This window comes from Streptomyces sp. NPDC033165 (genome assembly GCF_055577965.1).
In genome coordinates this window covers 57,672-114,525 of sequence record NZ_JBVIPK010000017.1, presented here as the reverse complement: position 1 = coordinate 114,525, position 56,854 = coordinate 57,672, and the positions used below count along the sequence as shown (strand labels likewise).

The following is a 56,854-nucleotide window of genomic DNA, read 5'->3' as shown; positions in this document are numbered from 1 at the left end:
GCCGCGATCGGTCTGCTGATCCCGCTGGTGGGTCTCGGCGTCGCGCCGACCGTGATCACCCTGACCCTGTACGGGCTGCTGCCGATCGTCCGCAACTCCGTCGTCGGACTGCGGGGCGTCGACCCCTCGCTGGTCGACGCGGCGACGGGCATCGGGATGTCCCGGCTGGCCCGGCTCTGCCGGGTGGAGCTGCCGCTCGCCTGGCCGCCGATCCTGACCGGCATCCGGGTATCCACCCAGATGCTGATGGGCATCGCCGCCATCGCCGCGTACGCCTCCGGGCCCGGCCTCGGCAACGAGATCTTCCGGGGCATCGCCTCGCTGGGCAGCGCCAACGCGATCAACCAGGTCCTCGCGGGCACGCTGGGCATCGTCGTGCTCGCCCTGCTCTTCGACGCCGCGTACGTCCTGCTGGGGCGGCTGACCATCCCGAGGGGAATCCGTGCCTGAGATCGAGACCGAGACCGATCCCGCTGCCACGACCGCGGACGGGGCCGCTGCCTCCGGGGCCACCATCCATCTGGAGAACCTGACCAAGAGGTACCCGGGCAACCCGAATCCGGCCGTCGACAACGTCTCCATGGACATCAGGGCGGGCGAGACCGTGGTCTTCGTCGGCCCGTCCGGCTGCGGGAAGTCCACGACGCTGAAGATGATCAACCGGCTGATCGAGCCGTCATCGGGCCGGATCAGGATCGGCGACGAGGACGTCACCGACATCGACCCGGTGAAGCTGCGCCGCAAGATCGGGTACGCCATCCAGTCCTCGGGCCTCTTCCCGCACATGACGGTCGCGGACAACATCGCCCTGGTTCCGAAGATGGTCGGCTGGTCGAAGTCCCGGGTGAAGAACCGGGTGGAGGAGATGCTCGACCTGGTGGGCCTCGACCCGCGCGAGTACCACGGCCGCTATCCGCGCCAGCTCTCCGGCGGGCAGCAGCAGCGCGTGGGCGTGGCGCGGGCGCTGGCCGCCGACCCGCCGGTCCTGCTGATGGACGAGCCGTTCGGGGCCGTCGACCCGATCACCCGCGACCACCTCCAGGACGAGCTGATCCGGCTCCAGCACGAGCTGCACAAGACGATCGTGTTCGTCACCCACGACTTCGACGAGGCGATCAAGCTCGGCGACCGGATCGCGGTACTGCGGGAGCGGTCGCACATCGCACAGTTCGACACCCCCGAGGCGATCCTGACGAACCCGACGGACGACTTCGTCTCCGGCTTCGTCGGCGCGGGCGCGGCTCTCAAGCGCCTCAACCTCACCCGCGTACGGGACGTGGGCATCGCGGACTTCCCTACGGTGACGGTCGAGGACCCGCTCCAGACGATCTTCAACAAGCTGCGCAACGGCCCGCACAACGAGCTGCTGATGCTGGACCGCAGGAACCGCCCGTACAAGTGGCTGCGGCGGGGCGATCTGATGCGGGCGCGCGGTTCGCTGGCGCGGGCCGGGCAGCTGGTGCACGACACGGTGACCCGGGACGCCACGCTGCACGACGCGCTTGAGGCGGTGCTGACCGACAGCGGGGGGCGGGTCGCGGTGACCGGGCGGCGCGGCGAGTTCATCGGGGTCGTCGACATGAAGACGCTGATGGACAACGTGCAGGAGCTGCTGGAGGCCGACCGGCTGACCGCCATGGAGCACCAGCACGAGCTGGAGGAGCTGCGCGTCCACCAGACGGAGCAGGAGCTGGAGGGGGGTGGCGGCGGAGTATGAACCCCAGTCAGCCCTCCGGCTCCGGCAAGGGCCCGGCCGCCCCCACCCGGCCGCCGGGCGAGCACGACGTCAAGGGCCATGCGTTCCACGACGAGGAGAGCGACCCCTCCCCCGCCCCGGCCGCGCCCGCGCGCCGGATCACCTGGCGGAAACTGGCGATGATGCCGGTGGTGCTGGCGGTCGTCCTGGTCGTCACCTACGTATGGATCACCAACATCCACCTGGACTCGATCGCGGAGAACTCGCTCTCCGGCGGCAATGTGCAGCTGCGCTGGTGGCAGCACGTACGGCTGACGGCGATCTCCACGTTCTGGGTGCTGATCATCGCCATCCCGCTGGGCATCGCGCTGACCAGGCGGCGGCTGCGGAAGGCCGCCCCGGCTTTCACGGCGCTGGCCAACATCGGGCAGGCGACCCCGGCGATCGGTCTGCTGGCGCTGCTGGTGATCTGGCTGGGCATCGGCCCGCGCACCGCGATCATCGGCATCGTGATCTACGCGGTGCTGCCGGTGCTCTCCAACACCGTGGCCGGTCTGCGGGCGATCGAGCCGAACATGATCGAGGCGGCACGCGGGATGGGGATGTCCGGCCGGGGTGTCCTGATGAAGGTGGAGCTGCCGCTCGCGGTGCCGCTGATCCTGGCGGGAGTACGTACGGCCCTGGTCCTGAACGTGGGCACGGCGACGCTGGCGACGTTCGGCGGGGGCGGCGGGCTGGGCGATCTGATCACCTCGGGCATCCAGACGCAGCGGATGCCGGTGCTGGTCATCGGATCGGTGCTGACGGTGGTGCTGGCGCTGCTGGTGGACTGGCTGGCCTCACTGGCCGAACTGGCGCTGACGCCGCGCGGGCTGGAGGAGCGGTGACGAGTACGCGCAGGAGGTCGTTCAGGAGGTCTTCCCGGGTACGGGGGATCGCGGCTCTGTCCCTGACGCTGGCCCTGTTCCTGAACGGCTGCGGGCTCAAGAGCGGTTCACCGATGGTGGACGACGTGTCGCCCGGGTCGGTCGGCCGGGGCGAGCCGCTCAAGGGCGCGACGCTGACGGTGACCTCGAAGAACTTCAGCGAGAACATCATCCTCGGCCAGATGACCGGCCTGGTGTTCAAGGCGGCCGGGGCGGAGGTCCTGGACCGGACGAACCTGCCGGGCTCGATCAGCGCCCGCGAGGCCATCATCAACGGCGACGCCGACGCGCAGTGGGACTACACCGGCACCGGCTGGATCACGTTCCTGGGCCACGCGGACCCGATCGTCGACCCGCGGAAGCAGTACGAGGCGGTACGGGACGAGGACCGGGGCAACGGGGTCGTGTGGCTGCCGCCCGCCCCGCTGGACAACACGTACGCGCTGGCCATCAGCAAGAAGAACAACGCCCGGTACCGGCTGAGGACCCTCTCGGACGTGGCCGCGCTGGCGAAGAAGGACCCGGGCGCCGTGACGATCTGCGTGGAGAACGAGTTCGCCTCCCGCGACGACGGGCTGCCCGGCATGGAGAAGGCGTACGGGATGAAGATCCCGGCGGCCAACATCCAGAAGATGGACGCCGGGATCATCTACACCCAGGTCTCCGAGTCCGACTCCTGTCTGCTGGGCGAGGTGTTCACCACCGACGGCCGGATCAAGGCGATGGACCTGGACGTCCTGGAGGACGACCGGCACTTCTTCCCCAACTACAACGCGTCCCCGGTCATCCACGAGGCCACCTTCGAGAAGTACCCGGTGATCGCGGAGCTGCTGGCCCCGCTGGCCCGGAAGCTGACGACCGAGGTCGCGCAGACGCTGAACGCGAAGGTGGACGTGGACGGGGAGGACCCGCACGAGGTCGCGAAGGAATGGCTGGTGGAGGAGGGGTTCATCGAGGAGGGGTGAGCCGCGTGGGGTGAGCGCACGGCGTGAGCCGCATGGCGTGAGTTACCTGAGGCGCGTTGTCTGAGGCGCCTTGACTGGGACGTTGCCCGGGCCCCTTGCAAAAACTTCGTTGCAAAGTTCTGTTGCAAAAAAGCCTTGCAAAGCAAGCTTTGCAACTCTACAGTCGCAGCATGGCAGACAACGAGAGCGGCGCCGCCCACAAGCTCCACACCGTCGACGCCCGCACCCTGCGCACGATCGCGCACCCGCTGCGGATCCGCCTGCTGAACGCGCTGCGCGAGTTCGGCCCGGCGACGGCCTCCAAGCTGGGTGAGCGACTGGGCGAGTCGAGCGGCGCGACCAGCTACCACCTGCGCCAGCTGGCGGAGAGCGGCCTGGTCGAGGACGCCCCGGAGCTCGGCAAGGGCCGCGAGCGCTGGTGGCGGGCGGTCCACGACGGCTCGACCTTCGACAGCTCGGACTTCCGGACGCACGCCGACCCGGAGGTGCGCGGAGCCATCGACGTCGTCCTGCACGAGACGGCCACCACCCACGCCCAGGAGCTCAACACCTGGCTGGGCACGATGGGCGACTGGCCGCAGGAGTGGCAGCGCAGCTGGGACATGAGCGACTTCAAGGTCCGCCTCACCCCGGAACTGGCAAGGGAAATGGCCGAGAAGATGCACGAGCTCGTGCAGAGCTACCGGGACCGCGTCCCGGAGGGCACCGAGGGATCGGCCGTCGTCCGCACTCACCTGCACGCCTTCCCGCGCCCCTCCGAATGAGCACCTCACCCCAAAACCCCACGGAACGAAGGGAATTACTCATGCATGCCGACATCCACCACGTCCTGCACGCCACCCGGGCGGCCGAACTCCACACTGAGGCAGCGAAGTTCCGCTCCCAGGCGGCGGAGTCGCGGCTCCCCCGCATGGGTCTGCGCAGCCGGATCGGCTGGACCCTGGTCGAGGTGGGCCTGCGGCTGACGACCCGGAGCGCCCCTCCGGCCGCGGCGTTCCGCACGGCGTGACACCGGACTCGGGGGAGGTACGACCATGGGGAACCGCGCCCCGCTCGCCGCCACGCTCGCGGCCAACTCCATTTCCACCGCCGGGACTTCACTCACCCTGATCGGGGTGCCGTGGTTCGTCCTGGAGACCACCGGCAGTGCGGGCCGGGCGGGTGTCGTCGCCTTCTGCGCGACCCTGCCGATCGTCCTCGCCGCGCTCATCGGCGGACCGGTCATCGACCGGATCGGCCGCCGCCGGACCGCCATCGCCTCCGACGCCGTCTGCGCGTCGGCCATCGCGTCGATCCCGCTGCTGCACTTCGCCGACGCCCTCGACTTCTGGCTGCTGTGCGCGCTGATGGCGCTCAACGGGTTCGCCCACACCCCGGGCAACACCGCGCGCTACGTCATGATCCCCGACCTGGCCGAGCACGCGGGAACCACGCTCCCCCGGGCCGCCAGCCTCTTCGACGCGGTGTCGCGCGGGGCGCGGATGGTCGGCGCGGCCCTGGCAGGCGTCCTCATCGCCTTCGTCGGCGCGGAGACGGTCCTCCTGCTGGACGCGGCGACGTTCGCCCTGTCCGCCCTGCTGATCTCCGTCGGCGTACGGGGTGTCCGCGCGGCCGAACCGCGCACGGCCGAGACGCCCGTCTCGCTGCGCGCGTACGGCACCGAGCTACGCGAGGGGTATGCCCACGTGCTGGGCGACCGGCTGCTGCTGGCGATCGTGGTCATGGTGATGTTCATGAACGGCACGGACCAGGGCTGGAACGCGGTCCTTCTCCCCGTGCACGCCGGGACCGAGCTGGGCGGGGCGCGGGACATCGGGCTGCTGACCGCACTGTTCGGGGCGGGCGGGCTGACGGGAGCCCTGCTGTACGGGGCGGTGGGGCACCGCTTCCCGCGGCGGGCGGTGTTCACGGTGTGCGTGATCCTGTGCGGTGTGCCGAGGTTCCTGGTCGCCGCGGTGACCGGGACGACACCGCCGCTGGCGGTGACCATGCTGCTCGGCGGTATCGCGGGCGGCGTGCTGAACCCGATCCTGACGACGGTGCTCTACGAACGCGTACCGGACAGGCTGCGGAGCCGGGTCTCGGGGGCTCTGACCGCGGGCTGCGAGTTCGCCATGCCGGTGGGCGGTCTCGTGGCCGGGCTGCTGGTGGAGGGCGCGGGCGCTACGGGGGCGCTGCTGGCGATGGGCGGGGTGTACCTGCTGGCCACGCTGAGCCCGCTGGTGTTCCCGTCCTGGCGGATGCTGGACGACCCGCCGCTGGTGAAGGCCGACGGGGTCGGCGGGGCCAACAAGGCCAGCGGCGCGGTCGACGGGGTCAGCAGCGGGATCGGCGGGGTCAGCAGCTCGGAACCTTCCCGCCCTTCTCCAGCGCCTTGAGCGAGTCCACCGCGCCGCCCAGCGTCGTGACGGGGATCAGCCGCAGCCCCTCGGGCCGCTCCGCCTCCGCCTCCCGGCACTCGGCCTTCGGCACGAGGAAGACGGTCGCCCCGTCGCGGTGGGCGCCCTGCGTCTTCATGGACACCCCGCCGACCGCGCCGACCTTGCCGTCCGCGCTGATCGTCCCCGTACCGGCGATGGTCCGGCCGCCGGTCAGATCGCCGCCGGAGCCGTCACCGACGAGCTTGTCGATGATGCCGAGGGAGAGGAAGAGACCGGCGCTCGGACCACCGATGTCCCCGAGGTCGACGTCGACCCGCATCGCCCCGGGCTCACGGTCCAGGTAGTTCAGGGCGGCGTCGACGGCGACGTTCTGCGACTCCTTCATGTCGTTCAGATGGTGCTGCTCGATCTCCTTCTCGGAGCCGTCGGTGGGGTAGACGGAGTCCCGGGGCATGACCGCCCGGTCCGTACGGAACCAGCCATCGATCACCGAGCCGATGCGGACGTCCGCCTTCGGCCCGGTGGCGAGGATCGTGGTCATCCGCAGCTGCCCCTCGGTGGCCCGGGTCTCCGCGCCGGTGATGGTGATCACCGGTCGGCCGTCGTCCTTGCCGAGCACGTCCGCGGTCATGCCGGGCCGCGCCAGGGTGAACGGGAGCGGCGCGAGGGCCGCCGTACCGAACAGGGCGAGGACGGGCAGCGCGCAGAGGGCGAGCGCGCGGGGGCGCGAGAGACGAGTGAGCACGCACCCAATCTAACCGGCGCGCCCCGACGGAAACGCGCCAGGCGTACGTCTCCCCGTCGCCCCGGCCCTACCGCAGCGCGTCGGCCACTTCCCGGGCGGCGTCGAGCACGCGGGGTCCGACGCGTTCCGGTACGGCGTCGGCGAGCATGACGACGCCGACGCTGCCCTCCACGCCCGAGACCCCGACCAGGGGCGCGGCGGCCCCGCTGGCGCCGGCTTCGAGTTCGCCGTGGGTGAGGGTGTAGCCGGGGTGGCCGGAATCCGTCGTCTGCCGGGCGGACAGGATGGCCCGGCCCGCCGCGCCCCGGTCCAGCGGGTGGCGGAACCCGGCCCGGTAGGCCACGTGGTAATCGGTCCAGGTGGGCTCGACGACGGCGACCGCGAGGGCGTCGCTGCCGTCGACGAGGGTGAGGTGGGCGGTGGCCCCTATGTCCTCGGCCAGGGAGCGCAGCGCGGGGAGCGCGGCCTCCCGGACGAGCGGGTGCACCTGTCGGCCGAGCCGCAGCACACCGAGGCCGACCCGGGCGCGGCCGCCCAGGTCGCGGCGTACCAGGGCGTGCTGCTCCAGGGTGGCGAGCAGACGGTAGACGACGGTCCGGTTGACACCGAGTTTGTTGGACAACTCGGTGACGGTCAGTCCGTGATCGGTGTCGGCGAGCAGTTTGAGGACGCGCAGTCCTCGGTCGAGCGTCTGGGAAGTCTCCGCTGTCACGACGCCCTCTCCTCTTCGGGGTGAGCGACGACGGCCGGCTCCGGGGGTTGCGACGCCGGTCCCAGCGGCGACGCACGGAGAGGCCGCCGGTCTGGCAAGGCACCGGCTGCGCTCCGCGGCGGCGTTGCCACGGGGCGTTCATATGGCGGGGACAGTAGCGAGCCGGTCCGCTCAGCGGAAGTCCTCGTCCAGAATCCGGTCTCCTGATACGGGGCCCCGGTACCGCTCGCGCATAAGCGCCGGTCAGCGGGACGGCGTCCGGAAAGCGAACATCTACGCGCGTTAACGTGTCGCGACACCGATGTAACACGGCCGCCCACGCGGGTGAACCGGCGTTAACGGTACGTCAACGGCCACGGCAGAAATTTCCCGCGAACGCGCTCGGCCCGTACGGAGAGTGCCTCTCTCCGTACGGGCCGAGCGGTTCGGGCCGGGGCCCGTCACGTCATCCGGGTCGCCCACTCCTGGACCTTGGCGATGCGCTGCTGGATCTGGCCCGCGGTCGCCTCGGCGCTCGGCGGGCCGCCGCAGACGCGGCGCAGTTCGGTGTGGATGACACCGTGGGGCTTGCCGCTCTGGTGGGTGTAGGCGGAGACCATCGTGTTGAGCTGCTTGCGCAGGCTCAGCAGCTGCTTGTGGGTGACGACGGGCCGCGCCTCGGCGGGCTTCTCCAGGAGGTCGGCCTCCTGGGCCGGCTTCTGGCGGCTGTGCGCGATCTGCCGGCTCTGCCGCTTCTGGAGGAGGAGCTGTACCTGGTCCGGTTCGAGAAGCCCGGGGATGCCCAGGTAGTCCTGCTCCTCCTCGCTGCCGGGGTGGGCCTGCATGCCGAATTCGGCGCCGTCGTACAGCACCCGGTCGAAGACCGCGTCGGACTCCAGGGCCTCGAAGGGCAGCTGGTCCTCGGTCTCCTCGTCCTCCAGCTTCTCGGCGTCGGCGAGGAGCTGGTCCTCCTCCGCGAAGGGGTTCTCCTCGTCGCTGCCCTTCTTCGGCTTGTCCAGGACGTGGTCGCGCTCGACCTCCATCTCGTTGGCGAAGTCGAGGAGCATCGGGATGGTCGGCAGGAAGACGGAGGCGGTCTCGCCGCGGCGGCGGGAGCGCACGAAACGGCCGACGGCCTGGGCGAAGAAGAGGGGGGTCGAGATCGTGGTCGCGTAGACGCCGACGGCCAGGCGCGGCACGTCGACGCCCTCGGACACCATGCGGACGGCGACCATCCAGCGCGACTCGTCGGCGCTGAACCGGTCGATCTTCTTCGAGGCGGCCTTCTCGTCGGAGAGGACGACGGTGGCGGACTCCCCGGTGACCTTCTTGAGGATCTTGGCGTACGCGCGCGCCGACTCCTGGTCCGTCGCGATGACGAGCCCGCCCGCGTCGGGGATGCCCTTGCGGACCTCGGTGAGCCGCTTGTCGGCGGCGGCGAGCACGTTGGGGATCCACTCCCCGGTGGGCGCGAGCGCGGTGCGCCAGGCCTGCCCGATGGCGTCCTTGGTCATCGGCTCGCCGAGCCGGGCGGCGATCTCGTCCCCGGCCTTGGTGCGCCAGCGCATGTTGCCGCTGTAGCTGAGGAAGATCACGGGGCGGACGACGCCATCGGCCAGGGCGTTCCCGTACCCGTAGGTGTAGTCGGCCGAGGACCGGCGGATGCCGTCGTTGCCCTCCTCGTACGCGACGAAGGGGATCGGGTTGGTGTCCGAGCGGAACGGCGTACCGGTCAGCGCGAGCCGCCGGGTCGCCGGGTCGAACGCCTCCTGGCAGGCCTCGCCCCAGGACTTCGAGTCACCGGCGTGGTGGATCTCGTCGAGGATCACGAGCGTCTTGCGCTGCTCGCAGCGGTTGCGGTGCAGCATCGGCCGGACGCCGACACCGGCGTACGTCACGGCGACGCCGTGGTACTCCTTGCTGAGCGGACCGGCGCTGTAGTCCGGGTCGAGCTTGATCCCTATCCGGGCGGCAGCCTCCGCCCACTGCTTCTTGAGGTGCTCGGTCGGAGCCACCACGGTGACCTGCTGGACGACATGGTGGTGCAGCAGCCACGAGGCGAGGGTCAGCGCGAACGTGGTCTTGCCGGCGCCGGGCGTCGCGACGGCGAGGAAGTCGCGCGGCTGCTCCTGGACGTACCTCTCCATGGCGCCCTGCTGCCAGGCTCGCAGCTTGCCCGCCGTGCCCCAGGGGGCGCGGCCGGGAAAGGCGGGTGAGAGGTGGTGGGAGGCGGTGGTAGTAGTCACGGTCTCCGGTTCGGGGCTCTCGGGTACGTGGGGCGCTGTCGGCCCGGGAGCGGTCACGATGGACCTCGCCCGCGATACGACAACCGGGCCACCCTACCGGGGGCCCGGTTGAAACCCGCTACGAACAAGCCGCACCCACGCCCGACGAGACCGTGCTCACATCGCGTCGTGCAGCGCTCTCAGCCGCCCTGCGATCCGGTCCACGTCCTCAAGGCTGCCCATGGCCACTTCGATGACGAGTTTGTACGCCTCGTCCTGGTCAACCTCGACCATCTCGGTTCCGTTGATGTCGAGGAACACGACCGTGGACATCCACGCCATACGTTTGCTGCCGTCGACGAGGGGGCGGTTCGCCGCCAGCGACTGCAACAGCCCGGCGGCCTTCTGGAACAGATCGGTGTACGCCTCGACACCGAACATCTGCGACTGCGGCCGATGAACCGCCGAACTGAGCAACCCCAGATCGCGCACCGCGAGCTGCTGCCCCCCACAGGCGAGCTCCGCCAGGTCCAGGACTTCCTGAACCGTCAGGTATTTCACTACTCCCCCAGCCTCCGCAGCAGATCAGCGTGGCGCACCGCGTACTTCGCACCGAGCCGACGAACCGACTCCCGGTCGGCCTCGACCTCCAGATAGCGGTCGATGGCCCGAAGCACGATGGCGTGCATGCTCCGCCCCTCCTGCTCGGCACGGAGCTTCAGCGCCTCTTGCTGGTCCTCGCGTATACGCAGGTTCATAGCCATACCAATAAGGTACCGCCCGTGGGGCCAAATCAGTACCGCTACCTCTCCCGCACCCGGGTCGCCACCCAGGCCCCCACCAGCGCCACCCCCGCCATCGGCAGGAACACGGCGGCGAACGCCGCCGGGTGCGAGCCCGAGGCCGCCGCCCCCACCGCGGCCCCGTGCGCGGCCGCCCCCACCGCCCCGCCGCCGAGCGCGGCGAAGGCGGCGCCGCCGGTCGCCAGGAGCAGCACGTTGGAGAGCCCGTCGGAGATCTGGAGGGCGGCCGAGTTGGAGCCCGCGTCCTCGGGGGCCGACAGCTTCAGCAGGAGCACGCTGGTGGAGGCGATGACCATGCCCATCCCGAAGCAGCCGAAGGCCCAGGCGACGGCGACGATCCAGACGGGGACGGCGTCGATCAGTACGGAGGGCGCCGCCGCGATCGAGGCGGCGACCAGCACCATGCCGCTGACCATCAGCCGCTCCCGGTGCGGCTCCATGCGCGGCCGGGACTGTACGTACGAACCGAGCGCCCAGGTCGCCCCGCCCACGGCCAGCGAGAGCCCGGCCAGCGTCAGGGACAGCCCCCGCTGGGTGACCAGCATCAGCGGTACGAAGGACTCGGCGGCGACGAACGACCCGGCGGCGACACCGCGCAGCAGCACCACCGAGGGCAGCCCGCGCCCGGCCCGTACGGTGCCGGTGGGCAGCAGCCCCCGTACGGCGGGCACCAGCAGCGCCATGCCGAGCGCGGCGGGCAGCAGGGCGAGCCAGTTCAGCTCCTGCCCGGCGTACTGGAGCAGCCCCGCCCCCGCCGAGATCCCGAGCGCGAGCCGGATGCGGCGGCGGTCGTACGGTGCGGCCGCGGCGGCCGGGTCCGCGGGCCCGGAGGCCATCCGCCGGATCGCCGGGAGCGCCAGGGCCAGCGGGATCACCACGAGCACGGGGATGCCGACGAAGACCCAGCGCCAGCCGAGGTGCTCGGTCACCGTTCCGGAGGCGAGCGGCCCGACGACGGAGGGGACCACCCAGCTGGCGGCGAAGGCGGCGAGGATGGCGGGCCGGATGCGCTCGGGGTAGGCCCGCCCGATGACCACGTACAGCGCGACGATCACCAGCCCGCCGCCGAGCCCCTGGACCGCCCGCCCCGCGATGAAGACCCACATGCTGCCCGCCGCCCCGGAGAGCAGCAGCCCGGCGCCGAACGCGGTGATCCCGGTGGCCAGCGGCTGGAGCGGCCCGCGCCGGTCGGCCCACTGCCCGGAGAGGACCATGGCGAAGAGGCTGGTGGTGAAGTACGCGGAGAAGGCGAACGCGTAGAGCGGGATGCCGTTCAGCTCCCGCGCGGCGACCGGCATGGCCGTGCCGACCGCCGTCGCCTCGAACGCGATGAGGAACACCACGGAGACGATGCCGATGCTGAGCGCCCGGTAGGTGCGCCCGAGGACCCCTTCGCCGTCCGCGCCGACGGGGAGGCGGGCCGGCGGCTCGGGGGGCAGGTCATCGCTGGGCACAGGGCGTGCGGCGTCGGTGCCGTCAGGTGATTCGAGGGCGGTCATCGCCCCAGAGTAAGAGGCATAACCCGGTTTGAACCCTGTCGATATATGGTCCGGCTCTCGGCCCTTGGTCGTAGGTCCCGGGCCCCGGGTGTGCCCGGCGTGCGGGCCGGGCGCGGCTCACGCCTTGAGCGCGTCCAGTACCTCATGCGCATCGCTGATCAGGTCACCCTGGTACGGAATCAGCTCGGGAACGTCGGCCTCACGCTCCGGATAGTCGCCGTCGCCTTCGTACGTCGCCGAGACGGACATTTCCAGCGTCATGACGGCTCCGCCGTCCCGCACGGCCACCCGCGAGGAATGGTCGTCCCGCGTCACCAGATAGGCGCTGTCCCCGAGACCGACGATTCCCGCCACCTCGGCGACTTCGATCCCGAAGGGGTCCGGCTCCATGCTCAGCACCTCGAATTCGGGCCCCGGATCGGTCTCCTTGTGCAGTTCGACCCTCATCGACACAGAGACCCGGATGGACCACCCGCGCTCCCGCTCCTCCTCGGAAACCTCGAAGGGAGCGAGCGAGACCGCGCAGTCGACCCGGTCGATGGCAGGATGCTCGACCCGCCCCGGCTGCTCGGTCGGCTCGTGCTCCGCCTTCCCCACGGATCCGGAGAGCGCCTTGAGCTTCATCGCGGCACAGGGCTTCTCCCCCAGCCGGTACCCCCGCAGATCCGGCTTCCCGTCGCCGAACCCGTAACCGAACACCGCCGCCGCCCACACCGCGGAGGCCACGACCGCTCCGCCCAGCCCCCACAGCAGCCCCGTCCCGCGTCGCCGCCCGGGTGCGGGCTTGCGGTCGAACCCGCTCACCACCTCCGCGGGCGCACCCGGTTCGAACTCCCCCACCAGCTCCGGCTCGGAGATCACGCCTGGCCACTCCCCCTGGATCAACGACGGTCGGAACGCACGCCTGGCCGCTCCCCCTGGATCGACGACGGCACGAGCCTTCGGCGGGGCTCAGGACGTCACGTGCATCGTACTGAGCCGGTGGTCGGCGGCCTGCCCTCAGCCCTTCGGCGTCGCCACCGCCGCCTGAGGTCTGATGGGCAGACGGTTCACCGGTCGGCCCGTTGCGGAGCGGACCGCTGAGGCCACGGCCGCCGGGGCCGTGACGACCGGGACGGCGGAGGCGGGCTTGGCGCCGAAGGGGGCTACCACGTCGCGTTCCTCGACCAGCTTGACGATGCGGATGTCGGGGGCGTCCAGGGAGGTCGGGAGCGCGTAGCCGGTCAGGTCGGGGTGCCGGACGATGCCTCGGGCGGTGCGGAGGTTCTCGGTGAGGGCCGCGCCGATGCCCTGGGTGATGCCCGCCTCGATGCGGATCGCCAACTGGGCCGGGTTCAGGACGCGGCCGACGTCCTGGGCGACCGCCACCTCGACCACGCGGACGGAGCCGATCTCGATGTCGACGTCGACCACCGCCCGTACCGCGCAGAACGCGAGGCCGACGAACGCGTCGCCCTGGCCGGACTCGTCGAGGGGCTCCGTGGGGTGGGGGCGGCACTGGGCGGTGGCCCAGAGTTCCTTGCCGTCCATCGCCTCCATGACGGTGGTGGACAGGACCCCGTCGTAGGAAGTGATCTTGCCGTCGGCGATCTGGAGCAGCTCCGTGGACATGCCGAACTTGTGGGCCAGCGGCTGGAGGAGCTGGGTGCGGACCATCTTCGCCGCCCGCTCCACCGCCCCGCCCGACACCCAGGTGTGGCGGCCGTGCGTCGCCGGGCCCGCGGGCGGTTGGTCGGTGTCGACCGCCGCCACGTGGACCTCTTCGACGCCCAGGGTCTCCTGGACGATCTGGCGGGCGAGGGTGGTGAATCCCTGGCCCGTCTCGACCGCCGCGCAGATCACCGTGGCCACGCCGTCGTGCACCCGGACCGTGGCCGTCGAGACCTCGTCCGTGCCCTCGGCGCCGAGCATGTGGACCATGCCCACGCCGTAGCCCACGCCCCGGCGCACCGCCCCGGGCTCCCCCGCGCCCTCGGGTCCGCCCGGCAGCAGCCAGTCCTCCTCCGGGGTGTCCTTGGGAAGGGACGGGAGGGGGTGGTCACGGACCGCTCGGAGCAGTTCGGCCACCGGGGCCGGGCAGGTCACCGTCTGGCCCGTGGGCAGGATGTCACCCGTCGACAAGGCGTTGCGCAGGCGGAGTTCGGCCGGGTCGATGCCCAGCTTCGCGGCCAGCTTGTCCATCTGGCCCTCGTACGCCGCGCAGACCTGCATCGCGCCCTCACCGCGTACGTGGCCGGAGGGCGGGTTGTTCGTGCGGACCGCCCAGCCCTCGATGAAGGCGTGCGGGACCACGTACGGGCCGCAGGCGAAGGCCACCGCGGCGGCGAGCGATTCGGAGGAGGAGTCGGCGTACGCGCCCGCGTCCAGCAGGATCTGGGCCTCCACCTTGACCAGCCGGCCTTCCACGTCCGCGTGGTGGCGGTAGCGCAGGAGGGTCGGGTGGCGGTGGGTGTGGCCGAGGAAGGACTCCTCGCGGGTGGCGGCCAGCTTCACCGGGCAGCCGGTGCGCAGGGCGAGCAGGCCCAGCGGGATCTGGAAGCCGGGGTCCTCCCGGTCGCCGGTGGCGCCCGGCACTCCGGTGACGACGACCTTCACCCGGTCCGGCTCCAGGCCGAAGCAGGCGGCGGCCAGGTCGCGGTCGGTGTGCGGGTCGGTGGAGGCCGTGTAGATCTCGACGCCCCCGTCCGGGCGGGGCACGGCGAGTCCGGCCTCCGCCCCGATCGGGGCCGGGTCCTGGCGGCCGATGCGGTAGAGGCCCTCGACGATGACCTCGCCGGTCGCCTCCGCGTCGCCGTAGCGCAGGGGGATGTGCCGGATCAGGTTGCCGTCGGGGTGCAGGGGCTCCGCCGCGAACGCCTTCTCCGGGTCCGTGACCGGCTCCAGCACCTCGTACTCGACCGCGATGGCGGCGGCCGCCAGGCGCGCGGTGTCCGGGTGGTCGGCGGCCACGGCGGCGATCGGCTCGCCGTGGTGGCGGACCAGTTCGGAGGCGAACACCGGGCGGTCCACGACATGGCGGCCGTAGCTGCTGTCCCCCGGCACGTCCTCGTGCGTGACGACCGCGCGCACCCCGGGCATCGCGACGGCGGCGGAGGTGTCGATGGACAGGATCCGCGCGTGCGGGTGCGGGGAGCGCAGCACGGAGGCCCACAGCAGGCCCTCGGCCCAGAGGTCCGCGGCGTACGGGAAGGTGCCCTCGGTCTTCGCCCGGGTGTCGGCGGCGGGCAGCGAGGCCCCCAGGCCGAGCTGGGGCTGCTCCTGGTCCTGGTCCGGGCCGCCGCCGCTCATCGCGTCGATCCTGGGCAGGCTGGTGCTGGTCGCGTTGGCCGCGTCGCCGCTCACGCCGCCTCCTTGTCGTTCGCCCCGCCGGTGCGGCGGCGGGGAGCGGGCCCTGGGGTCGCGGGGTGGTTCTGCTGTACGGCTGGGCCTCGGGCGTGCCTCACAGCGCTTCCCCCTCGTGAGGGTACGGCTGCTGCTGTACGCCGCCGGCGCCCGGCTCGGCCTGATGCGGGATGCGCGCCTCGTCCGGGGCCGGAGCCGCCGCCTCCGCGCTCGCCTCGCGGGCCGCGACGACGTCGGCGACCGCGTCGAGCACGCCCCGGTAGCCGGAGCAGCGGCACAGGTTGCCGCAGAGGGCCTGCCGGGTCTCCAGCTCGCTGGGGGCGTGGTTGCCCTCCAGGAGGTCGTGGACGGTCATGGCCATGCCGGGGATGCAGAAGCCGCACTGGACTGCTCCGCAGGTGGACAGGGCGCGCTGGACGTCGGACGGTTCACCGTCGACGGCGAGCCCTTCGACCGTGCGCACCTCACTGCCCGCCGTGGTGGCCGCGGGGACCAGACAGGAGGCGACCAGACGGCCGTCCACTTGGACGTTGCACGCGCCGCACTCGCCCTGCGAGCAGCCGTCCTTGGCCCCGGCGAGGCCGAGGCGCTCGCGCAGCACGTAGAGCAGCGACTCCCCGATCCAGGCGTCGCTGACCGGGCGGTCCATGCCGTTCACGTGCAGGACGTAGGAGGCGGAGGGGTGCTCGCTCGGGGCGGGGGGATGTGCCGCGGCGGAGGGGGCGGAGGCCTCGGGCGCCTGGGCAGCGTCCGCAGCCGCGTCGGGAGTGCCGTCCGCGGGTGCGTCCTGGGGGGCGTCTGTAAGCGCGTTCTGGGTGACGCCCGTGGGTGCGTCGGCGTCCGTGTCCGGGGCGCGGGTGGCTCCCGTGGGTGCGTCCACGTCCGTGGGTGCTTCCGGGGCGGCGGGCTCCCCTTCGACCTCCGGAGCCGCTTCCGCCGTTGCCCCTGCTTCGGGGGCTGCCGCGGCTTCGGCGGTGGCGGCGGAGGGGTGGGCCTGCGTCGGGTGTTCCGCCGTCGGCGCCCCGTCCGGCGTCACGCCCTCCGGCTCCGGTGCGGCCCAGGGGGCGGGGGCGCCGCCCGGCAGGGTAGCCGGGGGCATGGTGTCCGTGTACCACTGCGGGGTGTGCGCCGAGGCCAGGAACTCGCCCGATTCGTCCGGGAGATCCCCGTCCGCGACCGGGATCGTCCACTGACCCGTGTGGCCGGTGGCGGCGGTGTGGCCCGCGAGGTCGGCGTGCCCCGGGTGGGCGGCCTCCCCGGCCGGCTGTTCCGCCTCCACCTCCGCGATGGCCTCCGTGAAGTTCCACTGGGCCGTGGCGTGCGACGTGTCCTGGTACGGGCCCGTGTAGCCGTCCTGCCGGTTCGGCTCGGGCCACTGCACCGCGCCGGACTCCTGGGCGGCGGCGGCCTCCTGGGCCCGCTGCTCGGCCTGCGCCTGCTGGGTCTGCGTCTGGATCACCCAGCTGCCCGTCGCCGCCGGGTCGAGACCGGCGGCCGGGGTCAGCGGCAGGATCATCGGCGGGACGTACCCGTGGCCGGGGGCGGCCAGCGGGATGTTCGCCAGGTCCTCCGGCGGAAGCTGGACGAACGCGGTGGCGTCGGCGTCGTACTCGCCGCTCTGCGGCGTCGGCTCCCAGCCCCCGTAGCGCGGGTCGGGCCCGCCCGTGTCGTCCTGCCCGCCCTGCTGCCCGGGCTGGTTGGGGTGTTCCTCATTGCTCACGACAGTGCCCTCCCCAGCGCGCGTCGGGCGAGCGCGGCGACGGTGCGCCGCAGGTGCAGGACGGCCGGGGACAGCGGCGGGGCCTCTGACCCGTCGGCCGGTGGTGCGTGGTCCGGGATGCAGGCCGCCGCGACGTACTCGCCGAAGGCTGCCAGCGCGTCGGGGGCCAGGCCTCGTTCCCCGTCCCAGTCGATCAGCGAGGCGATCCAGCGCTCCGCCTCCAGCGGGCGCAGCGGCATCGGGGCGATCGCGCCGACCGCGCAGCGCACCCCGCGGCGGGCCGGGTCCAGCACGATGGCGACCGAGGCGGTGGCGCGGCCGGGTCCGGTGCGTCCGGTGGCCTTCAGGAACACCTGCGGGGCATGCAGCAGCGGTACGCGGACGAAGCCGATCAGCTCGGCCGGGCCCAGCATCTCGCGCCCGGCCAGCAGGTGCGAGACGGGGATCTCGCGACGGGCGCCACCGGGGCCCGCGATGACCAACTCGGCCTCCAGCGCGGCCAGCACCGGCAGGGCGTCGCCGGTGGGCGCGGAGGTGGCGATGTTCCCGCCGAGCGTTCCGGCGTTACGGATCTGGGGCGGGCCCGCGGCGCGGGCGGAGGCGGCGAGGGCGGGGATGAGCGCGGCGAAGTCGGGGCGCCCCATGCGGGCGTGGGTGAGACCGGCGCCGAGCAGTGCGTGGCCGTCCTGGTAGTGCCAGCCGCGCAGCTCGCTGATCCGGCCGAGGCCGACCAGTCCCGAGGGCCGCAGGAGCCCCTTGTTGACGGCCGCCATCAGGTCCGTGCCCCCTGCAACCGGTACGGCTGCGGGCATGGCGCCGAGTGCCGCCACGGCCTCGTCGAGCGAGGCCGGCAGCGTCACCGACTGCATCGCCTGCGGTGCGTGCGTGGTCAACCCAGCTGCCCCTTCCCGGTCTCCCGGCTGTCCCGCCTGTTCCGCCGTACGGTACGTGCTCACAGCCCGGACGTGGCAACTCTGGCACATCTTCCGATCGGACCGGCGCGAGGGTCCGCGAAGGGTGCTTCCGTCCCTGACCTGCGGGATGATCCGGTTTCGCACCTCTTCGACGCAGAGGGTGAATTGCCACTCTTCAGCGAGGCTTGTACGACTTATACGGTTCGCGCCCCCTGGTTGGTTCCCCGGCGGTCACCGGCAGTTCCCCCACGGCTCCCGGCAGTTCCCCGCAGCCGACCGCGACGCACCGCGGCCGCCGCGGTCGTGGGGACCGCGGCGGCCGCTTCGGAGCGCACCCCCGTTCAGACCGCCGGCGGCGGCCCCTCCAGCGGACGGCCGAGGACGCCGGGGCGCCGCTGCCACGGCAGGGGGCCGGCCGGCGGACGGTAGTCGACGCCCAGGGCGTCGAGCCGGGCGTAGTGGGCCGCCATCCGGGCCTCGAAGGCGGCGAAGTCCCGCTCGTCCGGGGCGGGCAGGGCGGACCAGGCGACCTCCGAGAAGGCCGCGAGGCGCGGGAAGACCTGGTAGTCGACGCGGGCCCGGGTCTGCATGACCTCGGTCCAGACATTGGCCTGGGTGCCCAGGATGTGACGGGTCGCCTCCTCGGAGAGGCCCGGCGGAACGGGCTCGAAGCGGTAGACGTCCTCCAGGGTGCGGATGAACCCGATGGGCATCGGTTCGTCGGGGCCGCCGTCCTGACGGTGGTCCAGATACACCTGCTGCTCGGGGCACATCACCACGTCGTGCCCGGCCTCCGCGGCCGCGATGCCGCCTCCGTAACCGCGCCAGGAGGAGACGGCCGCGTTCGGGGGCAGGCCGCCTTCGAGGATCTCGTCCCAGCCGATGAGGCGGCGGCCGCGTTCGGTGAGCCAGGTGTCGAAGTGCCGGATGAACCAGGACTGGAGTTCGTCCTCGTCCTTGAGGCCGAGGTCGACGATCTGGTTCTTGGCGGTGATGGACTGCTGCCACTGCTCCTTGGGGCACTCGTCGCCGCCGATGTGGACGAACGGCGAGGTCTCGGCGGGGAAGAGCTCCAGCACTTCTTCGAGGACGCCTTCGAAGAAGCGCAGGGTGTTGTCAGTGGGGGCGAGTACGTTCGGGTTGATGCCCCAGGTGTCCCAGACGGAGAGGGTGGTGGTGTCGATGACGTCGGTGTTGCCCAGCTCGGGGTATGCGCTGATGGCGGCCTGCGAGTGGCCCGGGACGTCGATCTCGGGGACGACCCGGATATGCCGCTCGGCGGCGTAGGCGACGATCTCGCGGATGTCGTCCTGGGTGTAGTAACCGCCGTGCGGGGTCTCGTCCCACAGCTCGGAGGCCCGGTGGCCGTATTTGGTGCGTGAGCGCCAGGCGCCGGTCCCGGTCAGGCGCGGGTAGCGCTTGATCTCGATGCGCCAGCCCTGGTCGTCGGTGAGGTGGAAGTGGAAGACGTTCAGCTTGTGGGCGGCCAGCAGGTCGAGGTAGCGCAGGACGTCGTCCTTGGGCATGAAGTGCCGTGCCACGTCGAGCATCAGGCCGCGCCAGGGGAAGCGGGGTTCGTCCTCGATGACCACCATCGGGACCTCCCAGATGCGCCCCCGGGCGATGGGCGCGCGCCGGAAGGCGTCCGGGCCGAGGAGCTGACGGAAGGTCTGCGCCCCCCAGAAGAGGCCGGCCGCGCTGCCTCCCTCGACGCGGATCGCGCGGCTGTCGACGGCGACGCGGTACGCCTCGGGGGCGAGCTCCTCGTCGAGCGAGAGGGTGATGCCGTTGTCGCCGGTGCCCTCCCTCAGGGGCAGTCCGGTGGCCGCGCCGACCGTGGCCCGCAGCCAGCGGGCGACGCCCTCGGCGCCCGGCCCGGCGCTGAGCACGGTCTCCTCGTCCAGCGGGTGCGGCCCCGGCCCGGGAGGCACCCGGCTCACCTTGCGCGGTGCGGGGATCAGGCCGAGTGCCGTCGTGTCCTCGGATGTCATGACGTCAGTCCTTAACCGCTCCGCCCAGTCCCGAGACGAGGCGTCGCTGTACGAGTACGAAGAAGACGAGCACGGGGATGGTCATCACCGTCGAGGCGGCCATGATTCCTCCCCAGTCGTTCTCGTCCGGCTTGAAGAAGACCAGCAACGCCATGGGCAGCGTCGACTGGGAGGTGTCGCTGATGATGAACGACTTCGCGAACAGGAAGTCGTTCCAGGTGGTGATGAAGGAGAAGACGCTCGTCGCCACGAGCCCCGGGAAGACCAGCGGGAAGAGGATCTGCCACAGGAAGCGGGTGCGGCTGGCCCCGTCGATGTAGGCGGCCTCCTCCAGGGCTTCGGGGACGGCCTTGACGAAGCCGCGCAGCATCCAGATGGCGAACGGCAGCGAGAAGGCGAGGTGCGGCAGGATCAGCGAGCCGAGCGTGTTCAGCTGGCCGAAGTCCCGCATGAGGAAGAACAGCGGGATGGTCAGCGCCTCCACCGGCACCATCTGCGCGACCAGGAACATGATCAGCAGGGTGGTGCGGAACTTGAAGCGGAAGCGGGTCACGGCGGTGGCGGCCAGGAAGGCGATCAGCGCGGAGGCGATGACGACCGTGCCCGCCACCAGCAGGCTGTTCAGGAAGTAGCGGCCGAAGTCCTGCTGTTCGAAGACCCGGCGGAACGAGTCGAGCGAGGGGGCGAGCGTCCAGGGGCGGGCCTCGGTGGACTGGACCTCCCCGGCCGGTTTGAAGGCGGAGAGCACCATCCAGTAGAGGGGGAAGGCGACCGCGACGGCGATGAGCAGGGCGGCGGCCTCGGCGGCCAGCCTGCCGGGCCGCCGGATGCGCAGAAGGGTGCGTGCGCTCACAGTTCCTCCCCCTGACGCCTCACCAGGCGCAGATAGACGAGCGTGACGGCCAGCAGGATCACCAGCATCACGACGCCGATCGCCGATCCGAGGCTGTACTGCGAGGACGCGAACGCCTTCTGGTACGCGTACACGTTGAGCACCAGGTTCTGTCCGGCGATGCCGCCGCCGTTGGTCATGACGTAGATCTGGGTGAAGACCTTGAAGTCCCAGATGATCGACTGGATGGTGACGACGATCAGGATGGGCTTGAGCATCGGCGCCATGATGGTGCGCCAGATCCGCCACTGGGAGGCGCCGTCCAGCGAGGCCGCCTCCAGCACCTCGGCGGGGATGGCCCGGATGCCCGCGTACACGGTGACCATGACGAACGGGAACGAGCACCACAGGACTTCCAGGAGGACGAGGGCGAAGGCGCTGTAGCGCCCGTACGTCCAGGAGAAGTCACCGAGCCCGAGCACCTTGTTGACCGGGCCGAAGTCGGGGTCGAAGAGGAAGACCCAGACGGTGGAGCCGGTGATCGCGGGGGTCGCCCAGGCGCCGAGCGCGGCCATCATCAGCGCCAGCCGGGGCAGGGCGCGGATGCGGGTGAGCAGGACGGCCAGCGCGCAGCCGACGAACAGGGTGGAGATCACGCAGGCCGCGGCGAAGAGGACGGTGGCCAGCAGGACCTGCCAGAACTGGCTGTCGTTGAAGAGGGTGGCGTAGTTGCCGAAGCCCTGGAAGGTGGTCGGTTCGCCGCCGCTGACCTGGGCCTGGGTGTACTCCAGGAACGAGATCAGGCCGAGCTGGTAGATCGGGTAGACCAGCAGTCCGGCGAGCAGGACGAGGGCGGGCAGCAGATAGAGCCAGGGGGTCCAGCCGGAGTGCCCCCTGGGCGACACGGACCGGCCGCGCCGGGGCGGGCGGGCGGGTGCGGTCCCGCCGCCCGCCGCGGACGTACCCGCGGCCGGGTCCTTGTGCGCAGTGGTGTGCGTGGTCATCGTCAGCCCGCGTCGGCGAACGCCGCGTCCATCTTCTTCGCCGCGTCGTCCGAGGCCCGCGCCACGTCCTTACGGCCGGAGACGATCTCCTGGAACATCGTCGGCAGGACCAGCGAGGCGTCGATCTGGCCCCAGCCCGGCGAGGCGGGGACGAACTTGGCTCCCGCGCCGAGGGTCCGCACGAACGGGGCGACGAAGGGCTGCTTCTTGGCGGCGTTGTCCAGGACGTCGGTGTAGGTGGGCAGGAAGCCCATCGCGTCGAACATCCTGGCCTGGGTCTGCTTGCCGGTGAGCGACTTCATCAGGTCGACGGCGAGGGTCCGGTGCGAACTGCTCTTGAGCACGCCGATGTTGTTCCCACCCGCGAAGGCGGGGGCGATGGAGTTCTCGGCGACGCCGGGCAGCGGGACGACCGCGTACTTGCCCTTGACCGCGCCCGCCTCGACGGCCGCGTGGCTGAAGTCGCCGCCGATCGCCATGGCGGCCTTGCCGGAGGCGAAGGCGGTCACGGTGGCGTTGCCGCCCATGGAGGCGCACTTGGCGGCCGGGCAGTTGTCGTCGCCGAAGAGGGAGGTGTAGGCCTCGATGCCCTTGCGGGACTTCTCGCTGTTGATGCCCGACTTGTACGTTCCCCCGCTCTCGCCCGCGAGTTCGCCGCCGTTGGCCCAGATGAAGGGCATCGCGCCGTAGGTGTACGCGCCGCCGACCGCGAGGCCGTAGAGGTCCGGCTCGGCCTTGCGGATCTTCTTGGCGGTGGAGATCAGCTCGGCCTGGGACTTGGGGGCCTCGATGCCGAGGTCCTCGAAGACGTCGGTGCGGTAGTAGAGGGCCCGGACGCCGACGAAGAAGGGCGCGCCGTAGATCTTGCCGTCGACGGTGACGGACTGCTTGGCGATCGGGTCGGCGTCCCTGGCCTCGTCCCAGGCGTTGAACTCCTCGGTCACCTCCGCGAGTCCGCCGTCCTTGACGTATCCGGCGGTGTCGGTGTTGCCGTACTCGATGAGGTCCGGGGCGCTGTCGGGGTCGTTGAACGCGGCCTTGACGCGCTGGGCCCGGGTGTCGACGGGTATGTACTCGATCTCGACCTTCGCGCCCTTGTGGGTCTTCTCGAACTCGGCGACGGCCGCGTCGACGACCTTCTCCTTGGGCTTGTTGCCGACCTCCTGGAAGAGCCAGACACGGAGTGTGCCGGTCTTCTCGTCACCCTTGGCGCTGGTGTCGGAGGTCTGCGGCGCGCAGGCGGTGGCGGTGAGGCCGGCCAGCACAAGCGCCGCTACTGGGGCGGCAATTCGGGCAGAAAGCTTCATCCGGAACCCCTACCGGTCATGCGTTGCAACATATGCAACGTGCGTTTCGTTCTGCACAACTGGCAGGAGAGTAGATCCGCGCCGGTACGCCGACAAGTGGTCTCCACCACTCTGTGACCAGCGAATGCAGCCCGTGCAACGCGACGGCCCGGTCACCACCGGTGACCGGGCACGGAGAAGGCCCCCGGGCCGCGCGGTGTCGCGCGGCCCGGGGGCCTGAAAGCTGATGGAGGGGCGGACCTACTTCTTGTCCTTGCCGCCGCCCTTGCCCTTGTCCTTGTCGCCGCCTGCGCCCATGGACTCGTAGATCTCCTTGCACATGGGACAGACCGGGTACTTCTTCGGGTCGCGCCCCGGCACCCAGACCTTCCCGCACAGCGCGACCACGGGAGTGCCCTCCAGGGCGCTCGCCATGATCTTGTCCTTCTGGACGTAGTGGGCGTAGCGCTCGTGGTCGCCGTCGCCCCTCGACACCTGCGGCGTCGGCTCAACGAGGGTTCCCGTACCTGCCCCGCGATCGGGCTCAAGAGTGCTCATAACCGCCAAGGGTACTGAAAGAGACGGGCATCAGTTGAGCGAAGGGTCGTCCGGGTACGTGGCGATCATCGCGAGCTCGCTGCGCTGGCGGCGGAGCACCGCGCGCCAGAGCTGCTCCGGGCGCGGGGAGGACACATCGCCGGGCTCCGAGTCGACCACGTACCACGCGCCTTCGTTCAGCTCGCCCTCCAGCTGGCCGGGGCCCCAGCCCGCGTAACCGGCGAAGATCCGCAGCGAGCCGAGGGCCGGGCCGAGCAGCTCCGGCGGGGTCTCCAGGTCGACCAGACCGATCGCCCCGTGCACCCGGCGCCAGCCGAGCGGACCCTCGTCGCCCGGGATCACCGCCACGCCGAGCGCGGAGTCGAGCGAGACGGGGCCGCCCTGGAAGACGACGTCCGGCTCGCCGGCCAGCCCGGCCCAGGACGTGAGGATGTCACCGACGCCGACCGGGGTCGGGCGGTTCAGGACCACGCCGAGGGAGCCCTCCTCGTCGTGGTCGAGGAGCAGCACCACCGCGCGGTCGAAGTTCGGGTCCGCGAGGGCGGGTGTGGCCACGAGCAGTCGCCCTGTGAGCGAGGACACCTCGGTCATGGCAGAAATGATCCCGCATATTCGCCCTCCGCGGGGGCCGAGTGGACGGGATGGCCGCCCCGCGAGAGCGAGCGCAGCTCAGGGCGCACGGAGGCACGGGGAGCGCACTGTACGGCGGGGGCGCGGTGGGCCATCCGGACGGTGACCCTCCGCAAGATCCGGTGAGCGGAGGGTGTTGTGGCGGATTCATGACGTTCGTACACCCCCCTTCGTCTTACGGAAGGGGGGTGGGAGGCCATTACCCTTTTCGTTGGCCCCCTGCCCGACCACTCCGGAACGCGAGATACATGACCGGCACAGACGATGTCCTGCTTGTCCACGGCGGCACCCCGCTGGAGGGCGAGATCCGCGTCCGAGGCGCCAAGAACCTGGTGCCGAAGGCCATGGTCGCCGCGCTGCTCGGCAGCGGGCCCAGCCGCCTCCGCAACGTTCCCGACATCCGTGACGTACGGGTGGTCCGGGGGCTCCTCCAACTGCACGGCGTCACCGTCCGTCCCGGCGACGAGCCGGGCGAACTGATCCTCGACCCCTCGCACGTCGAGTCCGCGAACGTCGCCGACATCGATGCCCACGCGGGTTCGTCGCGCATCCCGATCCTCTTCTGCGGCCCGCTGCTGCACCGCCTCGGCCACGCCTTCATCCCGGGCCTGGGCGGCTGCGACATCGGCGGCCGGCCGATCGACTTCCACTTCGAGGTCCTCCGACAGTTCGGCGCGACCATCGAGAAGCGGGCGGACGGCCAGTATCTGGAGGCCCCGCAGCGGCTGCGCGGCACCAAGATCCGGCTGCCGTACCCCTCGGTGGGCTCCACCGAGCAGGTGCTGCTCACCGCCGTCCTCGCCGAGGGCGTCACCGAGCTGTCCAACGCGGCCGTCGAGCCGGAGATCGAGGACCTCATCTGCGTACTGCAGAAGATGGGCGCGATCATCTCCATGGACACCGACCGGACCATCCGGATCACCGGTGTCGACAAGCTCGACGGCTACACCCACCGGGCGCTCCCGGACCGCCTGGAGGCGGCCTCCTGGGCGTCGGCGGCGCTGGCGACCGAGGGCAACATCTACGTGCGCGGTGCCCAGCAGCGCTCGATGATGACCTTCCTGAACACCTACCGCAAGGTCGGCGGCGCCTTCGAGATCGACGACGAGGGCATCCGCTTCTGGCACCCGGGCGGCGCGCTCAACGCCATCGCGCTGGAGACCGACGTCCACCCCGGCTTCCAGACCGACTGGCAGCAGCCCCTGGTGGTGGCCCTGACGCAGGCCGCGGGCCTTTCGATCGTGCACGAGACGGTGTACGAGTCGCGGCTCGGCTTCACCTCCGCGCTCAACCAGATGGGTGCGCACATCCAGCTCTACCGGGAGTGCCTGGGCGGTTCGGACTGCCGCTTCGGCCAGCGCAACTTCCTGCACTCGGCGGTCGTCTCGGGACCGACGAAGCTCCAGGGCGCCGATCTGGTCATCCCCGACCTGCGCGGCGGCTTCTCGTACCTGATCGCGGCGCTGGCGGCCCAGGGGACCTCCCGGGTGCACGGCATCGACCTGATCAACCGCGGCTACGAGAACTTCATGGAGAAGCTGGAGAAGCTCGGCGCGAAGGTCGAGCTGCCGGGCGTCAGAAGGCCTCGCGGGCGGCCCTCGAACGGGCGTACCGGCCCGGGGTGGTACCCGCGATCCGCCGGAAGTGCCGGGTGAGGTGGGACTGGTCGTGGAAGCCGACAGCGGTCGCCGCCTCGCCGGGCGGCATCCCGTCGAGCAGCAGGCGGCGGGCCCGGTCGACACGGCGGGCCGTCACGTACTGGTGCGGCGCGATGGCGTAGGCCGCGCTGAAGGCCCGTACGAGATGGGTGGGGTGCGCGTGGACCAGCCGGGCGGCCTCGGCCAGCGTGACGCCCTCGCACAGCCGCTCGTCCAGGAGCTCGCGCAGGTCCCGCGCGACGCCCCGGGGCGGCTTCGGGGGCCCCGCCCCGTCCGCCGGGGTCGTCGCGGGGCGCAGGTGGCCCCGCAGCCGCTCGCCGACGAACGCCAGACGGCTCTCCGCCTCCAGCGCGCCGTCCGGGTCGGCCAGGACCGTGTGGAGCCGGCCGACACGGCTGCGCAGCAGGGGGTCGGCCAGGTCCGGGGTGTCCACGGCGGGGCCGATGAGGCTCGCGTCGAGCTGGGTCATGTCCAGGTAGAGCACCCGTTTGCGGAAGCCGCCGGGGGTCGCGGGCGAACCGTTGTGCGGGACCTGCGGCGGCAGCAGGCTCACCGTGCCGTCCGGGGTGCCGCGCTCGTGGCGGTCCAGGTCGTAGCGGACGGCCCCGTCGTCGACGATCAGGAGCGTCCAGGCGTCGTGCACGTGCATGGGGTAGGCGTGCTCGGTGAAGCGGGCGTGGAAGACCTCCACGACGCCCGGGACCGCCGGACGCCAGGCCGAGATCTCCTGCCGTGGCATCGCGTCCTCCTGCCGTGGCCTCACGCGAAGAACGTACAAGACCGCGGCCGGGGCCACCGGCCAGTCTCGGACCATGAGAAACACGACCACAGAGACCACCGGAACCACCGGGACCGCGGCGGGCGCGGAGAGCGGGGACGCTCCCGTCCGCTTCGACACGAGGATCGCGGTGCTGCTCCGCGACGACCTGGAGACCTGGCAGCGCCTGAACGTGACCGCCTTCCTGGTCAGCGGCCTGGGCACGGCGGCGCCCGAGGTGATCGGCGAGCCCTACGAGGACGCCGACGCCACCGCGTACCTGCCGATGCTGCGGCAGCCCGTGCTGGTCTTCGAGGGGGCGAAGGAGACGCTGACCGCCGCGCACACGAAGGCGCTCTCCCGGTCCCTGGCGACGGCCGTGTTCACCTCGGACCTGTTCGGTACGGGGAACGACCGGGACAACCGGGCTGCCGTACGGGCGGTGGGGCGGGACGCGCTCGACCTGGTGGGCCTTGCCGTATACGGGCCGCGCAACGCCGTGGACAAGGCCCTCAAGGGCGCGCGGCTGCATCCCTGACCCCGGGGAGCCTCACCCGCGTGCGGGCGCCCGAGCGAGGCGCATGTGCCCCTGGCATGCATGAGGGCGGCCACCCCTGGTCGGGAGTGGCCGCCCTGCTTGCGCCTTCGAGGGTTACTTGCCCTTGGCGGCTTCCTTGAGCTTCGAGCCCGCGGAGACCTTCACGCTGTAGCCGGCGGGGATGTTGATCGGGTCGCCGGTCTGCGGGTTCCGAGCGGTGCGAGCGGCACGGTGGGTGCGCTCGAAGGTCAGGAAGCCGGGGATGGTGACCTTCTCGTCGCCCTTGGCGACGATCTCACCGACGGTCTCGGCGAGGGCGGCCAGCACGGCGTCGGCGTCCTTGCGAGTCACCTCGGCGCGGTCGGCCAGGGCGGCCACCAGCTCACTGCGGTTCATGTTGTTACTCCCGTGTTCTTCTTGCCTGTGAGGCGTGAGATCGAAGCCGATGCTGCCAGGGCCCTCTGACAGTCCCCGGACCCGGGTCTGATGTCAGACCCTCTCGCCCGATTACGCATCCTGCCCCCACCAGCGGCGGGAAAGCCAATCCGGAACCCTTCGGGGTCAATGAAAAGCGCCACGGTTTGCTCGTGGTGACGCTCCGTCGACTTGGCCGAGCGGTCCGCAGCGGATGCCGGGCCCCGCAAGGCCCACTGCCCGCCCACCCTAAAGGGGCGTTTGGGGCGCCGCGACCCGCGACGCGCCGTAGGGACCCGGCCGGGCGCCGGGTCAGGGGGACGTGGAGGAGGCCGGGCCGGTGCCCGAGGCGGCCTTCGCGGCGGCCCGGACGGCTCCGGCGACCGCGCCCGCGACCTTGTCGTTGAAGACCGAGGGGATGATGTAGTTCGCGTTGATCTCGTCCTCGGCGACCACGTCGGCGAGGGCTCCGGCGGCGGCGAGCATCATCTCCGTGTTGACGGTGCGGGACTGGGCGTCCAGCAGACCGCGGAAGACACCCGGGAAGACCAGCACATTGTTGATCTGGTTGGGGAAGTCGGAACGGCCGGTGGCGACAACCGCCGCCGTCTGGCGGGCGATTGCCGGATCGACCTCGGGGTCCGGGTTCGCGAGCGCGAACACGATCGCACCGTCCGCCATCGCCGCGACGTCGTCGCCGTTCAGCACGTTCGGGGCGGAGACGCCGATGAAGACGTCGGCGCCGACGACGGCCTCCTTGAGGGTGCCGGTGACGCCCTCGGGGTTGGTGTTGTCGGCGATCCAGCGCAGCGGCGAGCCGGAGGGCGCGGCGACCAGGTCCTCGCGTCCGGCGTGCACCACACCGTGGATGTCGGCGACGACGGCGTGCTTGACGCCCGCGGCGATGAGCAGCTTGAGGATGGCCGTACCGGCGGCTCCGGCACCGGACATGACGACGCGTACGTCCCCGATGCTCTTGCCCACCACGCGCAGGGCGTTGGTCAGGGCGGCCAGGACGACGATCGCGGTGCCGTGCTGGTCGTCGTGGAAGACGGGGATGTCGAGGGCCTCGCGCAGCCGGGCCTCGATCTCGAAGCAGCGGGGGGCGGAGATGTCCTCCAGGTTGATGCCCGCGAAGCCGGGGGCGATCGCACGGACAATCGCGACGATTTCATCGGTGTTCTGGGTGTCCAGGCAGATCGGCCAGGCGTCGATGCCCGCGAAGCGCTTGAAGAGGGCCGCCTTGCCCTCCATGACGGGCAGCGCGGCCATCGGGCCGATGTTGCCCAGGCCCAGCACCGCGGAGCCGTCCGTCACGACTGCGACGGAGTTGCGCTTGATGGTGAGGCGGCGCGCGTCCTCGGGGTTCTCGGCGATGGCCATGCAGACCCGGGCGACGCCGGGGGTGTAGATCATCGAGAGGTCGTCGCGGTTGCGGATGGGGTGCTTGGACGCCATCTCGATCTTGCCGCCGAGGTGCATCAGGAACGTACGGTCGGAGACCTTGCCGAGCACGACGCCCTCGATGTCGCGCAGACCTTCGACGATCTCGTCCGCGTGCGAGGTGGAGGAGGCCGCGATGGTCACGTCGATCCGCAGCTTCTCGTGGCCGGAGGCGGTCACGTCGAGGCCGGTGACCGAGCCTCCCGACGACTCCACGGCCGTGGTGAGCTGGGAGACCGCGGTGCCGCTCGCGGGCACCTCCAGCCTGACCGTCATCGAGTACGAGACGCTGGGCGCCGTTGCCATGGCCGAGTCCTTCGCTTTCCTTAGCTTCATTGCCGCGCAACCGGAACCCTCGTTCCGGACACGCTTCCCGATCGTCGCACCTACCGACTGGTAGCCGGTAATGACTGCCGCCTTTCGGAAAGCAGTTTCCACCATACGAGAAGTTACCCGTTCGGCGGAACCCCCAACCGCTGCGCAAACGAGAACAGACCCGCGCCACCAACAGGTGACGCGGGTCTGTCTTCTTCACTCAGATGGCACCGGCCCGCCATGCTCGCCTCGCGGCAAGTGGTCGCTCGTAGCGACGAAGGTTGGGCCCGGGGGCTTGGATCGAGCCGGTGCCAGTACCACGGTAACAAAGACCCACGAGAAGTGATTCCCGTGCGACAGGTTGACCCGCGAATCCCGCGCGGACCACCCGATCGGCCATGGCCAGGTGGCCGGTGTCAGTCCCTCAGCAGGTCCGGGACCCCGGCCTCGTCCGGCAGGTCGCGCTCCCCCGAGACCACCGTGAGCTGCTGCGTCGCCCGGGTCAGCGCCACGTACAGCACCCGCAGTCCCGCCGGGGACTCGTCCGCGATCTCCGCGGGCGAGACGACCACCGTGGCGTCGTACTCCAGGCCCTTCGCCTCCAGGCTGCCCAGCGCCACGACCCGCTCCCCCAGCTCGGCGAGCCACCCGCGGGCCTGCGCGCGCCGGTTCATCGCGACGACCACGCCGACCGTGCCGTCCACCTCCGCGAGCAGTCGCCGCGCCTCCTCGCGGACCGTGGCGGCCAGGTCGCCGCCCTCGACCGGCACGAAGCGCGGCACCACCCCGGTCGACCGGACCGCCGCCGGGGACTGCGTCCCGGGCATGGCCAGCGCCAGCACCTTCGCGGCCAGCTCCGCGATCTCCGCCGGGTTGCGGTAGTTGACGGTGAGGGTGAAGCGGCGGCGCGGCCGGGAGCCGAGCGCCTCGTCCCGGGCGGCGGCCGCCTCGTCCGGATCGGACCAGGAGGACTGGGCCGGGTCGCCCACGATCGTCCAGGTGGCGTGCCGGCCCCGGCGGCCGACCATGCGCCACTGCATCGGGGTGAGGTCCTGGGCCTCGTCGACGATGACGTGCGCGTACTCGGTGCGCTCCGCCGCCAGCCGCTCGGCCCGCTCCCACTGGGTCTCCTCGCGCTGCGGCATCAGCTCCTCCAGGCCGGAGAGCTGGTCCAGCGGGTCCATCTCGCGCTTCCGCTTCGGCCGGTGCGGGGTGCCGAGGAGGGCCTGGAGCTCGTCCAGGAGCGCCACGTCGTGGACGGAGAGCGGACCGCTGCCGTCCGCGTCCAGCCGCTTCAGGGAGCGGGCCAGGCGACGCACCTCGCCCTGGTTGAGAATCCGCCGTCCCCAGCGGGCCAGGCGCTTCTCGTCCGCCATCGCGGCCAGCACCCGGCGCGGTGTCAGCTCGGGCCACCAGGCGTCGAGGAACTCCAGGAACGGGGTCTCGGCCGAGACGTCCTCGTCGAACGAGGAGCGCAGCTCCGCGATCAGCTGCGGGTCGGTGTAGCGGCCGCGCCCCGAGGACTTGTTCCACAGGGCGTCCAGCAGCAGCTTGCGGGCGCGCGGGCGCAGCAGATTGACCGGCGCGGTGCCGCCGAGGGCGTTGTGCCGGATGCGCTTGAGCTCCTCGGCCTCCAGCTCGATCCGGGCGCCGAAGGCGACCACCCGCAGCCGGTCCGGGGTGGCCGCGGGGCGGCTGCGCTCGGGCTCGTCGCCGAAGGAGAGCTGGCCCTCGTCCGCCTTCGGCGCGGAACGGCCCTGCTCCAGTGCGCCCCTGGCCGCCTTGCGCAGCACATGGAGCATCCGGGACGAGCCCTTGACGCGGGCCACGGCCGGTTCGTCGTACGCCGTGGCGCCCTCGGCGCCCGCCGCCTCGTCCGACAGCGAACCGATGGCGCGGATCGCGACCTGTCCCTCCTCTCCGAGCGAGGGCAGCACCCCTTCGGTGTACGCGACCAGCAGCGGAGTCGGCGAGACGATCAGGATGCCGCCCGCGTACCGCCGCCGGTCCTGGTAGAGCAGATACGCCGCCCGGTGCAGGGCGACCGCCGTCTTTCCGGTGCCGGGGCCGCCGGTGACCTCGGTGACGGAGGCGGCGGGGGCCCGGATGACCAGGTCCTGTTCGGCCTGGATGGAGGAGACGATGTCCCGCATGGTGTGGCTGCGGGCCTGGCCGAGGGCGGCCATCAGCGCGCCGTCGCCGATCACCGGCAGCTTCTCGCCGTCGAGGAACGCGGTCAGCTCCGGGCGCATCAGGTCGTCCTCGACCCCGAGGACCTTGCGGCCCTTGGAGCGGATGACCCGGCGGCGTACGACCCGGCCGGGGTCCTTCGGGGTGGAGCGGTAGAACGGGGCGGCGGCCGGCGCCCGCCAGTCGATCACCAGCGGCGCGTAGTCGCTGTCCAGCACCCCGATCCGGCCGATGTGGAGCGTCTCCGCGATGTCGGCGGTGGCGTCCTCGCGTACGGAGTCGTCGGCCGGTTCGACGGAGGTGTACGCGCCGTCCGGGCCGCGCTCCCCGTCCTTGCCGAGCAGCAGGTCGATCCTCCCGAAGAGGAAGTCCTCGAACTCGCTGTTCAGCCGGTTGAGGTGGATACCGGCCCGGAACACCTGGGCGTCGCGCTCGGCGAGCGCGCCCGGCGTACCGACCTGGCCGCGCTTGACGGCGTCGTTCATAAGGAATTCCGCCTCGTGGATCTTCTCCTCAAGGCGGTGATAAACCCGGTCGAGATGTTCCTGCTCGACACCGATCTCCCGGTCCCGCAGCGATTCGACAGCGGCATCCTGCGCGGCCACCGAGGCCCCCTTCTTAACGGCACTGGGCAGCCGTCAACCCTATGCGAAGGGGGCCCCGAGCGCACCTGCCGCCCGGATACCGATCACGCGTCGCGCCGGGAGGGGCGGATGGAGGGGCGGAGCGGGCAGGGCAGAGCAGGGCACGGCTCAGGCTCCGATCTCCACCAGCCGCTCCCCGTCGAAGGTCCGCACCTCGAAGCGGTCGATGTCCTCGCGGTCCATCGCCGCCCCGCCGTGCACGTACAGCGGGGCTTTCGCGGTCGGGTTCGCGGCGCCCTCGATGCCGTATCCCCACCGCGGGACGGACCAGGAGGTGACGACCTCCTCCTCGCCCGTCTTGGAGACGGCGATCAGGGTGCACTTCTGCGGTCCCTTGACGTTCTTCAGCTCCAGGACCGTATGGGTGCCCCAGGCCTTCTCCTCCATGCCGACGGTCGCGCCGACCCGGGTGGTGGGGTCGGTGGCCGACACCTTCTCCGTCATGTGCTCGAAGAAGGCGTCCTCGGCCGGGCTGGTCGGGTGCGGGTCGCCCGCGGCCACCGGCGGGCCGCCGTCGTCGCCTGCCGTGACCGCGACGGCGGCGACCGGGCCGCCGATGATCAGGGCGGCGGCCGCGGCGACCAGGTAGCGGCTGCGCCTGCTGCGCCGGTGCCGCTTGCGCGCGACCTCGTCCATCAGCCCGCCGAGCAGCCGGGGCGCGGGCCGCTCGGGAGCCTTCGGTACGGGGCGGGCCCCGGGCGGTGCCGCGGGCGCGTCGACCAGCAGCGCGAGCACGGGCTCCATCCCGGCGAACTCGTCGAGATGGGCGGCGCACCGGGCACACCCGGCGAGGTGCGCCTCGAAGGCGCTCGCCTGGGCGTCGTCCAGGATGCCGAGGACGTACGCGGCGGCAGCGTCGTGCTCGGACCCTTCGGGCGGTACGGCGAACGGCTCCTCGCGCCCGGAGGGGCCAGAGGGACCAGAGGGACCACCAGGGCCGGAGGGACCACCGGAGCCGGACAGGTACGCGGGGCTCGCGCCAAAGGCGGGGCCCGCGCCGTAGCCGTGGCTGTGGCCGGAGGCGGGCGCGGGCCCTGAGGGGTGTGCAGGACCCGCGGGATACGGGGGACTTGAGGGACCGGACGGCGGGCGGGGGCCGGGAGGCCGGGGCCCGAACGGCTGCCACTCGTGGTCACTCATGCCGTGATCCCCCTCTCTTCGAGTGCGAGCTTCATCGAACGGAGTGCGTAGAAGACCCGGGACCGTACGGTCCCGCTGGGGACGCCGAGTACTTCGGCGGCCTCATTGACGGTACGTCCCCTGAAGTAGGTCTCGACCAATGCTTCCCGGTGCGCGGGAGTCAAATCGTCGAGCGCATCCGAGAGCGTCATCAGCCACAGCGCCTTGTCGATCTCGTCCTCCGCGGGAATGACCTCCAGCGGCGACGGATCGACCTCGCGCGGCCGGGCCTGCCGGCTGCGGTGGCCGTCGATGACGATGCGCCGGGCGACCGTCACCAGCCAGGGGCGGACGGAGCCGGTGGCCCGGTTGAGCCGGCCGGCGTTCTTCCAGGCACGGATGAGCGTCTCCTGCACCACGTCCTCGGCCCGCTGGCGGTCGCCCGCCACGAGTCGGAGTACGTACGCGAGCAGCGGCCCGGCATGTTCGCGGTACAGCGCCCGCATCAGCTCCTCGTCGGGTATCCCGGAGGGGGACGGGGGCGGCTCACTGCGATGTCGAGCCCTGTGCGGACGGTCATCGGCCACGGCCGCATCCTTGCGCACCCGAACCTCCCGGTCGAGACCCTGAATCGAGCTCTTCGACCATCGATACGGGGACGGGGCCCGGTTCATTCAACGCCGGGCGGAAATTCTTTTTCGAGCGCCCGCCGCCGGTGCCTGGCGACCCGTTCGCGGTTGCCGCAGACCTCGCCGGAGCACCAGCGCCGCCGCCCGCCCCGCGAGGTGTCCAGGTAGAGCCGGCGGCAGTCCTCGCCCTGGCAGCGGCGCAGGGCCGCGCGCGCCACCGGATCGGTGAGCAGGTCCACCGCGTCCCGCGCCACGACGGCGAGGAGCCCCGGGCAGTCGGGGTCCGCGCTCAGGGCCCGTACCAGCTCACCGTCGGCCGCGCGCACCGCCCGCAGCCCCGGGGGCGCCCCGGCCGCCAGGGCGTTGACCCGCTCCAGCGCGCCGTCCGCGCGCGGGCCGCCCGACTGGGCTTCCATCAGGAGGGCCAGCTCCGCCCGCAGTTCATGGAAGCGGGCGACCCACGTGTCGTCCAGCACGGGCAGCGCGGTGCCCGGTGGCACGAGCCGTGCGGCGGCCAGCCATCCCGCCAAGTGCTCGGGGTCCGGCAGCTGTTCACGTGCCCCGGGCGCCCCGCCCGCGCTCCCGGTGGCCACCAGGTCGAGGCAGATCCGGCCCGCGTCGAACCGCCACACGTGCGCATACCTGCCCGTACCCATGCGCGGGTCACCACCTCGGCGTCACCGGCGGACTGCCACCCCCAGAGTGCCCCTGCCGGGGCCCGGCCGGAACCCCTGCCACCGCCCGGGCCGGGCTCCGGCCGCCAGGCCGGTGCCGCTACCGTGGCAGCCATGAACGGTCACGGGGGAACACTCGGGGAAGACCTCACGCTCACCGCCGGCACTCTGCTGCTGCGCCCCTGGCGCGAGGAGGACGCGTCGGCGCTGCTGGCGGCCTACGACGACCCGGCGATGCGGCAGTGGATCAGCACGCCCGTGTACACGCCGGAGGAGGCGGAACGCTGGCTGGCGGCGCAGCGCGCGGGGCGGGAGTCGGGCAGCCGCTTCAGCTTCGCGGTGACGGACACCGGCCGGGGCGGGGAGCTGGTCGGCAACCTCGCGCTGAAGCGACCGGGGCCGGGGCCCGAGCGGGCCGAGGTGGGGTACTGGACGACGGCGGGGGCGCGCGGCAGGGGCGTGGCGTCACGGGCCCTGGCCGCCCTCACCGACTGGGCGTTCACGGCCTTCGCCGACGAGGGGCTGGTCCGGCTTGAGCTGCTGCACCAGGTGGACAACGTGGCCTCCTGCCGGGTGGCGGAGAAGTGCGGGTACGCGTTCGCGGAGCTGCTGAGCGCGCTGCCGCCCGACTACCCGCTCGACGGTCACCTCCATGCCCGCGAGGCGCCCGCGGCGGAGGTCAGGCGAACGGCGGATCGTCGTGCAGCAGCCGCTGGAACAGGTGGTGGTCGCGCCAGCGGCCGTTGATGTGCAGATAGCCGGGGGCCGTGCCGATCCGCTCGAACCCGGCCTTGGACAGCACCCGTTGGGAGGCCGCGTTCTCGGTGACGGTCGCCGCCTCGACGCGGTGCAGGCCGAGGCTGTCGCGGGCCGCGTCGCAGACCGCGCCGACGGCGGCGGTGGCCAGGCCGCGTCCGGCGTGGTCCACGTCGACCCAGTAGCCGAGGCGGGCGTTGCGGTAGGGGCCGCGCTCGATGGCGTTGAGCGTGAAGGCGCCGATGACCCGGTCGTCGGCGTCCGCGAGGGCCCACGGCATGGCACGTCCCGCGTCCCGCTCGGCGAGCAGCGCGGTGAGCCGGGCGGCCTGGCCCTCGGGAGCGTAGAAGCCCTCCGGGCGTACGGGTTCCCAGCGGCGCATGTACGCGCGGCTGCGGGTGAGGGCCGTGGCGAAGGAAGGCGCGTCGGCTAGCGCGGCGGGCCGGAGGGTGACGTCGGGGGTGAGCGGGCGGGTGAGCGGCTGGGCGTTGGCGGTCGTTCCGTGGTGCGGGCGCGTGCGGTCAGTCATCCGGTCACGCTAACCGGGCCCGGGCGTCCCGCCCCACCGGATTCCGGCGGAACGCGTCCCCGGCCCCCCGGGCCACCCCCGTACGGCCCCCTCAGCGCCCGTACTTGCTGTCCGCCGACGGGTCCAGCGCCAGCCGGTAGCCGCGTTTGACGACGGTCTGGATCAGCCGGGGCGCACCCAGCGCCGAGCGCAGCCGGGCCATCGCCGTCTCCACCGCGTGTTCGTCGGTGCCGCTGCCGGGCAGGGCCCGCAGCAGCTCCGCGCGGGCCACCACCCAGCCGGGGCGGCGGGCCAGGGCGTGCAGGAGGGCCATGCCCGCGGGCGGCACCGCGCGCAGTTCGTCGTCGACGAGGACCGCGTGGCCCCGGATCTCCACGCGGTGTCCGGCGATCGGCAGGATGCGGGCGGCTGCCGGGAGCTGGGCGCACATCAGCTGGACGAGTGGGCCGAGCCGGAAGCGTTCCGGCTGGACCGTGGCGATGCCCCGGGCCTGGAACGGCAGGGCGGTGACCGGCCCGACGCAGGCGACGAGGACGTCGTCGCGCAGGGCCCCGAGGACTTCCGGGAGCACCCCGCGGGTCTCGGCGCGGCCCAGGAACGAGGCGGCGGCGGGGGCGCTGGTGAAGGTGATCGCGTCCAGGCCCCGGGCGGCGGTGACGTCGAGCATCCGGTCGAGCGGGGCGAGGTCCTGCGGGGGCATCCAGCGGTAGACGGGTACGACGACGACGTCGGCGCCCGCGGCGGTCAGGGACTCCACGAAGCCGGGCAGCGGTTCGCCGTGCAGCTGGAGGGCTACCCGGCGGCCCGCGACGCCCTCGGCGAGGAGCCGGTCGAGGACCTCGGCCATCGACTCGGACCCGGGCGACCAGGCCTCGGTCAGCCCGGCGGCCCTGATGGCGCCCTTGACCTTGGGGCCCCGGGCGAGGAGTTCGACGCCGCGCAGCCGCTCCAGGAGGGCGTCGCCGATGCCCCAGCCGTCGGCGGCCTCGATCCAGCCGCGGAAGCCGATCGCGGTGGTGGCGACCGCCACGTCCGGGGCGTGGTCGATCAGCTCCTTGGTCGAGGTGAGGAGTTCGCTGTCGTCGGCGAGCTGCACGATCCGCAGGGCGGGGGCGTGCAGGACGGCGGCCCCGCGGCGTTTGAGGAGGGTGCCGAGCTCCTCGGCACGACGGGCGGCGGTCACCCCGACCGTGAAGCCCGCGAGGGGCCCGTGCGTTGCGTCGTCGTCCTGCATTGGCGTGTTCCCGGCTCCTGTTGTTCCCGCTGGCTCTCGTCTGGTCCCGTGCTTCCCGTCAGTACTCGTCGGCACTCACCGGTACTCGTCGGTACGGAGCCCGAGACTGCCAACCCCGCGTGACAGGCTCGGTCCTCCCGTATTTCCCGGCCGTTACGTCGCCCGTCACCGGACCGTGGTTCTCCTACACCTCCGCGTAACCGATCTGCGGCTTCGTGGGCACGGGAGCGGGTGCGGGCCGGCGAAGGTATACCGCCCAGGTGACCGCGGAGCACACGCCGTAGAAGGCGAGGAAGGACCAGAAGGCCGCCGTTCCGGTGCCGGAGGTCTGGAAGGACTGGCGGAAGGCGAGGTTGATCGCGAGGCCGCCGAGCGCCCCGACGGCCCCGATGAGCCCCATGGCCGCGCCGGAGATGCGCCTCCCCTGGGAGGCGGCCGCCTCCCCGTCGAGCCCCTGGGCGAGCGCCTTGGCGTGGAAGATGCCGGGGATCATCTTGTACGTCGATCCGTTGCCGAGCCCCGTCAGTACGAACAGGGCGATGAAGCCGACGAGGAAGACCGGCAGCGAGGAGGACCGGGAGGCCTGGATGACCAAGACGGTGGCGGCGGCCATCGCACCGAAGGTGGCCAGCGTGATCCGCGCACCGCCGTACCGGTCGGCGAGCCGGCCCCCGACGGGCCTGATCAGGGAGCCCAGCAGCGGGCCGATGAAGGTGAGCGACGCGGCCTGGAGCGGGGTACGGCCGAACTGGGTCTGGAGCACCAGGCCGAAGGCGAAGCTGTAGCCGATGAACGAGCCGAAGGTGCCGATGTAGAGGACCGACATGATCCAGGTGTGCGGGTCGCGGACGGCCTCCAGTGCGGCCCCGCCGTCGTTCTTCACGGGCCGGAGGTTGTCCATGTACAGCGCGGCGCACACGGCGGACACGACGATCAGCGGGATGTAGACACCGAGCACGATCCGCGGGTGCGAGGCCCCCAGCGTGCCGATGACGAGGAGGCCGATGAGCTGGACGACGGGTACGCCGATGTTGCCGCCGCCCGCGTTCAGGCCGAGCGCCCAGCCCTTCTTGCGCAGCGGGAAGAAGGCGTTGATGTTCGTCATCGAGGAGGCGAAGTTCCCGCCGCCGATACCGGTGAGCGCGGCGACCACCACGAAGGTGGCGTACGAGGTGCCGGGCTCCATCACCAGATACGCGGCGAGCGTCGGGACGAGCAGGCTCACCGCGCTGAAGACCGTCCAGTTGCGGCCGCCGAACCGGGCGACGGCGAAGGTGTACGGCACCCGCACCAGTGCGCCGACCAGGGTGGCCGTCGAGATGAGGAAGAACTTCCCGGCCGGGTCGACGCCGTACTCCGGTCCCATGAACAGGACCATCACCGACCACAGGGTCCAGATGGAGAATCCGATGTGCTCGGAGAGCACGGAGAACCACAGGTTGCGGCGGGCGACACGCTCCCCCTTCTCCCGCCAGAACGTCTCGTCCTCCGGCTCCCAGGTCTCGATCCAACGGCCTGCCATCACGTGCCTCCACAGGGGGGTCGGGGTGTTGCCCCCGACGCTAGGGAGTGCGCGTTTCGGTGCGGTGCCGGGAGGTGACCTGTGGGCAACCTTGCTCTCACCGGGCCGTTTCCGGCCCGGTGAGATGCGGCCCCGGGACGCGGTCTACGGTCTCCCGTCCGGCCAGAGCCGCGGGCGGCGCCTGGCCGCGAGGTCCTCGGCCCAGCCGAAGGCGAGGACGCAGAGCGCGATGAGGGCCCAGGTGAGCAGCAGCACGGGCACCCAGCTCTCCAGCAGCCAGGGCACGTTCTCGCTCAGGGCGTCGACCGACCACAGCCGGTCGTAGAGCGTGGCGGCGGTCAGGATGCAGACGTTGTGCCAGAGGTAGACGGTCACCGCCCGCGAGTTGAGGAGCGTGATCGGCCGGTCGAAGGCGCGCAGCCGCTCGGGCCACTCGGTCCAGGAGGGGCTGTAGTGCAGCAGGAGCAGCACACAGCCGAAGGACCACAGGGCCTGGGCGAGCGGGATGGAGTCCAGGTCGAAGCCGCCGCGGAAGCCCTCGTGGCTCGCCCACCACAGCCCCGCGCCCGCGAACAGCGGGGCGATCGACGGCACGACGTAGCCGGGCAGCCGTTTCAGGGCGCCTTCCTGGTGGGCCATGCCGAGGACCCAGCAGGCGCCGAAGGTGGAGAAGTCGGTGATCGCGGAGTCGAGGCGGTCGGTGGTGGAGAACAGGTCGAGCCGCATCACGACGGCGAGCGCGAGGGGCGCGAGCAGCGTCGGCCAGGGCAGTCTGCGCAGCCCGCGCAGGATCAGCGGCGAGAGCAGGACGAACCAGAGGTAGGCCCGGATGTACCAGAGCGGTCCGGCCAGCTCCTCCGGCCAGCTCTCCCCCAGGAAGCCGGGGACGCCCGCCACGTCGTACGCGTACGGCGGATCGCTCAGCGGCAGCACCCAGTACGCCAGGTGCTGCCACCACCAGCCGGGGTGGCCCTCGGCGTCCGGGCCCCAGCCCTGGGCGGCCATGCCGGTGACGCCGATCGCCCCGAGCAGCCACAGCGGCGGCAGCAGCCGGCGGACCCGGCCGCGGATCACCCGCGCGGCGGGCCGTTCCAGCGAGCGGGCCATCAGCGTTCCGGCGAGCGCGAACATCACGCCCATGGACGGGAAGACGATCGGCAGCCAGGCCCAGCCGGTGAGGTGGTAGAGGACGACCCGGAAGAGGGCGAGGGCCCGCAGCAGGTCGAAGTACCGGTCGCGGACGGGGCGGTGGGGCGGGGGTACGGGGGCGGGGGCTTCCGGTGCCGGGTCGGCCGGGGCCGGGGCGGCGGACCCGTCGGCGGTCGCGGGCCGGGGCGGCGCGGTCATGCGTACGGCCTCCGGCCCGTGCCGTTCCCGTCGCCGGACCCGGCCGCGGCACGCTGCGGGGTCCGGGTGGAGGTGCCGCCGGGCGCCTCCACGGCCCCCGTGCGGCGCAGCTTCTGCCAGCGCAGCCGGCCACCGGTGAGCGCGGTGATCCACGACTGGAGCAGCACCACGTACATGAGCTGGCGGTAGAGGATCTGCTGGAGCGGCAGCGAGATCAGGTGCACCATGCGTTCCCGGTCCAGCCGGAACGCGTACGCCGCGCAGACCGCCTGCACCACCAGCACCCCGAACCACGCGGCCACGGTCTTCGCGGTCGGCCCGAAGACCAGTCCGTACAGCAGGAACACGTCGATCAGGGGCGCCAGCAGCGGGGCGACGACCATGAACAGGGAGACGAACGGCAGCCCGACCCGGCCGAAGCGGCCCGAGGGCCCGCGTTCGATCACCGCGCGCCGGTGCTTCCAGATGGCCTGCATCGTGCCGTACGACCACCGGTAGCGCTGGGACCACAGCTGCTGTACGGACTCCGGCGCCTCGGTCCAGGCGCGGGCGTTCTCCGCGTAGACGACACGCCAGCCGTCCCGGTGCAGGGCCATGGTGACGTCGGTGTCCTCGGCGAGGGTGTCCTCGCTCATCCCGCCGACCCGCTCCAGGGCCTCGCGGCGGAACGCGCCGACGGCGCCGGGGATGGTGGGCATGCAGCCGAGTACGTCGTACATCCGGCGGTCCAGGTTGAAGCCCATCACGTACTCGATGTGCTGCCAGGCGCCGATCAGGGAGTCGCGGTTGCCGACCTTGGCGTTGCCCGCGACGGCTCCGACCCGGGGGTCGGCGAAGGGCTGGACCAGCTCGCGGACGGTGGACGGTTCGAACACGGTGTCGCCGTCCATCATCACGACGATGTCGTAACGGGCGTGCCGGATACCGTTGTTGAGGGCGGCCGGTTTGCCCGCGTTCTGCTGGCGCACCACCCGTACGCGGGGCAGCCGCATCGCTTCGACGAGGTCGGCGGTGCCGTCGGTGGAGCCGTCGTCGATGACGATGACCTCGATGGGGTGGTCACTGGCGACCAGTGAGCGGACTGTCGCCTCGATGCACTCGCGTTCGTTGTACGCGGGCACGAGGACGGAGACCGGGCGCATGAGGGGGTCGCCCCAGCGGAAGCCCTTGCGGCGGACCTTGCGGGCGTGGGCGAAGGACAGCAGCAGCATCAGCCCGAAGCGGGCCAGGACCAGGACGCCGATGACGGCGAGCCCGACGACCAGGACGCCGGTGATCCGCTCGGAGACGGCGACGGCGGAGACGAACGCCTTGCCCTTCCACAGCGCGAACCCGGTGACCGGGGTGTGCGCGCTGGGGGCGTCGAGGGCGGTGGTGAGCCGGGTGAAGGTGTAGCCCTTCTTCTTCAGGTCCGGCAGCAGGAGGTCCAGCGCGGCCACGGTCTGGGAGCGGTCGCCGCCGGAGTCGTGCAGCAGGACGATGGCGCCTTCGCCGTCCTTCGGCGTGGCCCGTTCGACGATGGCGCGGACTCCGGGGCGCTTCCAGTCCTCGCTGTCGGTGTCGTTGACGACCGTGAGATAGCCGCGGCTGCCGATGTACTCGGTGACCGGCCAGGACTTGTTGTCCATGGCGTACGAGAACGAGGAGTACGGCGGCCGGAACAGCGAGCTCCGGATTCCGGCGGCGCCCGCCAGCGCCAGCTGGTTCTGGGAGAGCTCCCGGTCGATGCGCTCGGAGGTCTGGTAGGAGAGGTCGGGGTGCCCGAAGGTGTGCAGGCCGATCTCGTGGCCCTCGTCGACCATCCGCCGGACCAGGTCCGGGTGGCGTGCGGCCATGTTCCCGGCGACGAAGAAGACGGCGTGCGCGTCGTACTCCTTCAGCTTGTCGAGCACCTTCGGCGTCCACACCGGGTCCGGCCCGTCGTCGAAGGTCAGGACGATCCGGTTGTCGGGTATGCGGAGCGTCCTGGGGTCGCCCCCGCGGGCGTCGATGACGGGACCGCCGTCGAGGACCTCCGTCGGCACCTGGGTGGTGGGCGCGGGTGGCCGTACGCGGTGGTCGGCCTGGAACTCGTTGTGGACGTAACCGCGCAGCATCAGCATCACGAGCAGGGCGACGAGCAGGGTCGAGGGCAGGAGGTAGCGCATGGGGAGCCTGAGCGGGCTGCTGCTCGGCCTCCGCTTCCGCGAGGCCCGCTTCGACCGGTCACGCCTGCCCCGCGGGGCGGGGGAGTTCATTTACGGGGCGCTCTCTTCTTGCACCGGGGTTTCGGGAGTCCCGGTGGGGCCGCTCGTCGGAGCAGGCGGCTCCGGTTCGGGCTCGGGGGACGGCGGCGGAGGCTCGGCCGACGGCTCGGCGGCCGAGGTCGCGGGGGCCGGCTCCGTGGCCTCGCCGCCCCCGGTGCCGCTGGACGGCGCCGGCGGGGCGGAGGCGGAGGGGCGGCCCGTCGATCCGGCGGGCACGACGACGGAGGTGGCCGAGGGGGCCGCGCTGCCGGGGGTGCCGGACTCCGGGGCTGCCGGACCGGAGGCGCCGGGGGTGGCCTCCGGCGCTCCGTCGGACGGGTCGGCGGCGTCGCCGGGCACGGGGTCCTCCTCGGCCTGCTCCGCCTTCACCTCCTCCTTGGGCTCGGACAGGGGCAGCCAGGGGGCGCTGGAGCTGCCGCCGATGACGGCGAAGACGAGGGTGACGGCGTAGGCGACGCAGACCGTGGCGAGAGCCCAGCCGAGGCGTCGGAAGGTCTTGCCGCGGCGGCCGCTCTCGTCGACGAAGACCGGCCCTTCGGAACTGTCCGGCGGGGCGGGTTCACCGGGCAGCTCGGCGAGCTGACGCCCCAGCCCGTCGAGCTGGATTGTCGCGTCGTTGGGCTCGTGCGTGTGCCCGGTTCTCATGCCCTCGCGCCAGTTGTCCACGACTGAAGCCCAACCCCCCACTCAAGAATCAGGCGCACGGAATTGACCGGTTCTCTACTGTCGGACGGGGCCCCACCTGTCCGCGCACCCTGACGTTCATCCACTCGGACGATGAATGTAGCGCACGGCATTGACGCCCAAGTGTCCCTGAACGGAGTTGATCAGGAACAGTTGCGCATCAGTGACAGATCCTCCTCGGGAAGCCAGGAGCCGGGCGGTGGCACCATCCACCCATGGGCTTGTGCCAACTGGTCAGTAGCGTTGCGCAGGGCGTCCACCCCCGGATGCTGGAGCCCCTTGCGCCAGACCAGGGCCACCGGCGAAAGCGGAACCGGATCGACGAGCGGGCGCAGCACCGTTCCGGGCAGCGTCGGGAAATCGACAACGGCGAGCACGGGGTGACCGGCTTTCGACATCACCCGTTGAAATTCGGCCACACCCACGGCGAGCGGGATGGGTGGGGCCAGCACGATGTCCCAGGCGGCGAACAGCTGTGCGGCGAGGTCGGTCCACTCCAGCGTCCGCTCGTTGCCCGCCCCCGCGTAGACGGTCTCTCCGGACAGCTCGGACAGGGCGATGGCCTCCCGGCCCGCGAGGGGGTGGGAGACCGGGAGCATCAGGGCCATCGGCTCGTACCGCACCGGCTGTACGGACAGCTGCGCGAGCACCGCGGGGCCCAGTCCGGCGGCCCGGCCGAAGGAGGCGTCGAGCCGGCCGGCCAGGATCTCGGCGGCGGCCCGGGTCAGCCCGGACTCGAAGCGGGCCATCAGCTCGCACTCCGGAACCAGCTCCCGGGCCCGCTCCAGCACCCGGGCGGCGGTCGCCCCCTCACTGTTCAGGTCGACGAGCAGCGGCCGGGCGGGCGAACCGCTGAAGGCCCCGGTGAGCTCGGCGTGCGCGTCGAGGACCCGGCGGGCGTACGGGAGGAGGCGCTCGCCGTCCGGGGTGAGGGCGACCTGACGCGTGGTGCGGACGAACAGCTCCGTACCGAGTTCGCGCTCCAGCCGCCGGATGTCCCGGCTCAGCGCCTGCTGCGCCACGAAGAGACGGGCGGCGGCGCGGGTGAAGTGCAGCTCCTCGGCGACGGCGAGGAAGGCGCGCAGGAGTCGGGGATCGGTGTCGGGGGCGGGCACGCGGCGAATCTACAACGCGGGAGACCACTCACAACACCTCTGCGTGAATCGGCCCGGAGAAGGTGTTGGACCCGGGCGGCGGGCCGGGGTGAGCCTGGCCGCATGCCGATACGCCCTGCCGCACCCCCTGCCGCCCGGCCGCTCCGGGCGGCCCGGCCCGCGCCCTCCGCCACTCCCCTGCTCACGGTCGCGGGCGGCCATCTGATCGCGGCCCCGCGCGTCGCGCCGGAACGCGCGCTGCGGCGGCCGCCGAACCCGTATCTCCGGCTGCTGGCGACCCCCGGGGCCCGCGCGTTCACGGCGGGCAGCCTGATCGCCCGGCTGCCCATGGGGATGCTCGGTGTCAGCGCGGTCATCATGATCGCCGGGTCCCGCGGGTCGTACGCCCTGGCCGGGGCGGTGACCGCGACCGGGCTGGCGGCCACGGCCCTCGTCGCGCCGTTCACCGCCCGGCTCGTGGACCGCTTCGGACAGGCGCGGGTCGCCGTGCCCGCCACCGCCATCGCCGTGCTCGGTTCGCTGGCCCTGGTGCTGTGCGTACACCACGACGCCCCGGCCTGGACCCTCTTCGCCGCGTACGCCACGACCGCCACCACCCCCAACACCGGCGGGATGTCCCGGGCCCGCTGGGCGCGTCTGCACCGGGGCGATCCGGCGGCCCTGCACACCGCGAACTCCTTCGAGCAGTCCGCCGACGAGCTGTGCTTCATGCTGGGCCCGGTCCTCGCCGCGACGCTCTGCGGGGCGCTGTTCCCGGAGGCGGGCACCCTGGCGGGGGCGCTGCTCCTGATGACCGGCGTCCTGGTCTTCACCGCCCAGCGCGCCACGGAACCGCCGGTCGCCCCGCGCACGAAGGCGGTGCCCTCGCCCCTGCGCACCCCCGGGATGCCCGCGCTGCTGGCGGTCTTCCTCGCCACGGGTGCGGTGTTCGGGGCGCTGGAGGTGGTCTCCATCGCGCATGCAGGAGGCGCGATCCTGGCGCTCCAGGCGGCGGGCTCGGGGGCGGCGGGCCTGGTCTACGGTGCGCTGCGCCCCGCCCGGAACGTCCACCTCCGGCTGGTGCTCGCTCTGGCCGGGATGACGGCGCTGATGTCCCTGCCGCTGCTGGCCGCTGCCGCGTCGGCGTCCCTGCCCGTCCTGGCGCTCTGCCTGCTGCTCGCGGGCGCGGCAACGGCCCCCACCATGGTGACGGGCATGACGCTGGTCCAACGGGCCACGCGGCAGGAGCAGTTGAACGAGGGCATGACGCTCTCGGTGACCGCACTGCTGGGCGGGGTCGCGGCCGGGGCGGCGACCGGCGGCTGGCTGGTGGAGCATGCGGGGACGGCCTCCGGCTACGCGGCCCCGGTGTGCGCGGCGGCCCTCGCGCTGGCCACCGCCCTCGCCGGTGCGGCGGGCCGCGGGGCCAGAGCCCGAGTCGCCACGAGCCGCGCTGCCAAGCCCACCGCACCGAACAGGAGTTGACCTGGCCAGATCGCTGGGAGAGGCTGGCCCGGCCGCTGTTCACGCGTACCCGGGGGGGGACTTCTCGTATGGCGACCACGACCGGAGGTCTGCGCGTCGGACCGGACTCGGCTCCGGACCGGTACCGGCTGCGGCGGTCCATCGGCCGCGGCGGCGAGGCGGTGCTCTACCTGGCCGACCTGGAGCTGTCCGGAGAGGCCGAGCCCGTCGTGGTGAAGGTCCTGGACACCCGCTCCACCATGACGGCGGAGGGTTTCGCCCGGATCAGCGCCGCGTGGAGCGACCAGGCGGAGCTGCTCCGCTTCGTGCACCGGGTCGGGGTGATCGGCGTACGGGAGCACTTCGAGGGCCCGCCCCCGCACCCGCCGGGCCGGGCCCCGGAGAGCACCGGCCGCTGTCTCTACCTGGTGATGAACCACGTGGAGGGCCTGGACCTGCGGGACTGGCGGGCCGAACGCACCCTGGAGACGCCCGACGAGCGGCGCGAGGCCGTGCGCTGTCTGGAGCAGCTGGCCGAGGTGCTGGACCGGCTGCACTCGGGCAGCGCCACCCCGTCGGGCCGCGTGGTGGTGCACGGTGATCTCTCCCCCGGCAATGTGATGGTCGACTCCGACGGCCAGGCCACCCTGGTCGACTTCGGGCTGAGCAAGCTCGCCCCCGAACACCGCACGGCCGAGGTCTGGTTCACCCCCGGATTCGCGGCTCCCGAGGTCCACGAGGGCGTACGGTCCCCGGCCGCCGACCGGTACGCGTTCGGCGCCCTCGCCTACTTCCTGCTCAGCGGCGAGACCCCGCCCGCGACCCCGGAGCAGCTGCGCGAGCGGTTCACCGCGCTGCCGGAGGTCACCGGCCTGCCACCGGAGCAGCGGACCGCCCTGCTCGCGCTGTACGAGGCCGACCCCGGCCGCAGACCGGAGTCCCTGACCGGGTGGGTGCGGCAGTTGCGCCCCGCGGTGGTGGCGACGACGTCCCGCGCGCGTACGGTCACCGCTCCTCCGCCGCCCATGTCCCCGCCGCCGGGTGGCGCGTCGCCCGGGGCCGCTTCCTCCGCGCGCCCGCATTACGTCGCCCCGCAGACACCACCGGCACCACTGACACCGCCGGGATCACCGACGCACCCGCCGGCGGCCGTGACAGCGCCGGACATCGGGCGCCGCCGCCGGAAGTACCTGCTGCCGCTGGGTGCGGCGGCTGCCGTGACGCTGCTGGTGGTCGGCGCGGTCCTGGGCTCCCGGCTGGCCTCCGGCGACGACGACGGCGGCACCGCCTCCGGCAAGGGCCCGGAGGTGACCCGTACGGCCACCGAGAGCCCTGCGGCAGAGCCGAGCACCGAGCCCAGCACCCCGTCGGAATCGCCCGGGACACCGACGGCCGACCCGTCCGGCACTCCGGACACGTCACCCTCCTCGGACTCTTCGGAGCCCGCCGCGAGGGAGCCCCAGTCCTTGACGGCGCTGACGCCGGTGGACGGCTCCTCGTGGGACACCGAACCGTCCGTCCTGAACACCCGGGAATTCGAGACGGCGATGACCACGCGCCTGCCGTGCTTCAGCGGGACCAAGGTCACCGAATACAACCTGGAACGGGCCTGGTCCTCCCTCCGGTTCGTCGGCGGCATCACGGACGACTCCCCCCAGTCGCAGGGAAAGGTGACGTTCCTGGGCGATGGAAAGATCCTGGAGTCCGGAACCCTGTCCCTGGGCAAGGAACGGACCTTCGACGTACCGGTCGACGGCGTACTGCGGCTACGCGTCACCCTCGACAAGGCCTCCGGCGACTGCAAAGGCATCGCCGCTCTCGCCGACCCCGTACTGGAACCCTGACCCGTCCCGCCCTGGGACACGCCTGGACATGGGAAGCGCCCGGACATGGGAAAAGCCTCCGCCCCGCGAGTGAACTCGCGGGGCGGAGGCTTACATGGGGTGGTGGAGATGGCGGGAATCGAACCCGCGTCCAACGGTGCGGAACCAGGGCTTCTCCGAGTGCAGTTCGCTGCGCTTTTCTCGGCCCCGGAGGTCACGCGAACAAGCCTCCGACAGGCTCAGCCACTGTTTGATTTCCTTCTCGGCCCCGTGGCCGGGCCGAGAAGTTTAGATCCCTAGTTGATGCCAGGATCCGGGTCGGGATCACCCCCGGGCTGACACTCCGCAGAGTCTTCGCTAGCTGCTAATTAGGCAGCGAGGGCGAAGGCGGAGGAATCGCGCTTGGAATTGGCGATTATTGTTTGCGACATATGGTTTACGAGATCATTGCCGCTTCCTCGACTCGCTTCCCCTGCTTCGACATCCGCTGTCGAAACCGATCATCCCCATGTTGATTTTTCAATCCGCGCACCTTCGCTGAGGTGCGTGGCCCATCGTACGTGACCAACGCCGGACGATGCCACCGTATTCCCGCCCACGGCCCCGTCAGGCGCTGCGCTGGCGCCGGCGGGCCGCGGCGATGGCGCGGTTCGTCTCCCGCGTGTCCTGCTTCTCGCGGAGCGTCTGGCGCTTGTCGTACTCCTTCTTGCCCTTCGCGAGCGCGATCTCGACCTTGACCCGGCCGTCCTTGAAGTACAGCGCGAGCGGCACGATCGTGTGGCCCGTCTCCTGCGACTTCGACTCCAGCTTGTCGATCTCGGCCCGGTGCAGCAGCAGCTTGCGCTTCCGCTTGGCCGCGTGGTTGGTCCAGGTGCCCTGGACGTACTCGGGGACGTGGATGTTGTGGAGCCACGCCTCGTGGTCGTCGATCTGGACGAACCCGTCGACCAGGGAGGCCCGCCCCATGCGCAGCGACTTGACCTCCGTCCCCATGAGGACGAGACCGCACTCGTAGGTGTCGATGATGGTGTAGTCGTGCCGCGCCTTCTTGTTCTGCGCGATCATCTTGCGCCCGGTGTCTTTTTCCTTCGCCATAGTGCGGTCATTTTCGCACTACGACCCACCCCCGAGGCCACTCAATACCGTCTCGGCCCGCTGCTGGGCCCGCTCGCGCACCACGAGGTCGGGGGTGATGCCCCGGCCGTCGACGTTGTGGCCGCCCGGGGTGCGGTAGTGGCCCACGGTCAGCTCGGCCACCGAGCCGCCGGGAAGCTTGCTGGGCATCTGCACGGAGCCCTTGCCGAAGGTGGGCGTACCGACGGTGACCGCGCGGCCCCGGTCCTGGAGGGCCCCGGTCAGCAGCTCGGCGGCGCTCATCGTGCCGCCGTCGACGAGGACGACGACCGGCCGGTCCGTGTCGCCGCCCGGATCGGCGTGCAGGGCGCGCTGCTCCCCGCGCACGTCGTACGTGGCGACCAGGCCGCCGTCCAGGAAGGCGGAGGCGGCGACGACGGCCTCGGCGACGAGACCGCCGGAGTTGGCGCGCAGGTCGAGCAGTATCCCGGCCCCCTCGGGTGCGGACCGGACCGCGTCCCGGACCTTGGCCCCGGCGCCCTTGGTGAAGGCGGCGACCTTGATGAGGACCGCCGAGGAGGGCTCCGCGCCCAGCCTCCGTACGGTGACCGCCTCGGTGGTCAGCCGGGCCCGCTCCAGGGTCCTGGTCCAGCTCCGCCCGTCCCGTACGAGCCCGAGCTCCACCCGGCTGCCCGCGGCCGCTCCCGTACCGTCACCGCGGAGTAACGCGACGACCTCGGCGACGGGGCGCCTGTCGACCCGGCGGCCGTCCAGGGTGCGCAGCAGGTCACCGGCGCGGATTCCGGCCCGGTCGGCGGGGCCGCCGGGCTGGACGCGGGAGACGCTGACGGCCCCGTCGTCCGTCCGCCGGGCGGAGAGCCCGACACCGGTGTACGAGCCGTCCAGCGCCTGCTCGAACTCCTCGTACTCCCGCTCGTCGTACACCGCGCCCCAGCGGTCCCCGCTGCGGCTGACGACCTCCTCGGCGGCGTCCTTCACGGACTTCCCGTCGGCCTGCGCGTCGGCGGCGGCGTCCTCGATCTCGTCGCGGTCGACCGGGGCGACGGTGGAGGAGACGGCCCGGGTCTGCGGGCGGGGGGCGGCATCGGGCTCCTGCGGCAGCGAACCGGTCGCCGCGGCGGTGGCGAGCACGCACCCGAAGACCAATGTCAGGGCCGCCCCGCGGCAAAGGCCGCGGGGCCCGAAGCGGTGCGTACAACCCGACATGGCGCCGAGTCTAGGACAAGCCCCCTGGGGCGTACGGGCACTTGCCCGTACGCCCCAGGGGGCACATGTCACACCTTCAGGTACTTGCGGAGCGCGAAGAGAGCCGCAACGGCCGGCATCAGGAGGCCGATCGCGAGCACCAGCGGGAGCTTGGTGAGGACCGCGTCCCAGCCGATGAAGTTGATCAGGTTCAGCTTCTCCTGGAGCGCGAGGCCGCCGTCGATGAGGAAGTACCGGCCGCCGAGCAGCATCGCGCAGGCCAGCACGCCGCCGATCAGACCGGCGACGGCCGCCTCCATGATGAAGGGGGCCTGGATGTAGAAGCCGGAGGCTCCCACCAGGCGCATGATGCCCGTCTCACGTCTCCTGCTGAACGCGGAGACGCGCACGGTGTTGACGATCAGGATCAGCGCGATGACCAGCATGAGGATCATCACGTAGATCGCGACGACGTTCATGCCGTTCATCAGCTCGAAGAGGTTGTCCAGGATGGACCGCTGGTCCTGGACGGACTGCACCCCGTCCCGTCCCGCGAAGGCCGTGGCGACGACCTTGTACTTCTGCGGGTCCTTGAGCTTGACGCGGAACGACTCCTGCATCTGGTCGGGCGTGATGTTGCCCGCCATCGGGGAGTCGCCGAACTGCTCCTGGTAGTGCTTGTACGCCTCGTCGGCCGTCTCGAAGTGAACAGGCTTCTGGACGGCGTCCATCTTCTCCAGATCGGCCTTGATCTGCTCCTTCTGCTCCTTGGTGACAGCGCCCTTGGCACACTTGGGCATGTCCTTGGCGTCGTTCTTGTTGCAGAGGAAGATGGAGACGTTGACCTTGTCGTACCAGTAGTCCTTCATCGTGCTGACCTGCTCGCGCATCAGCAGCGCACCGCCGAACAGGGCGAGCGAGAGGGCGACGGAGACCACGACCGCGAAGGTCATCGTGAGGTTGCGGCGGAGACCGACGCCGATCTCCGACAGGACGAACTGGGCGCGCATGGCGTCCTTTCAGTGCAGTGCTCGATGCTCGAAATGCGCGGGGGCCCGAGGGCCCCCGGTCAGTGCTGGTAGCCGTAGACGCCGCGCGCCTGGTCGCGTACGAGACGGCCCTGTTCGAGCTCGATGACGCGCTTGCGCATCTGGTCGACGATGTTCTGGTCGTGGGTCGCCATGATCACGGTGGTGCCGGTCCGGTTGATCCGGTCCAGCAGCTTCATGATGCCCACGGAGGTCTGCGGGTCGAGGTTGCCGGTCGGCTCGTCCGCGATGAGCAGCATGGGGCGGTTCACGAAGGCGCGGGCGATGGCCACGCGCTGCTGCTCACCGCCGGAGAGCTCTCCGGGCATCCGCTCCTCCTTGCCGCCGAGGCCGACGAGGTCGAGCACCTGGGGCACCGCCTTGCGGATCTCGCCGCGGGGCTTGCCGATGACCTCCTGCGCGAAGGCCACGTTCTGGGCGACCGTCTTGTTCGGCAGCAGACGGAAGTCCTGGAAGACCGTCCCCAGCTGGCGGCGCATCTGCGGCACCTTCCAGTTGGACAGCCGCGCGAGATCCTTGCCGAGCACATGGACCATGCCGGTGCTGGCGCGCTCCTCGCGCAGGATCAGCCGCATGAAGGTCGACTTGCCGGAGCCGGAGGAGCCCACCAGGAAGACGAACTCACCCTTCTCGATGTCCAGCGAGACATCGCGCAGAGCCGGTCGGGTCTGCTTCGGGTAGGTCTTGGAGACGTTGTCGAATCGGATCACGGATGCACCACGGTCGGCCGGGAGTAGGTGAGCGTGACCATACGCGAACCGGGCTCACGCGTGCAGGCGGCGTCCGACAATGGGCGATTTATGGCGAATGACCGCCCGGAACGCATCGGGGCGGACCGGTGCTTGTCCGGCGGGCCGCGCCGAAAACGGCGGGAGCTGGCACAGTGGTGGGGGGAACGGTTGCGTTTCCCTGAGCGTTGTGCGGAGAGAACGCAAGCAAGCGGCTCCGCCGCGCGGGAGGAGGAATGCGCATGACCTATGACCGACTGGTGTGCGCGAACTGCGCGGCGCCCGTGAGCGAGGGTCGCTGCCGCGTCTGCCGTGCCGTGCGGCAGCAGATGCTGGAGGAGCAGGGCCAGGGCCCGCTGGCCGGGATGAGCCCCGTCATGCTGGTCGCCCTGATGGTGGTGCTGCTGACCGCCCTCGCACTGCTGGCGCACCAAGCGGCCTGATCCGGCCCGCCGCCCGGCCCGTCCGGCCCGTCCGGGGCTCGTAAACGTGTGCGTACGCCCGCCTGAGCGGGCCTGACGCCGGAAGGGCCCGGAAGGAGTGAACCACTCCTTCCGGGCCCTTCGTCATGCTGTACAGCGCCTGCACGGGGGTCCTACTGGCTCGTTACGGACCCCCGTACTGGCTCGTACGGTCCTAGGCGACCGTACGACCGCCGCCGACCAGCCGCGGCAGGATGCGGAAGCCGATGCCGCCCGCGATCATCGTCGCGGCACCGATGACCAGGAAGGTGGTCTCGGCCGCACCGGTTTCGGCGAGCTCTTCCTTGCCCTTGCTCTGCTCGACGGGCTGGTTGCCGACGCTGTCGGTGTCGGTGTTGGTGCTGGTGTTGTCCGTGCACTCGGCACCGTCGAGGTCGACGGTGCAGGTGCCGGCGCCGCCGTCGCCACCGGTCGTGGAGCCGGTGGTGCCGGTGGAGCCGGTGGAGCCGTTGGAGCCGTTGGAGCCGTTGGAGCCGTTCTGGCCCTCGGACGTGTCGCCGGTGGTCTCACCGGTAGTGGTCTCACCCGTGGTGGTCTCGCCGGTCGTGGACGTCTCACCGGTGGTCTCACCCGTGGTCGTCTCACCCGTGGTGGTCTCGCCGGTCGTGGACGTCTCACCGGTGGTCTCACCCGTGGTCGTCTCACCCGTGGTGGTCTCGCCGGTCGTGGACGTCTCACCGGTGGTCTCACCCGTGGTCGTCTCACCGGTCGTGGTCTCGCCGGTCGTGGACGTCTCACCGGTGGTCTCACCCGTGGTCGTCTCACCCGTGGTCTCACCCGAGGTCGTCTGCCCCTGGGTGACGCCGCCCGGATCGCCGCCCTCGGTTGCGCCGGGCTCGTCGTCCGGGCCCAGCTGGACCTGCACGTCGGCGATGCCGGAGTCGACGCCGATCTCCAGCGCCTGCGCCGCACCGGCCGCGGTCAGCGAGGCACCCGCGGCGATAACCACGCCAGCGGTTATCCGCGCGACGCGGACACGCGTCTTGTTCGTCATGTGTTGCTACCCCCAGTAGCCGATCTCGTCATTGGAGCAGCCATATGCGGGCCGCGGGCCCTGCGGGGAATCGCTCTCGGCAGGGCCACGTCGTGTCGTGGTCACCCCGCCCGCCCCCCGGTTCACACCCGCCCCGGACATACGCATGCTGCTGTAGCACCCTGGCCAGAGTTGAGGACTACGTCAAGGCCGTTCCGTGCACTAGGCACCGATATGGGGTACTTGACGGCTAATCGGAAGCCCGACTGTGACGTATCGGGCACGGACCTCCGCAACGCAGTTGGGCCCGGACAGTCACCTGTCCGGACCCAACTTCCGTACCGCTGAAACTACTTCTCCCGCTGCTTGCGCCAGCGGATGCCCGCCTCGACGAAGCCGTCGATCTCGCCGTTGAAGACCGCTTCGGGGTTGCCCATCTCGAACTCCGTACGCAGGTCCTTGACCATCTGGTACGGGTGGAGGACGTACGAACGCATCTGGTTGCCCCAGGAGTTGCCGCCGTCGCCCTTGAGCGCGTTCATCTTCGCCTGCTCCTCCTGGCGGCGGCGCTCAAGGAGCTTGGCCTGGAGGACGTTCATCGCGGATGCCTTGTTCTGGATCTGCGAGCGCTCGTTCTGGCAGGAGACGACGATGCCGGTGGGCAGGTGGGTCAGACGGACCGCGGAGTCCGTGGTGTTGACGCCCTGTCCGCCGGGGCCCGAGGAGCGGTACACGTCGATGCGCAGCTCGGACTCGTCGATCTCGATGTGGTCCGTCTGCTCGACGACCGGGAGGACCTCGACGCCCGCGAAGGACGTCTGGCGGCGGCCCTGGTTGTCGAAGGGCGAGATGCGGACCAGGCGGTGGGTGCCCTGCTCGACGGAGAGGGTGCCGTAGGCGTACGGGACCTGGACGGCGAAGGTGGTCGACTTGATGCCCGCCTCTTCGGCGTAGGCGGTCTCGTAGACCTCGGTCTTGTAGTGGTGCTGCTCGGCCCAGCGGAGGTACATGCGCTGGAGCTTCTCCGCGAAGTCGGCGGCGTCGACGCCACCGGCCTCGGCGCGGATGGTCACCAGGGCCTCGCGCGCGTCGTACTCGCCGGAGAGGAGCGTGCGGACCTCCATCTCGTCCAGCGCCTTCTTCACGGACTCCAGCTCGGCCTCGGCCTCCGCCCGGGCGTCGGCGTCGCCCTCGTCCTCGGCGAGCTCGAAGAGGACTCCGAGGTCGTCGATGCGGCCGCGCAGGGCCTCGGCCTTGCGGACCTCGGCTTGGAGGTGCGAAAGCTTGCTGGTGATCTTCTGGGCCGCCTCCGGGTCGTCCCACAGGGACGGCGCCGCTGCCTGCTCCTCAAGCGCGGCGATCTCCGCCCTCAGCGCATCCAGGTCCAGGACGGCCTCGATCGACCCCATGGTCGAGGAGAGGGACTTCAGCTCTTCGGAAATATCGACGACTGCCACGGGTCCAGCGTAACGGCTGGACGGATGAAGCTTGCCCTTACCCGGGAAGCCGCCCGGGAAGCAGCCCGGGAGCCCACCCGGGCGAGGGCCTTCTCACGGGGCCGCCGGGGCCGAGTTCTCGCTGTCCTGGGGCACCGGGTCCCCGTCACCGCCGCCGGTCGCCAGCCAGCCGCCCACCGCGACGGCCCCGCACAGGGCCAGGGCGGCGATGCCCAGGGTGATGCGGCGCTTACGGAGGGCGGCCGCCTTGTTGCGGGCGGAGCCGGGGCGGGGGCGGCCCGGGGAGCGCGGGGCGCGGGCCGTGCCGAGGGGGCCGCCCGCCAGCTCGTCGGGGGCCGGGACACGCATGCTCGTGTGGGTGTCCCGGTTGGAGTCGGGCGCGGAGCCGGGCACCAGCGGGACCGCCCCGCGGCGGCGCGGCTCCTCTGCGGACGGGGCGTACTGCTGCTCGTCGTAGGCCGGGGGCTGCTGGTCGGCCTCGTCGGCGTCGGGCTCGTCCACCTCCAGGGGCGGGATGCCCGCCAGCAGCGGAAGCAGTTCCCGCAGCCGTACGGCGAGCTCCGAGGCGCGCAGCCGGGAGGCGGGGGCCTTGGCCAGGCACTGCACCAGGAGCTGCCAGAGCTCCTCGGGGATACCGGGGAGCGGGACGACCGTCTCGGTGACGTGGCGGCGCAGGACCGCGCCGGGATGGCCGCCGCCGAAGGGGGTGAACCCGGCCAGCAGCTCGTAGAGCACGGTCGCCAGGGCGTAGATGTCGACGGCGGCGCGCGGCGGGAGGCCCTCGACGATCTCGGGGGCCAGGTAGTCCGGCGTGCCGATGATCTTCGTGGCCTTGGTGCGGCGCGGGGTGTCGATGAGCTTGGCGACGCCGAAGTCGGTGAGCAGGGCGGGGTGCGCGCCCCCGGGGCCGAGGGGGCCCTCCATGTCGAGCAGGATGTTCTCCGGCTTGACGTCCCGGTGGACCACTCCGGCCCGGTGCGCGGCGGCCAGCCCGTCGGCGACGTCCGCGATGATCGCGACGGCGGCCTCGGGGGCGAGGCGGCGCTCGCGGTCCAGGCGGGTGCGCAGGTCGGTGCCGCGTACGAGCGTCATGACCAGGGCGAGGTCGTTGCCGTCCACGACGAGGTCCCGGACGGCGACCACGTGCGGGTGGTCGAGCCCGAGCAGAGCGGTGCGCTCCTGCACGAACCGGCCCACGAGCTCCTGGTCGGACGCGAGGTCCTCGCGGAGCAGCTTGATGGCGACCGGGCCCTCGGGCCCCTCGCCGAGCCACACCGTGCCGGCGCTGCCGCGCCCCAGGATCTGGTGGGCGGTGTACCGGCTGCCGATATTCCGTGCCAAGACTGCTCCCTCAGCGGCTGGCGGTGGACCCCCGGGCGACAAAGTCGTGGACCCCGGTCGACAAAGTTACGCGCCGTTGGGGGTGCCGCGTGCCCTGGACGGCCTCGACCTTCGCTTATCCGGGGCATTTCACCCCGGATAAGTCGACAAAGGGACAGAGGCGGCGCCCGGGGTCAGGTGCCCGAGCCTCCGGTGGATTCGCCGATCTCGGAGATCCAGTCGGTGACCTTCCCGATCCCGTCGCCGATCGCTTCCCAGTAGCCCTTGCCCTGGGCGACCCAGTCCTGGAGCGGGGTCAGCTCCCAGATGAGCCAGCCCGCGACGATCAGGAGCACCACGGTGAACAGGCAGCCCTTGAGGCAGCCGAGGCCGGGGATGCGCATCGGGTTGGCGCTGCGCTGCCTCGGCGGACGCGGCTCCCGCGGCTGGCGCGGGGCGGGCTGCTGGGGCTGCTGCGGCTGCGGGGGCGCGTACTGCTGCCGCTGGGGCACTGGAGGCTGCTGGTAGCGCTGAGGCTGGCGCTGCTGTTGTTGCTGCTGGTGCTGCGGCGGGTACTGCTGGTGCTGCGGGGGCGGCTGGCGGCGCTGCGGAGGCTGCTGCCGCTGGGGCGCCGGAGGCTGCGCCTGGCGCTGGGGGCGGCGGCGCAGCGGGTCCTGGCTCGGGTCCAGGTACTGCACCTGCGTCTGCTCGTTGCGGTCCCGGGCCGCCTGGAGCTGGGACTGCCAGGGGTGCGGGCCGTCCGGCTGCGGCGGGGTGTCGGGGCGCTGCGGCACGGGCGGCAGGACGGCGGTCGGGTCGGCGTGGCCGCCCTGACCCCCGGGGGCGGTCTGCGGGAGCACGCTGGTGGCGGCGGCCGGGTCGTACGAGCCCGCGTTGCTCGGCAGCACCTGCGTGGGGTCAGCGGCCCCGGGCGTCTCCGGGACGGCCGTGGGCGCCGGGTCGGGGGCGAGCAGGGCGCCCACGCCTTCGGCGGCGGCGATCTGGGCGGAGTTCGCGTGGACGCCGATGCCCGCGGCGACCGTACGCAGGCCGCGGGCCAGGTTCTCGGCGCTGGGCCGCCGGTCCGGGTCCTTGCTCAGGCAGCGCTCCATGACCGTCCACAGCGGTGCGGGGACGGTGGAGGGGCGGCGGGGCTCCTCGCTGAGGTGCCGGTGCAGGACTTCGAGGGCGGTGCCCCCGGCGAACGGCGGGCGGCCGGTGACCAGCTCGTACAGCAGGATGCCCGCGCCGTAGATGTCCACGGCGGAGGTCTGCGG

At 71.8% G+C, this 56,854-nt stretch carries 50 protein-coding genes, 1 other RNA gene and 1 pseudogene (2 of these 52 only partly in view); 13 read left to right on the top strand and 39 right to left on the bottom strand.

Going from position 1 to position 56,854, the window contains the following annotated elements; all coding sequences use genetic code 11:
* From ACZ5WC_RS29595 to ACZ5WC_RS29565, 7 genes are all read left to right on the top strand, one after another.
* On the top strand, window positions 1–450 hold the 3' portion of the coding sequence (locus ACZ5WC_RS29595; protein WP_468543691.1) for an ABC transporter permease. The gene continues 198 nt to the left of window position 1, outside the view; only the last 450 of its 648 coding nucleotides appear in the window; its start codon lies off the left edge, out of view; the stop codon is at window positions 448–450.
* On the top strand, window positions 443–1,717 hold the full coding sequence (locus ACZ5WC_RS29590) for a betaine/proline/choline family ABC transporter ATP-binding protein (protein WP_468543690.1): 1,275 nt from the start codon (window positions 443–445) through the stop codon (window positions 1,715–1,717). The genes ACZ5WC_RS29595 and ACZ5WC_RS29590 overlap by 8 nt, the downstream gene beginning before the upstream one ends.
* Window positions 1,714–2,583 (top strand): ABC transporter permease, encoded by an 870-nt coding sequence (locus ACZ5WC_RS29585; protein ID WP_468543689.1) that lies wholly within the window; start codon window positions 1,714–1,716, stop codon window positions 2,581–2,583. Before ACZ5WC_RS29590 ends, ACZ5WC_RS29585 begins: the two co-directional genes overlap by 4 nt.
* A gap of 113 nt (window positions 2,584–2,696) precedes the next feature.
* Window positions 2,697–3,587: a glycine betaine ABC transporter substrate-binding protein gene (locus ACZ5WC_RS29580; RefSeq protein WP_468543713.1), complete on the top strand. Its 891-nt coding sequence runs from the start codon at window positions 2,697–2,699 to the stop codon at window positions 3,585–3,587.
* A 170-nt stretch (window positions 3,588–3,757) separates the two neighbouring features.
* On the top strand, window positions 3,758–4,351 hold the full coding sequence (locus ACZ5WC_RS29575; RefSeq protein WP_468543688.1) for an ArsR/SmtB family transcription factor: 594 nt from the start codon (window positions 3,758–3,760) through the stop codon (window positions 4,349–4,351).
* 41 nt (window positions 4,352–4,392) lie between these two features.
* Window positions 4,393–4,596: a hypothetical protein gene (locus ACZ5WC_RS29570; protein WP_468543687.1), complete on the top strand. Its 204-nt coding sequence runs from the start codon at window positions 4,393–4,395 to the stop codon at window positions 4,594–4,596.
* Between the two features lie 25 nt (window positions 4,597–4,621).
* On the top strand, window positions 4,622–5,965 hold the full coding sequence (locus ACZ5WC_RS29565; RefSeq protein WP_468543686.1) for an MFS transporter: 1,344 nt from the start codon (window positions 4,622–4,624) through the stop codon (window positions 5,963–5,965).
* On the opposite strand, the gene ACZ5WC_RS29560 is transcribed toward ACZ5WC_RS29565, so the two are convergent.
* The 16 genes from ACZ5WC_RS29560 to ACZ5WC_RS29485 all read right to left on the bottom strand — a co-directional run bounded on the left by ACZ5WC_RS29560 (window position 5,925) and on the right by ACZ5WC_RS29485 (window position 24,169).
* Window positions 5,925–6,713, bottom strand: a complete 789-nt coding sequence (locus tag ACZ5WC_RS29560; protein ID WP_468543685.1) for a S16 family serine protease — start codon at window positions 6,711–6,713, stop codon at window positions 5,925–5,927. The two genes, ACZ5WC_RS29565 and ACZ5WC_RS29560, sit on opposite strands and share 41 nt — an antisense overlap.
* A gap of 67 nt (window positions 6,714–6,780) precedes the next feature.
* Entirely contained in the window at window positions 6,781–7,425 is a 645-nt protein-coding gene (locus tag ACZ5WC_RS29555) for an IclR family transcriptional regulator (RefSeq protein WP_468543684.1), read from the bottom strand.
* A 440-nt stretch (window positions 7,426–7,865) separates the two neighbouring features.
* Complete coding sequence (locus ACZ5WC_RS29550) at window positions 7,866–9,650, bottom strand: DEAD/DEAH box helicase (protein ID WP_096631028.1); 1,785 nt, start codon at window positions 9,648–9,650, stop codon at window positions 7,866–7,868.
* 156 nt (window positions 9,651–9,806) lie between these two features.
* Window positions 9,807–10,190: a type II toxin-antitoxin system death-on-curing family toxin gene (locus ACZ5WC_RS29545; RefSeq protein WP_468543683.1), complete on the bottom strand. Its 384-nt coding sequence runs from the start codon at window positions 10,188–10,190 to the stop codon at window positions 9,807–9,809.
* Window positions 10,190–10,387, bottom strand: a complete 198-nt coding sequence (locus tag ACZ5WC_RS29540; RefSeq protein WP_037825879.1) for a ribbon-helix-helix protein, CopG family — start codon at window positions 10,385–10,387, stop codon at window positions 10,190–10,192. The genes ACZ5WC_RS29545 and ACZ5WC_RS29540 overlap by 1 nt, the downstream gene beginning before the upstream one ends.
* A gap of 44 nt (window positions 10,388–10,431) precedes the next feature.
* Entirely contained in the window at window positions 10,432–11,931 is a 1,500-nt protein-coding gene (locus ACZ5WC_RS29535; RefSeq protein ID WP_468543682.1) for an MFS transporter, read from the bottom strand.
* Between the two features lie 117 nt (window positions 11,932–12,048).
* Window positions 12,049–12,792 (bottom strand): hypothetical protein, encoded by a 744-nt coding sequence (locus ACZ5WC_RS29530; RefSeq protein ID WP_468543681.1) that lies wholly within the window; start codon window positions 12,790–12,792, stop codon window positions 12,049–12,051.
* A gap of 138 nt (window positions 12,793–12,930) precedes the next feature.
* Complete coding sequence (locus ACZ5WC_RS29525) at window positions 12,931–15,273, bottom strand: xanthine dehydrogenase family protein molybdopterin-binding subunit (protein ID WP_468543680.1); 2,343 nt, start codon at window positions 15,271–15,273, stop codon at window positions 12,931–12,933.
* A gap of 97 nt (window positions 15,274–15,370) precedes the next feature.
* Window positions 15,371–16,993 (bottom strand): (2Fe-2S)-binding protein, encoded by a 1,623-nt coding sequence (locus ACZ5WC_RS29520; protein WP_468543679.1) that lies wholly within the window; start codon window positions 16,991–16,993, stop codon window positions 15,371–15,373.
* The gene (locus ACZ5WC_RS29515; protein WP_311119764.1) at window positions 16,990–17,886 is read right to left on the bottom strand and encodes an FAD binding domain-containing protein; all 897 of its coding nucleotides are present in this window, start codon (window positions 17,884–17,886) and stop codon (window positions 16,990–16,992) included. Before ACZ5WC_RS29515 ends, ACZ5WC_RS29520 begins: the two co-directional genes overlap by 4 nt.
* Before the next feature lie 362 nt (window positions 17,887–18,248).
* Window positions 18,249–19,898, bottom strand: coding sequence for a beta-N-acetylhexosaminidase (locus tag ACZ5WC_RS29510; RefSeq protein ID WP_468543678.1), 1,650 nt, complete (start codon window positions 19,896–19,898; stop codon window positions 18,249–18,251).
* A 4-nt stretch (window positions 19,899–19,902) separates the two neighbouring features.
* Window positions 19,903–20,751, bottom strand: a complete 849-nt coding sequence (locus tag ACZ5WC_RS29505) for a carbohydrate ABC transporter permease (RefSeq protein WP_468543677.1) — start codon at window positions 20,749–20,751, stop codon at window positions 19,903–19,905.
* On the bottom strand, window positions 20,748–21,734 hold the full coding sequence (locus tag ACZ5WC_RS29500) for a carbohydrate ABC transporter permease (RefSeq protein WP_468543676.1): 987 nt from the start codon (window positions 21,732–21,734) through the stop codon (window positions 20,748–20,750). Before ACZ5WC_RS29500 ends, ACZ5WC_RS29505 begins: the two co-directional genes overlap by 4 nt.
* Window positions 21,735–21,736: 2 nt before the next feature.
* Window positions 21,737–23,041, bottom strand: a complete 1,305-nt coding sequence (locus ACZ5WC_RS29495) for an extracellular solute-binding protein (RefSeq protein WP_468543675.1) — start codon at window positions 23,039–23,041, stop codon at window positions 21,737–21,739.
* A gap of 240 nt (window positions 23,042–23,281) precedes the next feature.
* The gene (locus ACZ5WC_RS29490; protein ID WP_006124925.1) at window positions 23,282–23,578 is read right to left on the bottom strand and encodes a DUF3039 domain-containing protein; all 297 of its coding nucleotides are present in this window, start codon (window positions 23,576–23,578) and stop codon (window positions 23,282–23,284) included.
* A gap of 30 nt (window positions 23,579–23,608) precedes the next feature.
* Window positions 23,609–24,169, bottom strand: a complete 561-nt coding sequence (locus ACZ5WC_RS29485) for a YqgE/AlgH family protein (RefSeq protein WP_468543674.1) — start codon at window positions 24,167–24,169, stop codon at window positions 23,609–23,611.
* Window positions 24,170–24,456: 287 nt separating this feature from the next.
* Between ACZ5WC_RS29485 and murA the strand changes: the two are divergent.
* Window positions 24,457–25,782 (top strand): annotated as a pseudogene (murA, locus tag ACZ5WC_RS29480) (UDP-N-acetylglucosamine 1-carboxyvinyltransferase); the annotation flags it as partial.
* A 1-nt stretch (window position 25,783) separates the two neighbouring features.
* Here murA and ACZ5WC_RS29475 read toward each other — a convergent pair.
* Window positions 25,784–26,605, bottom strand: coding sequence for a helix-turn-helix domain-containing protein (locus tag ACZ5WC_RS29475; RefSeq protein ID WP_468543673.1), 822 nt, complete (start codon window positions 26,603–26,605; stop codon window positions 25,784–25,786).
* 73 nt (window positions 26,606–26,678) lie between these two features.
* Between ACZ5WC_RS29475 and ACZ5WC_RS29470 the strand changes: the two genes are divergently transcribed.
* Window positions 26,679–27,161 carry a DUF2000 family protein gene (locus ACZ5WC_RS29470; RefSeq protein WP_468543672.1) on the top strand — a complete coding sequence of 161 codons (483 nt, stop codon included), beginning with the start codon at window positions 26,679–26,681 and terminating at the stop codon, window positions 27,159–27,161.
* A 114-nt stretch (window positions 27,162–27,275) separates the two neighbouring features.
* Here the strand turns inward: ACZ5WC_RS29470 and ACZ5WC_RS29465 are convergent, their stop codons facing one another.
* The 6 genes from ACZ5WC_RS29465 to ACZ5WC_RS29440 form a co-directional block, all read right to left on the bottom strand.
* Window positions 27,276–27,557 carry an HU family DNA-binding protein gene (locus ACZ5WC_RS29465; protein ID WP_003968811.1) on the bottom strand — a complete coding sequence of 94 codons (282 nt, stop codon included), beginning with the start codon at window positions 27,555–27,557 and terminating at the stop codon, window positions 27,276–27,278.
* Window positions 27,558–27,887: 330 nt separating this feature from the next.
* Window positions 27,888–29,324, bottom strand: a complete 1,437-nt coding sequence (locus ACZ5WC_RS29460) for an NAD-dependent malic enzyme (protein WP_468543671.1) — start codon at window positions 29,322–29,324, stop codon at window positions 27,888–27,890.
* A 425-nt stretch (window positions 29,325–29,749) separates the two neighbouring features.
* A complete protein-coding gene (locus ACZ5WC_RS29455) occupies window positions 29,750–32,128 on the bottom strand; it encodes a HelD family protein (protein ID WP_468543670.1) in 2,379 nt (792 codons plus the stop codon).
* Window positions 32,129–32,275: 147 nt separating this feature from the next.
* The gene (locus ACZ5WC_RS29450) at window positions 32,276–33,307 is read right to left on the bottom strand and encodes an anti-sigma factor family protein (RefSeq protein ID WP_468543669.1); all 1,032 of its coding nucleotides are present in this window, start codon (window positions 33,305–33,307) and stop codon (window positions 32,276–32,278) included.
* Complete coding sequence (locus ACZ5WC_RS29445; RefSeq protein WP_468543668.1) at window positions 33,304–33,891, bottom strand: sigma-70 family RNA polymerase sigma factor; 588 nt, start codon at window positions 33,889–33,891, stop codon at window positions 33,304–33,306. Before ACZ5WC_RS29445 ends, ACZ5WC_RS29450 begins: the two co-directional genes overlap by 4 nt.
* A gap of 65 nt (window positions 33,892–33,956) precedes the next feature.
* Window positions 33,957–34,571, bottom strand: a complete 615-nt coding sequence (locus ACZ5WC_RS29440) for a CGNR zinc finger domain-containing protein (protein ID WP_468543667.1) — start codon at window positions 34,569–34,571, stop codon at window positions 33,957–33,959.
* 132 nt (window positions 34,572–34,703) lie between these two features.
* On the opposite strand from ACZ5WC_RS29440, the gene ACZ5WC_RS29435 reads away from it, so the two are divergent.
* On the top strand, window positions 34,704–35,336 hold the full coding sequence (locus tag ACZ5WC_RS29435) for a GNAT family N-acetyltransferase (RefSeq protein ID WP_468543666.1): 633 nt from the start codon (window positions 34,704–34,706) through the stop codon (window positions 35,334–35,336).
* On the opposite strand, the gene ACZ5WC_RS29430 is transcribed toward ACZ5WC_RS29435, so the two are convergent.
* From ACZ5WC_RS29430 to ACZ5WC_RS29400, 7 genes are all read right to left on the bottom strand, one after another.
* Complete coding sequence (locus tag ACZ5WC_RS29430) at window positions 35,269–35,874, bottom strand: GNAT family N-acetyltransferase (RefSeq protein WP_468543665.1); 606 nt, start codon at window positions 35,872–35,874, stop codon at window positions 35,269–35,271. The two genes, ACZ5WC_RS29435 and ACZ5WC_RS29430, sit on opposite strands and share 68 nt — an antisense overlap.
* A gap of 91 nt (window positions 35,875–35,965) precedes the next feature.
* Window positions 35,966–37,108 (bottom strand): uroporphyrinogen-III synthase, encoded by a 1,143-nt coding sequence (locus tag ACZ5WC_RS29425; RefSeq protein ID WP_468543664.1) that lies wholly within the window; start codon window positions 37,106–37,108, stop codon window positions 35,966–35,968.
* 184 nt (window positions 37,109–37,292) lie between these two features.
* Window positions 37,293–38,630 carry a nitrate/nitrite transporter gene (locus ACZ5WC_RS29420; RefSeq protein ID WP_468543663.1) on the bottom strand — a complete coding sequence of 446 codons (1,338 nt, stop codon included), beginning with the start codon at window positions 38,628–38,630 and terminating at the stop codon, window positions 37,293–37,295.
* A gap of 144 nt (window positions 38,631–38,774) precedes the next feature.
* Window positions 38,775–39,977 (bottom strand): acyltransferase family protein, encoded by a 1,203-nt coding sequence (locus ACZ5WC_RS29415; protein WP_468543662.1) that lies wholly within the window; start codon window positions 39,975–39,977, stop codon window positions 38,775–38,777.
* Window positions 39,974–42,214, bottom strand: coding sequence for a bifunctional polysaccharide deacetylase/glycosyltransferase family 2 protein (locus tag ACZ5WC_RS29410; RefSeq protein ID WP_468543661.1), 2,241 nt, complete (start codon window positions 42,212–42,214; stop codon window positions 39,974–39,976). The genes ACZ5WC_RS29415 and ACZ5WC_RS29410 overlap by 4 nt, the downstream gene beginning before the upstream one ends.
* On the bottom strand, window positions 42,215–42,889 hold the full coding sequence (locus ACZ5WC_RS29405; RefSeq protein WP_468543660.1) for a hypothetical protein: 675 nt from the start codon (window positions 42,887–42,889) through the stop codon (window positions 42,215–42,217).
* 161 nt (window positions 42,890–43,050) lie between these two features.
* The gene (locus ACZ5WC_RS29400; protein ID WP_468543659.1) at window positions 43,051–44,022 is read right to left on the bottom strand and encodes a LysR family transcriptional regulator; all 972 of its coding nucleotides are present in this window, start codon (window positions 44,020–44,022) and stop codon (window positions 43,051–43,053) included.
* Window positions 44,023–44,124: 102 nt separating this feature from the next.
* Here ACZ5WC_RS29400 and ACZ5WC_RS29395 point away from each other — a divergent pair, with 102 nt between their 5' ends.
* Together ACZ5WC_RS29395 and ACZ5WC_RS29390 are read left to right on the top strand one after the other, a co-directional pair.
* Window positions 44,125–45,486, top strand: a complete 1,362-nt coding sequence (locus tag ACZ5WC_RS29395) for an MFS transporter (protein WP_468543658.1) — start codon at window positions 44,125–44,127, stop codon at window positions 45,484–45,486.
* A 68-nt stretch (window positions 45,487–45,554) separates the two neighbouring features.
* Entirely contained in the window at window positions 45,555–47,309 is a 1,755-nt protein-coding gene (locus ACZ5WC_RS29390) for a serine/threonine protein kinase (RefSeq protein ID WP_468543657.1), read from the top strand.
* 100 nt (window positions 47,310–47,409) lie between these two features.
* Here ACZ5WC_RS29390 and ssrA read toward each other — a convergent pair.
* The 5 genes from ssrA to ftsE form a co-directional block, all read right to left on the bottom strand.
* Window positions 47,410–47,796, bottom strand: a transfer-messenger RNA (tmRNA) gene (ssrA, locus tag ACZ5WC_RS29385).
* A gap of 98 nt (window positions 47,797–47,894) precedes the next feature.
* Window positions 47,895–48,383, bottom strand: coding sequence for an SsrA-binding protein SmpB (smpB, locus tag ACZ5WC_RS29380; RefSeq protein ID WP_311119784.1), 489 nt, complete (start codon window positions 48,381–48,383; stop codon window positions 47,895–47,897).
* Window positions 48,384–48,401: 18 nt separating this feature from the next.
* Window positions 48,402–49,589, bottom strand: coding sequence for a S41 family peptidase (locus ACZ5WC_RS29375; RefSeq protein ID WP_468543656.1), 1,188 nt, complete (start codon window positions 49,587–49,589; stop codon window positions 48,402–48,404).
* Window positions 49,590–49,657: 68 nt separating this feature from the next.
* Window positions 49,658–50,578 (bottom strand): permease-like cell division protein FtsX, encoded by a 921-nt coding sequence (gene ftsX, locus ACZ5WC_RS29370; RefSeq protein WP_468543655.1) that lies wholly within the window; start codon window positions 50,576–50,578, stop codon window positions 49,658–49,660.
* A gap of 59 nt (window positions 50,579–50,637) precedes the next feature.
* On the bottom strand, window positions 50,638–51,327 hold the full coding sequence (gene ftsE, locus ACZ5WC_RS29365) for a cell division ATP-binding protein FtsE (RefSeq protein WP_018512316.1): 690 nt from the start codon (window positions 51,325–51,327) through the stop codon (window positions 50,638–50,640).
* 260 nt (window positions 51,328–51,587) lie between these two features.
* Between ftsE and ACZ5WC_RS29360 the strand changes: the two genes are divergently transcribed.
* Entirely contained in the window at window positions 51,588–51,788 is a 201-nt protein-coding gene (locus ACZ5WC_RS29360; protein WP_468543654.1) for a hypothetical protein, read from the top strand.
* A gap of 193 nt (window positions 51,789–51,981) precedes the next feature.
* Here ACZ5WC_RS29360 and ACZ5WC_RS29355 read toward each other — a convergent pair whose 3' ends face one another.
* The 4 genes from ACZ5WC_RS29355 to ACZ5WC_RS29340 all read right to left on the bottom strand — a co-directional run.
* Window positions 51,982–52,821 (bottom strand): LPXTG cell wall anchor domain-containing protein, encoded by an 840-nt coding sequence (locus tag ACZ5WC_RS29355; protein ID WP_468543653.1) that lies wholly within the window; start codon window positions 52,819–52,821, stop codon window positions 51,982–51,984.
* A 329-nt stretch (window positions 52,822–53,150) separates the two neighbouring features.
* Window positions 53,151–54,257: a peptide chain release factor 2 gene (gene prfB, locus ACZ5WC_RS29350; protein WP_468543652.1), complete on the bottom strand. Its 1,107-nt coding sequence runs from the start codon at window positions 54,255–54,257 to the stop codon at window positions 53,151–53,153.
* Window positions 54,258–54,350: 93 nt separating this feature from the next.
* Window positions 54,351–55,598 (bottom strand): serine/threonine-protein kinase, encoded by a 1,248-nt coding sequence (locus tag ACZ5WC_RS29345; RefSeq protein ID WP_468543651.1) that lies wholly within the window; start codon window positions 55,596–55,598, stop codon window positions 54,351–54,353.
* Between the two features lie 173 nt (window positions 55,599–55,771).
* A protein-coding gene (locus tag ACZ5WC_RS29340) for a serine/threonine-protein kinase (protein WP_468543650.1) crosses the window boundary here: on the bottom strand, window positions 55,772–56,854 show its 3' portion. The gene runs 588 nt beyond the window's last position; 1,083 of the gene's 1,671 nt are visible here — the last part of the coding sequence; its start codon lies beyond the right edge, outside the window — the gene reads right to left on this strand; its stop codon occupies window positions 55,772–55,774.

Excerpts from the sequence above, each read along its gene's own strand:
- ACZ5WC_RS29395 (WP_468543658.1), top strand. The coding sequence starts at position 44,125 with ATGCCGATACGCCCTGCCGCACCCCCTGCCGCCCGGCCGCTCCGGGCG.
- ACZ5WC_RS29565 (WP_468543686.1), top strand. The coding sequence starts at position 4,622 with ATGGGGAACCGCGCCCCGCTCGCCGCCACGCTCGCGGCCAACTCCATT.
- ACZ5WC_RS29355 (WP_468543653.1), bottom strand. The coding sequence starts at position 52,821 with ATGACGAACAAGACGCGTGTCCGCGTCGCGCGGATAACCGCTGGCGTG.
- ACZ5WC_RS29430 (WP_468543665.1), bottom strand. The coding sequence starts at position 35,874 with ATGACTGACCGCACGCGCCCGCACCACGGAACGACCGCCAACGCCCAG.
- ACZ5WC_RS29425 (WP_468543664.1), bottom strand. The coding sequence starts at position 37,108 with ATGCAGGACGACGACGCAACGCACGGGCCCCTCGCGGGCTTCACGGTC.
- ACZ5WC_RS29510 (WP_468543678.1), bottom strand. The coding sequence starts at position 19,898 with ATGACATCCGAGGACACGACGGCACTCGGCCTGATCCCCGCACCGCGC.
- smpB (WP_311119784.1), bottom strand. The coding sequence starts at position 48,383 with ATGGCGAAGGAAAAAGACACCGGGCGCAAGATGATCGCGCAGAACAAG.
- ACZ5WC_RS29485 (WP_468543674.1), bottom strand. The coding sequence starts at position 24,169 with ATGACCGAGGTGTCCTCGCTCACAGGGCGACTGCTCGTGGCCACACCC.
- ACZ5WC_RS29415 (WP_468543662.1), bottom strand. The coding sequence starts at position 39,977 with ATGACCGCGCCGCCCCGGCCCGCGACCGCCGACGGGTCCGCCGCCCCG.
- ftsX (WP_468543655.1), bottom strand. The coding sequence starts at position 50,578 with ATGCGCGCCCAGTTCGTCCTGTCGGAGATCGGCGTCGGTCTCCGCCGC.
- ACZ5WC_RS29460 (WP_468543671.1), bottom strand. The coding sequence starts at position 29,324 with ATGGCAACGGCGCCCAGCGTCTCGTACTCGATGACGGTCAGGCTGGAG.
- ACZ5WC_RS29585 (WP_468543689.1), top strand. The coding sequence starts at position 1,714 with ATGAACCCCAGTCAGCCCTCCGGCTCCGGCAAGGGCCCGGCCGCCCCC.
- ACZ5WC_RS29440 (WP_468543667.1), bottom strand. The coding sequence starts at position 34,571 with ATGGGTACGGGCAGGTATGCGCACGTGTGGCGGTTCGACGCGGGCCGG.
- ACZ5WC_RS29470 (WP_468543672.1), top strand. The coding sequence starts at position 26,679 with ATGAGAAACACGACCACAGAGACCACCGGAACCACCGGGACCGCGGCG.
- ACZ5WC_RS29360 (WP_468543654.1), top strand. The coding sequence starts at position 51,588 with ATGACCTATGACCGACTGGTGTGCGCGAACTGCGCGGCGCCCGTGAGC.
- ACZ5WC_RS29450 (WP_468543669.1), bottom strand. The coding sequence starts at position 33,307 with ATGAGTGACCACGAGTGGCAGCCGTTCGGGCCCCGGCCTCCCGGCCCC.
- ACZ5WC_RS29490 (WP_006124925.1), bottom strand. The coding sequence starts at position 23,578 with ATGAGCACTCTTGAGCCCGATCGCGGGGCAGGTACGGGAACCCTCGTT.
- ACZ5WC_RS29575 (WP_468543688.1), top strand. The coding sequence starts at position 3,758 with ATGGCAGACAACGAGAGCGGCGCCGCCCACAAGCTCCACACCGTCGAC.
- ACZ5WC_RS29390 (WP_468543657.1), top strand. The coding sequence starts at position 45,555 with ATGGCGACCACGACCGGAGGTCTGCGCGTCGGACCGGACTCGGCTCCG.
- ACZ5WC_RS29580 (WP_468543713.1), top strand. The coding sequence starts at position 2,697 with ATGGTGGACGACGTGTCGCCCGGGTCGGTCGGCCGGGGCGAGCCGCTC.
- ACZ5WC_RS29535 (WP_468543682.1), bottom strand. The coding sequence starts at position 11,931 with ATGACCGCCCTCGAATCACCTGACGGCACCGACGCCGCACGCCCTGTG.
- ACZ5WC_RS29540 (WP_037825879.1), bottom strand. The coding sequence starts at position 10,387 with ATGAACCTGCGTATACGCGAGGACCAGCAAGAGGCGCTGAAGCTCCGT.
- ACZ5WC_RS29420 (WP_468543663.1), bottom strand. The coding sequence starts at position 38,630 with ATGGCAGGCCGTTGGATCGAGACCTGGGAGCCGGAGGACGAGACGTTC.
- ACZ5WC_RS29465 (WP_003968811.1), bottom strand. The coding sequence starts at position 27,557 with ATGAACCGCAGTGAGCTGGTGGCCGCCCTGGCCGACCGCGCCGAGGTG.
- ACZ5WC_RS29435 (WP_468543666.1), top strand. The coding sequence starts at position 34,704 with ATGAACGGTCACGGGGGAACACTCGGGGAAGACCTCACGCTCACCGCC.
- ACZ5WC_RS29495 (WP_468543675.1), bottom strand. The coding sequence starts at position 23,041 with ATGAAGCTTTCTGCCCGAATTGCCGCCCCAGTAGCGGCGCTTGTGCTG.
- ACZ5WC_RS29475 (WP_468543673.1), bottom strand. The coding sequence starts at position 26,605 with ATGCCACGGCAGGAGATCTCGGCCTGGCGTCCGGCGGTCCCGGGCGTC.
- ACZ5WC_RS29500 (WP_468543676.1), bottom strand. The coding sequence starts at position 21,734 with ATGACCACGCACACCACTGCGCACAAGGACCCGGCCGCGGGTACGTCC.
- ACZ5WC_RS29410 (WP_468543661.1), bottom strand. The coding sequence starts at position 42,214 with ATGAACTCCCCCGCCCCGCGGGGCAGGCGTGACCGGTCGAAGCGGGCC.
- ACZ5WC_RS29375 (WP_468543656.1), bottom strand. The coding sequence starts at position 49,589 with ATGTCGGGTTGTACGCACCGCTTCGGGCCCCGCGGCCTTTGCCGCGGG.
- ACZ5WC_RS29570 (WP_468543687.1), top strand. The coding sequence starts at position 4,393 with ATGCATGCCGACATCCACCACGTCCTGCACGCCACCCGGGCGGCCGAA.